The organism is Halopelagius fulvigenes (assembly GCF_042662625.1).
GTDB lineage: Archaea > Halobacteriota > Halobacteria > Halobacteriales > Haloferacaceae > Halopelagius > Halopelagius fulvigenes.
Genome location: NZ_JBHSXH010000015.1, coordinates 884,597 through 941,445 on the forward strand (window position 1 = coordinate 884,597; position 56,849 = coordinate 941,445).

The 56,849-nt window shown below is 66.5% G+C and carries 50 protein-coding genes and 1 tRNA gene (2 of these 51 running past the window's edge); 25 read left to right on the forward strand and 26 right to left on the reverse strand.

What is annotated here, in order from left to right; genetic code table 11:
• The 5 genes from ACFQEV_RS14700 to ACFQEV_RS14720 form a co-directional block, all read left to right on the forward strand.
• On the forward strand, positions 1-800 hold the 3' portion of the coding sequence (locus ACFQEV_RS14700) for a glycosyltransferase family 4 protein (RefSeq protein ID WP_379697507.1). It extends 409 nt beyond the left edge of the window; only the last 800 of its 1,209 coding nucleotides appear in the window; the start codon falls outside the window, past its left edge; it ends in the stop codon at positions 798-800.
• 76 nt (positions 801-876) lie between these two features.
• Positions 877-1,221 carry a hypothetical protein gene (locus ACFQEV_RS14705; protein WP_379697509.1) on the forward strand — a complete coding sequence of 115 codons (345 nt, stop codon included), beginning with the start codon at positions 877-879 and terminating at the stop codon, positions 1,219-1,221.
• Positions 1,218-1,358, forward strand: coding sequence for a hypothetical protein (locus ACFQEV_RS14710; RefSeq protein WP_379697512.1), 141 nt, complete (start codon positions 1,218-1,220; stop codon positions 1,356-1,358). Before ACFQEV_RS14705 ends, ACFQEV_RS14710 begins: the two co-directional genes overlap by 4 nt.
• Positions 1,359-1,451: 93 nt before the next feature.
• Entirely contained in the window at positions 1,452-2,888 is a 1,437-nt protein-coding gene (locus ACFQEV_RS14715; protein WP_379697514.1) for a glycosyltransferase family protein, read from the forward strand.
• 76 nt (positions 2,889-2,964) lie between these two features.
• Positions 2,965-4,248, forward strand: a complete 1,284-nt coding sequence (locus ACFQEV_RS14720) for a glycosyltransferase family 4 protein (protein ID WP_379697517.1) — start codon at positions 2,965-2,967, stop codon at positions 4,246-4,248.
• Positions 4,249-4,271: 23 nt separating this feature from the next.
• Here the strand turns inward: ACFQEV_RS14720 and ACFQEV_RS14725 are convergent, their stop codons facing one another.
• The 3 genes from ACFQEV_RS14725 to ACFQEV_RS14735 all read right to left on the reverse strand — a co-directional run bounded on the left by ACFQEV_RS14725 (position 4,272) and on the right by ACFQEV_RS14735 (position 7,908).
• On the reverse strand, positions 4,272-5,417 hold the full coding sequence (locus ACFQEV_RS14725) for an acyl-CoA dehydrogenase family protein (protein WP_379697520.1): 1,146 nt from the start codon (positions 5,415-5,417) through the stop codon (positions 4,272-4,274).
• Positions 5,418-5,469: 52 nt separating this feature from the next.
• A complete protein-coding gene (locus ACFQEV_RS14730; protein WP_379697523.1) occupies positions 5,470-7,170 on the reverse strand; it encodes an acyl-CoA mutase large subunit family protein in 1,701 nt (566 codons plus the stop codon).
• Between the two features lie 99 nt (positions 7,171-7,269).
• Positions 7,270-7,908 carry an FAD-dependent oxidoreductase gene (locus ACFQEV_RS14735; RefSeq protein WP_379697526.1) on the reverse strand — a complete coding sequence of 213 codons (639 nt, stop codon included), beginning with the start codon at positions 7,906-7,908 and terminating at the stop codon, positions 7,270-7,272.
• 281 nt (positions 7,909-8,189) lie between these two features.
• Here ACFQEV_RS14735 and ACFQEV_RS14740 point away from each other — a divergent pair, with 281 nt between their 5' ends.
• Positions 8,190-9,947 carry a 2-oxoacid:acceptor oxidoreductase subunit alpha gene (locus ACFQEV_RS14740; RefSeq protein ID WP_379697529.1) on the forward strand — a complete coding sequence of 586 codons (1,758 nt, stop codon included), beginning with the start codon at positions 8,190-8,192 and terminating at the stop codon, positions 9,945-9,947.
• Between the two features lie 3 nt (positions 9,948-9,950).
• Positions 9,951-10,814 carry a 2-oxoacid:ferredoxin oxidoreductase subunit beta gene (locus tag ACFQEV_RS14745; protein ID WP_379697532.1) on the forward strand — a complete coding sequence of 288 codons (864 nt, stop codon included), beginning with the start codon at positions 9,951-9,953 and terminating at the stop codon, positions 10,812-10,814.
• A gap of 114 nt (positions 10,815-10,928) precedes the next feature.
• Here ACFQEV_RS14745 and ACFQEV_RS14750 read toward each other — a convergent pair whose 3' ends face one another.
• Positions 10,929-11,129, reverse strand: coding sequence for a hypothetical protein (locus ACFQEV_RS14750; protein ID WP_379697534.1), 201 nt, complete (start codon positions 11,127-11,129; stop codon positions 10,929-10,931).
• Positions 11,130-11,276: 147 nt separating this feature from the next.
• On the opposite strand from ACFQEV_RS14750, the gene ACFQEV_RS14755 reads away from it, so the two are divergent.
• The 3 genes from ACFQEV_RS14755 (at position 11,277) to ACFQEV_RS14765 (ending at position 13,879) form a co-directional block, all read left to right on the forward strand.
• Positions 11,277-12,644 carry a geranylgeranyl reductase family protein gene (locus tag ACFQEV_RS14755; RefSeq protein ID WP_379697537.1) on the forward strand — a complete coding sequence of 456 codons (1,368 nt, stop codon included), beginning with the start codon at positions 11,277-11,279 and terminating at the stop codon, positions 12,642-12,644.
• Positions 12,645-12,776: 132 nt separating this feature from the next.
• Entirely contained in the window at positions 12,777-13,559 is a 783-nt protein-coding gene (locus tag ACFQEV_RS14760; protein ID WP_379699892.1) for an aldo/keto reductase, read from the forward strand.
• Between the two features lie 122 nt (positions 13,560-13,681).
• Positions 13,682-13,879, forward strand: coding sequence for a DUF7333 family protein (locus tag ACFQEV_RS14765; protein WP_379697540.1), 198 nt, complete (start codon positions 13,682-13,684; stop codon positions 13,877-13,879).
• Positions 13,880-13,888: 9 nt separating this feature from the next.
• On the opposite strand, the gene ACFQEV_RS14770 is transcribed toward ACFQEV_RS14765, so the two are convergent.
• On the reverse strand, positions 13,889-14,998 hold the full coding sequence (locus tag ACFQEV_RS14770; RefSeq protein WP_379697542.1) for a DUF373 family protein: 1,110 nt from the start codon (positions 14,996-14,998) through the stop codon (positions 13,889-13,891).
• Positions 14,999-15,081: 83 nt separating this feature from the next.
• Here ACFQEV_RS14770 and ACFQEV_RS14775 point away from each other — a divergent pair, with 83 nt between their 5' ends.
• Complete coding sequence (locus ACFQEV_RS14775) at positions 15,082-15,486, forward strand: RidA family protein (RefSeq protein ID WP_379697545.1); 405 nt, start codon at positions 15,082-15,084, stop codon at positions 15,484-15,486.
• A 6-nt stretch (positions 15,487-15,492) separates the two neighbouring features.
• Here ACFQEV_RS14775 and sppA read toward each other — a convergent pair whose 3' ends face one another.
• Both sppA and ACFQEV_RS14785 read right to left on the reverse strand, forming a co-directional pair.
• Complete coding sequence (sppA, locus tag ACFQEV_RS14780) at positions 15,493-16,503, reverse strand: signal peptide peptidase SppA (protein WP_379697548.1); 1,011 nt, start codon at positions 16,501-16,503, stop codon at positions 15,493-15,495.
• A 90-nt stretch (positions 16,504-16,593) separates the two neighbouring features.
• On the reverse strand, positions 16,594-17,517 hold the full coding sequence (locus ACFQEV_RS14785; protein WP_379697551.1) for a coiled-coil protein: 924 nt from the start codon (positions 17,515-17,517) through the stop codon (positions 16,594-16,596).
• 401 nt (positions 17,518-17,918) lie between these two features.
• Here ACFQEV_RS14785 and ACFQEV_RS14790 point away from each other — a divergent pair, with 401 nt between their 5' ends.
• From ACFQEV_RS14790 to ACFQEV_RS14800, 3 genes are all read left to right on the forward strand, one after another.
• A complete protein-coding gene (locus ACFQEV_RS14790; protein ID WP_379697554.1) occupies positions 17,919-18,356 on the forward strand; it encodes a DUF371 domain-containing protein in 438 nt (145 codons plus the stop codon).
• 213 nt (positions 18,357-18,569) lie between these two features.
• Positions 18,570-19,379, forward strand: a complete 810-nt coding sequence (locus ACFQEV_RS14795) for an endonuclease III domain-containing protein (protein WP_379697556.1) — start codon at positions 18,570-18,572, stop codon at positions 19,377-19,379.
• A gap of 251 nt (positions 19,380-19,630) precedes the next feature.
• Complete coding sequence (locus ACFQEV_RS14800) at positions 19,631-19,954, forward strand: HalOD1 output domain-containing protein (protein ID WP_379697559.1); 324 nt, start codon at positions 19,631-19,633, stop codon at positions 19,952-19,954.
• 10 nt (positions 19,955-19,964) lie between these two features.
• Here ACFQEV_RS14800 and ACFQEV_RS14805 read toward each other — a convergent pair whose 3' ends face one another.
• From ACFQEV_RS14805 to ACFQEV_RS14815, 3 genes are all read right to left on the reverse strand, one after another.
• Positions 19,965-20,432 (reverse strand): DUF7332 family protein, encoded by a 468-nt coding sequence (locus ACFQEV_RS14805; protein WP_379697562.1) that lies wholly within the window; start codon positions 20,430-20,432, stop codon positions 19,965-19,967.
• A 45-nt stretch (positions 20,433-20,477) separates the two neighbouring features.
• Complete coding sequence (locus ACFQEV_RS14810) at positions 20,478-20,873, reverse strand: methylglyoxal synthase (protein ID WP_379697565.1); 396 nt, start codon at positions 20,871-20,873, stop codon at positions 20,478-20,480.
• Positions 20,874-20,985: 112 nt separating this feature from the next.
• A complete protein-coding gene (locus ACFQEV_RS14815; RefSeq protein WP_379697568.1) occupies positions 20,986-22,908 on the reverse strand; it encodes a beta-CASP ribonuclease aCPSF1 in 1,923 nt (640 codons plus the stop codon).
• 261 nt (positions 22,909-23,169) lie between these two features.
• Here ACFQEV_RS14815 and ACFQEV_RS14820 point away from each other — a divergent pair, with 261 nt between their 5' ends.
• From ACFQEV_RS14820 to ACFQEV_RS14835, 4 genes are all read left to right on the forward strand, one after another.
• Complete coding sequence (locus ACFQEV_RS14820) at positions 23,170-23,652, forward strand: hypothetical protein (protein ID WP_379697571.1); 483 nt, start codon at positions 23,170-23,172, stop codon at positions 23,650-23,652.
• 117 nt (positions 23,653-23,769) lie between these two features.
• Positions 23,770-25,236 (forward strand): proline--tRNA ligase, encoded by a 1,467-nt coding sequence (proS, locus tag ACFQEV_RS14825; RefSeq protein ID WP_379697573.1) that lies wholly within the window; start codon positions 23,770-23,772, stop codon positions 25,234-25,236.
• A gap of 180 nt (positions 25,237-25,416) precedes the next feature.
• Complete coding sequence (gene gltB / locus ACFQEV_RS14830) at positions 25,417-29,946, forward strand: glutamate synthase large subunit (RefSeq protein WP_379697576.1); 4,530 nt, start codon at positions 25,417-25,419, stop codon at positions 29,944-29,946.
• Between the two features lie 71 nt (positions 29,947-30,017).
• The gene (locus ACFQEV_RS14835) at positions 30,018-31,007 is read left to right on the forward strand and encodes an NAD-dependent epimerase/dehydratase family protein (RefSeq protein ID WP_379697579.1); all 990 of its coding nucleotides are present in this window, start codon (positions 30,018-30,020) and stop codon (positions 31,005-31,007) included.
• Between the two features lie 67 nt (positions 31,008-31,074).
• Here the strand turns inward: ACFQEV_RS14835 and ACFQEV_RS14840 are convergent, their stop codons facing one another.
• Positions 31,075-31,764, reverse strand: a complete 690-nt coding sequence (locus ACFQEV_RS14840; protein ID WP_379697581.1) for an HD domain-containing protein — start codon at positions 31,762-31,764, stop codon at positions 31,075-31,077.
• 219 nt (positions 31,765-31,983) lie between these two features.
• Between ACFQEV_RS14840 and ACFQEV_RS14845 the strand changes: the two genes are divergently transcribed.
• Positions 31,984-32,931 carry an ADP-ribosylglycohydrolase family protein gene (locus tag ACFQEV_RS14845; RefSeq protein ID WP_379697584.1) on the forward strand — a complete coding sequence of 316 codons (948 nt, stop codon included), beginning with the start codon at positions 31,984-31,986 and terminating at the stop codon, positions 32,929-32,931.
• Positions 32,932-33,090: 159 nt separating this feature from the next.
• Positions 33,091-33,981, forward strand: coding sequence for an esterase/lipase family protein (locus ACFQEV_RS14850; RefSeq protein WP_379697587.1), 891 nt, complete (start codon positions 33,091-33,093; stop codon positions 33,979-33,981).
• 137 nt (positions 33,982-34,118) lie between these two features.
• Here ACFQEV_RS14850 and ACFQEV_RS14855 read toward each other — a convergent pair whose 3' ends face one another.
• Both ACFQEV_RS14855 and ACFQEV_RS14860 read right to left on the reverse strand, forming a co-directional pair.
• The gene (locus tag ACFQEV_RS14855; RefSeq protein ID WP_379697590.1) at positions 34,119-34,433 is read right to left on the reverse strand and encodes a hypothetical protein; all 315 of its coding nucleotides are present in this window, start codon (positions 34,431-34,433) and stop codon (positions 34,119-34,121) included.
• A gap of 691 nt (positions 34,434-35,124) precedes the next feature.
• Positions 35,125-35,439, reverse strand: coding sequence for a DUF7344 domain-containing protein (locus tag ACFQEV_RS14860; RefSeq protein WP_379697593.1), 315 nt, complete (start codon positions 35,437-35,439; stop codon positions 35,125-35,127).
• A 250-nt stretch (positions 35,440-35,689) separates the two neighbouring features.
• Here ACFQEV_RS14860 and ACFQEV_RS14865 point away from each other — a divergent pair, with 250 nt between their 5' ends.
• Positions 35,690-39,619, forward strand: a complete 3,930-nt coding sequence (locus ACFQEV_RS14865; RefSeq protein ID WP_379697595.1) for a PAS domain S-box protein — start codon at positions 35,690-35,692, stop codon at positions 39,617-39,619.
• 19 nt (positions 39,620-39,638) lie between these two features.
• On the opposite strand, the gene ACFQEV_RS14870 is transcribed toward ACFQEV_RS14865, so the two are convergent.
• From ACFQEV_RS14870 to ACFQEV_RS14905, 8 genes are all read right to left on the reverse strand, one after another.
• Positions 39,639-43,007 carry an MEDS domain-containing protein gene (locus tag ACFQEV_RS14870; RefSeq protein WP_379697597.1) on the reverse strand — a complete coding sequence of 1,123 codons (3,369 nt, stop codon included), beginning with the start codon at positions 43,005-43,007 and terminating at the stop codon, positions 39,639-39,641.
• A 186-nt stretch (positions 43,008-43,193) separates the two neighbouring features.
• A complete protein-coding gene (locus ACFQEV_RS14875; protein ID WP_379697599.1) occupies positions 43,194-45,032 on the reverse strand; it encodes an IucA/IucC family protein in 1,839 nt (612 codons plus the stop codon).
• Position 45,033: 1 nt separating this feature from the next.
• A complete protein-coding gene (locus ACFQEV_RS14880) occupies positions 45,034-46,404 on the reverse strand; it encodes a lysine N(6)-hydroxylase/L-ornithine N(5)-oxygenase family protein (protein ID WP_379697602.1) in 1,371 nt (456 codons plus the stop codon).
• Positions 46,401-47,036, reverse strand: coding sequence for a GNAT family N-acetyltransferase (locus tag ACFQEV_RS14885; RefSeq protein WP_379697604.1), 636 nt, complete (start codon positions 47,034-47,036; stop codon positions 46,401-46,403). Before ACFQEV_RS14885 ends, ACFQEV_RS14880 begins: the two co-directional genes overlap by 4 nt.
• Positions 47,033-48,850, reverse strand: a complete 1,818-nt coding sequence (locus ACFQEV_RS14890) for an IucA/IucC family protein (protein ID WP_379697606.1) — start codon at positions 48,848-48,850, stop codon at positions 47,033-47,035. Before ACFQEV_RS14890 ends, ACFQEV_RS14885 begins: the two co-directional genes overlap by 4 nt.
• The gene (locus ACFQEV_RS14895; protein WP_379697609.1) at positions 48,847-50,334 is read right to left on the reverse strand and encodes a pyridoxal phosphate-dependent decarboxylase family protein; all 1,488 of its coding nucleotides are present in this window, start codon (positions 50,332-50,334) and stop codon (positions 48,847-48,849) included. The genes ACFQEV_RS14890 and ACFQEV_RS14895 overlap by 4 nt, the downstream gene beginning before the upstream one ends.
• A complete protein-coding gene (locus ACFQEV_RS14900) occupies positions 50,331-51,704 on the reverse strand; it encodes a diaminobutyrate--2-oxoglutarate transaminase (protein WP_379697612.1) in 1,374 nt (457 codons plus the stop codon). Before ACFQEV_RS14900 ends, ACFQEV_RS14895 begins: the two co-directional genes overlap by 4 nt.
• 550 nt (positions 51,705-52,254) lie before the next feature.
• A complete protein-coding gene (locus tag ACFQEV_RS14905; RefSeq protein ID WP_379697614.1) occupies positions 52,255-52,611 on the reverse strand; it encodes a DUF7344 domain-containing protein in 357 nt (118 codons plus the stop codon).
• A gap of 153 nt (positions 52,612-52,764) precedes the next feature.
• Here ACFQEV_RS14905 and ACFQEV_RS14910 point away from each other — a divergent pair, with 153 nt between their 5' ends.
• Positions 52,765-52,896 carry a hypothetical protein gene (locus ACFQEV_RS14910; protein ID WP_379697617.1) on the forward strand — a complete coding sequence of 44 codons (132 nt, stop codon included), beginning with the start codon at positions 52,765-52,767 and terminating at the stop codon, positions 52,894-52,896.
• 19 nt (positions 52,897-52,915) lie between these two features.
• Here ACFQEV_RS14910 and ACFQEV_RS14915 read toward each other — a convergent pair whose 3' ends face one another.
• The gene (locus ACFQEV_RS14915) at positions 52,916-53,263 is read right to left on the reverse strand and encodes a DUF7344 domain-containing protein (RefSeq protein WP_379697619.1); all 348 of its coding nucleotides are present in this window, start codon (positions 53,261-53,263) and stop codon (positions 52,916-52,918) included.
• A gap of 597 nt (positions 53,264-53,860) precedes the next feature.
• Between ACFQEV_RS14915 and ACFQEV_RS14920 the strand changes: the two genes are divergently transcribed.
• The 3 genes from ACFQEV_RS14920 (at position 53,861) to ACFQEV_RS14930 (ending at position 55,135) form a co-directional block, all read left to right on the forward strand.
• On the forward strand, positions 53,861-54,517 hold the full coding sequence (locus ACFQEV_RS14920) for a helix-turn-helix domain-containing protein (RefSeq protein WP_379697621.1): 657 nt from the start codon (positions 53,861-53,863) through the stop codon (positions 54,515-54,517).
• Positions 54,518-54,584: 67 nt separating this feature from the next.
• Positions 54,585-54,995 (forward strand): DUF7344 domain-containing protein, encoded by a 411-nt coding sequence (locus ACFQEV_RS14925; protein WP_379697623.1) that lies wholly within the window; start codon positions 54,585-54,587, stop codon positions 54,993-54,995.
• Positions 54,983-55,135, forward strand: coding sequence for a hypothetical protein (locus tag ACFQEV_RS14930; protein WP_379697625.1), 153 nt, complete (start codon positions 54,983-54,985; stop codon positions 55,133-55,135). Before ACFQEV_RS14925 ends, ACFQEV_RS14930 begins: the two co-directional genes overlap by 13 nt.
• Before the next feature lie 263 nt (positions 55,136-55,398).
• Here ACFQEV_RS14930 and ACFQEV_RS14935 read toward each other — a convergent pair.
• The 4 genes from ACFQEV_RS14935 to ACFQEV_RS14950 form a co-directional block, all read right to left on the reverse strand.
• Positions 55,399-55,471, reverse strand: a tRNA-Gln gene (locus tag ACFQEV_RS14935).
• Between the two features lie 185 nt (positions 55,472-55,656).
• Positions 55,657-55,863, reverse strand: coding sequence for a hypothetical protein (locus tag ACFQEV_RS14940; RefSeq protein ID WP_379697628.1), 207 nt, complete (start codon positions 55,861-55,863; stop codon positions 55,657-55,659).
• A gap of 76 nt (positions 55,864-55,939) precedes the next feature.
• Positions 55,940-56,380 (reverse strand): metal-dependent transcriptional regulator, encoded by a 441-nt coding sequence (locus tag ACFQEV_RS14945; protein WP_379697631.1) that lies wholly within the window; start codon positions 56,378-56,380, stop codon positions 55,940-55,942.
• 37 nt (positions 56,381-56,417) lie between these two features.
• Positions 56,418-56,849: the 3' portion of a ferritin-like domain-containing protein gene (locus tag ACFQEV_RS14950; RefSeq protein ID WP_379697633.1), read on the reverse strand. It continues 66 nt past the right edge of the window; the window shows 432 of its 498 coding nt (coding positions 67-498); the start codon falls outside the window, past its right edge — the gene reads right to left on this strand; its stop codon occupies positions 56,418-56,420.

Genomic DNA, 56,849 nt, shown 5'->3' on the forward strand with positions numbered 1-56,849 from the left:
ACCTCCCTCGGTGGCGGCGGGAACTGAACGCGAGCCTGCGCCGGCAACTCGAACGCCGCCTCCTCGAACGCGCCGACGACGTGGTCACCCTCAGTCGGTTCATGGACGACCAGCTGTGCGGCGTCTACGGCCCGGTCCACGACGCCTCCGTCGTCCCGGGCGGGGTGGACACCGAGACGTACCGCCCGGACGCGGGAACGTACGACCGCATGGAGGGGGGAGCCGACGCCGACGGCACCGCGTTCCTCACGGTGCGGCGGTTGTCCCCCCGGATGGGCCACGAACTCCTCTTGGACGCCTTCGCCGACCACGCCCCCGACCACCCCGACGACCGCCTGTACGTCGCGGGCGACGGCCCACTCCGCGAGGAGTTGGAGGCGCGGGCGGCGCGTCTCGGTATCGACGACCGGGTGACCTTCCTCGGGTACGTCCCCGACGCCGACCTGCCGTCCGTGTACGCCACCGCCGACGCGTTCGTCCTCCCGACGACGCGACTGGAGGGGTTCGGACTCGCCACGTTGGAGGCGCTCTCGTCGGGGACGCCCGCCGTCGGGACGCCCGTCGGCGGCACCGTCGAGATACTCTCGGAGTGCGAACGCTCGCCGGAGATACCCGAACGGATGCTTCTGGCGGGCGTGGACGAGGACGAACTCGCCGCGGCCCTCGGTCGGTGGTCCGCGCTGTCGCCCGCCGAACTGGAACGCGCCGGCGAGGCGTGCCGGCGGCACGTCCGCGAGCGGTACACGTGGGACCGGACGGTGGAGAAGCGGGAGAAGCGGTACGCGGAGCGAGTGGCCTGAGGGCGTCCGACGCGAACGCGGCGGCACCGCCCGCGTTCGCACCTCACTTTTTGCACGCTCCCGGCGATAGCGCCCCATGGGAGAGTTCGACCCGGTCTCGTGGGAGACGAGAGACGCGGTGTTCGGCCGTTTCGGTGCGGAAATCGAGGAGTACGTCGAAGAGATAGACCCGCGAGCACGCGGAGAGGACCCCTACGAGGCGGTGAAAGCCGTCCACGACGCGTTGAGTTCGACCCTCGGAGAGGAGGGCCGGACCGTCTCGGGCCTCGGGGAGGTGTTCGTCACCGCGTACCTGCTGGAGAGGCGGGGCGTCGTCGCGCCCGGGGACGCCGAACGCGAGTACCGTTCGCTGGCGGACCGCCGTCCGACCGACGAACGCCTCGCGGAACTGTTCTGGGAACGAGAGCGGACCCTCTGGTGATAGGCGTCCTATGCGGGGTTCATCCGTCGCTGGTGTCGTACTGGCTCTCCGAGGGCGACATCCCCCTGATGGAGCGGAACTTCACCGAGGAGTCGATGCGGCGGATACGCACGTATCGGGCGGGAAGCGAGGGGTGAGTCGGCGCGGTACGCTCGCGACGGCCCGACGGTGATAAACTGCAGTCGCCTGCAAGCAGGCCCGTTAGTGGCGGAACGGGAGTATCTGACTTCGTGCGCGTACTCGTCGTCCCGGAGGTGTACCGCGCGGACGCCGGGGCGTGCGGAACGCTCCGCGACGCGGCGACGTGGGTCCGCGAGTGGTTGGACCGCGACCCGACCCTGCACGTCTACTGGTTGCTCCCGCCGCGCGAGGAGGCCGGGTACGACCGCAAGGACGTTCTCGCCGACCGGCGGCGCGTCACTCTCCTCGAAGCGCGGACGCTCGGCGGGGTCGAGGACCGCGAGGTGCTGACGGACTGCGGGTACTCGACGGCGCAACTGGCGGTCCTGCGCGACGAGATATTCGCCGAGGGCGCGTACCTCGACGCCGTCGTGGACCAACTCCGCGGCGGTCGGTTCGCGCTCTACGAGTGGTTGCTCGACCACGTGGAGCAGTGGGCGGCGTCCGTCCGCCCGTTCGACGTTATCGCCAACGTCCACGACCTGCAGGTGCCGTTCAAGTACCGGTACTGCTCGCACCGCAACGACTTCCAGATGGTCCACGAACTGTGCGCGGCGACGTTCGCCGACGGCCGGTGGTTCACCGCGGGCGTTGACCGCCGCCAGTTCCGCGAACGCGCGGCGGAGTTCCTCGACTCGGGCGCGGTCGAAGACGCCCTCGAAGACGCCGTGACGACCGGGAGCCCGATTCGCGTCGGGCGGTTCGAGGAGTCCTACGCCGAGGAACCGCGGACGCTCCACCTCGCGGGATCGCTCTGGGACAAGAAGAACGCCGACCGACTGCTCGCCGTCGGAGAGCGGTTGCACGAGGAGTTCGGAATCGAGACTGCGCTGACGAGCATGGAGGAGATACCCGAACGCTACCGCGCCCCCGAGTGGGTGCGGGCGTTCCCGAACGCCGACCGGGAGACGTACGAGCGAATCCTCCGTGAGGGCGACCTGACGGTGTGCGCGAGCGAGTACGAGACGATGGCGCGGACGTGGTTCGAACAGGCCGCCAGCGGACAGGTCCTCGTCGCGCGCGACGAACCGTGGGTCCGCGAGTGCGTCCCCGACGGCTACCGCCTCCTCGCAGACGTGGACGGCCTCGCCGACCGCGCGGCGCGGGCCGTCGAGGACTGGGCCGAAGCCGTCGCGGAGAACCGCCGCCTCGTCGAACACGTCCGGGAGACGCGGAGTCCCGGCGCCGTCGGCGACCGGACGTACGCCGACTTGCGCCGCCGCGTCGACGCGAAGTGCGACGCCTACGAGTCGGACGCCGGCCCCGAACGGGCGGCCGTCGCGGCCGTACTGGACGGAGCGGACGGCCCTCTCTCGCTCGACGCCCTCGTCGAACGCACCGCGGCGTTCACGGACGACGGCAGACCGGTGACCGCGAACTCCGACGTCGCCCGGACGGACGTGCGCTACGCCCTCCGTTCGCTCGGGTACGCCGACACGGGGGACCCCGGGACGCCGGCGTTCGCGTCGACGGAAGAACTGTGGTAATTTATCGCATAGGTACTTAATGCGCCTGCAAAAGTAGCCTGTCGGGTTAGACCGTCACCGTTCGAACGGAGACGGTATGAGCCCCGGAGAGACTGACGCGAGTGTAGCGAGATACGACGAGACGACGTCGGAACCGGGCGATTCGGGATCTGCCTCCGTCGCGGTGATTCACATGGACCTGATGTCGAAGGGCGGCGGAGAGGCCGTGGCGATGAACGCCTTAGAGGCGTTGCAAGCAGAGTACGACGTGACGCTCATCACGCTGACCGACCCCGACATCCCGGCGCTCAACGACTTCTTCAACACCGAGGTGGACGCCGAGGCGTTGACGGTGCGTCGGGCGGGCGTCCTCGCGCCGACGATGCACGAGACGTTCGGGCTGAAGTACTACATCCTCCAGAACGCCCTGCTGGGACGGTACGCCCGCCGTCACGCCGACGAGTTCGATCTCCTCGTGAGCACGATAAACGAGCTCGGCTTGGAGACGGACTCCGTGCAGTACGTCCACTTCCCGTTCGACTGGACGGTGAGTTGCGCCGACAGGGACCACATCTTCCACCCCACCGTCGAGGACGACTCGTGGTACGAACGCCTCTGCACTCGGGTGGCGGGCGTCAGTCGCCGCGACATCCGGGCGAACACGCTGTTCGCGAACTCTCAGTGGACCGCCGACGTCGTCGAGGACGCCTACGGGACCAAACCCGAGGTGCTCCACCCGCCCATCGACACGAGCGAGTTCGTCAACCTGCCGTGGGAGGAACGCGAGGACGGGTTCGTCACCGTCGGCCGCATCGAACGGAGCAAGCGCATCGTCGAGATGATACGCGTCGTGGACGGCGTGCGCGAACGCGGCCACGACGTCCACTTCCACGTCATCGGGCCGACGGTGGACGAGGAGTACCGCGAGGAGGTGGCCGCGATGGCCGCCGAGAGAGAGTACGTCGAACTCGAAGGCGAGGTGCCGCGGAGCGAACTCGTCGAGCGAATCTGCACCCACAAGTACGGCATCCACGGCAAGGAGTACGAGCACTTCGGCATGGCCGTCGCGGAACTCGCCGCGGGCGGCACCGTCCCCTTCATCCCCTCGAACGGCGGGCAACACGCCATCGTCCGCGACGAGGAACTGCTGATGTACGACTCGCCCGAGGACGCCGTCGAGAAGATAGTACACGTCCTCGAAGACGAGTCGCTCCAGCGAGAACTGCGGATGAGCACCCGCGAGATAGAGCGTCGCTTCGGCCGGCGGCGGTTCAAGCGGGAGTTCCGCGGCGCCGTCGCGGGCGCACTCGCGCAGTCCCGCGCGGGCGAACGGGAACGGACGGCCGCCGTCGTCTCGAACCCGGCGTCGAACGAGAACTGACGGCGTTCGCGCCCCGCGCCGCCTCACCCCTCGTTCTCGAACACGGCGTCCGCGAGTGCGTTTTTGTGCGTCTCGTTCGGACCGCCGGCGATGGTGAGCAGTCGGGCGTCGCGGAGGTAGCGTTCGACGCGTCGCTCCGTCGTGTAGCCGACGCCACCGTGCAACTGCACCGCGTCGTTGGCGTTGTCCACCGCGGCCTGCGTCGCGCGTATCTTCGCCATGCTCGTCTCCCGGCGGACGTCCGCGCCCGTCTCCGCTCTCTCGGCCCTGTCCGCGGCCCGGAGCGTCAGGAGTCGGGCGGCGTCGACCCGTTCGGCCATCTTCGCCACCTCCCAGCGGACGCCCTGAAAGTCGGAGATGGTCCCGCCGTGTTGCTCCCGTTCGCTCGTGTACGCCACGGTGTCTTCGAGTGCCGCCCGCGCGATGCCGACGCCGCGCGCGGGGACGTTGACGCTGGTGTGGACCTCCCCCCGCCGGACGTACGCCTCGCCCTCCTCGCCGACCATCCGGTCGTCGCCGACGCGAACGTCCGAGAGCGTCACGCGCGGGGACTTGACGCTCTTGGCCCCGAGCGTCTCCCACACCGTCTCCACCTCGAACTCCTCGGCGGGGACCAGAAACGCGCTGACGTTGTGCGGGGCGTCCCCCTCGGGTCCGGTCTTCGCGTACGTCAGCACCACGTCGGCGTCGAAGAAGTTCGTCACCCACTGCTTGTGGCCGTTCAGCACCCACTCGTCTCCGTCTCTCTCCGCGCGCGTCTCCATCGCGAGTTTGTCGGTGCCGGCGTCCGCCTCGCTGAGACCCAACGCGCCGACGGTGTCGTACGTCGCCATCTCGGGGAGGAAGCGCTCTCTCTGTTCGTCGGTTCCGAACCGTTCGACGACGGCGGCGACGCCGAGGTGCAGGCCGAGTGCGCTGGCGACGGACATCAGCGCCGCCGACAGTTCCTCGACGACGAGTGCCAACTCCACGAGTCCCTCGCCGCGCCCGCCGTACTCCTCGGGGAGGGTGAGTCCGGCGTACCGGCGTTCGCCGAGTTCGGCGAGAATCTCCTCGGGGGACGACTCGCTCTCGTCTAACTCCCCCGCGCGCGGTTCGATTTCCGTCCGCGCGAACTCCCGCGCCTCCTCGCGCAGGGTCCGTTGCGCCGCCGTGAGTTCGAAATCCATGCGCCCCCTACAGAGAGGGCCGACAAAACAGTTCACCGCGCGCCGGGGTCGGTCACATGACGCCGATCTCCTCGCGGTACGTCCCCCACTCGTCGGCGAAGACGTCCATTATCTCGCCCATGGTGGCGTACGCCTTCACCGCCTCGACGAGTGCGGGCATCACGTTCTCGTCGCTCTCGACGGCCTCGCGGACGCGTTCGAGCGATTCGGTCACCGCCTCGTCGTCGCGTTCTTCCTTCACCGACTCCAGTCGGGCGAGTTGTCGGTCCTGCGTCCCCTCGTCCACGTGCAGGAGGTCCGGCTTGGTGTCCTCGTCCATCACGTACTTGTTGACGCCGACGACGACTTCCTCGCCCTCCTCGACGCGTTCTTGGTACTCGTAGGACGCGCCCTGTATCTCGCGGTGGAAGTACCCCTGTTCGATGCCCGCGAGGATGCCGTCCCGAACCGACCCCTCGCCCATCTCGCGGAGTTCCTCGATGTAGGCCGTCGCTTCCGCCTCCACCTCGTCGGTGAGGGCTTCGACGAAGAAACTCCCGCCGAGGGGGTCGATGACGTCCGCCGCGCCGGACTCCTCGGCGATTATCTGCTGGGTGCGGAGGGCGACGCGGACTGCCTCCTCGCCGGGGAGGGCGAACGCCTCGTCGTAGCTGTTCGTGTGGAGGCTCTGCGTCCCGCCGAGGACGCCCGCGAGGGCCTGAATCGTCACGCGGACGACGTTGTTGAGGGGTTGCTGGGCGGTCAGCGACTGCCCGGCGGTCTGGGTGTGGAACTTCAGTCGGGTGGACGCCTCGTCCTCGGCGTCGTACCACTCCCGCATCACGCGCGCGTAGATGCGCCGCGCGGCGCGGAACTTCGCCACCTCCTCGAAGATGGAGTTGTGCGAGTTGAAGAAGAACGACAGGAGGGGACCGACGGTGTCCACGTCCATCCCGCGTTCGAGGGCGTCCTCGACGTACGCGAACCCGTCCGCGAGGGTGAACGCGAGTTCCTGCACCGCCGTCGAACCCGCCTCGCGGATGTGGTAGCCCGACACGGAGATGGGGTGGAACTTCGGCGTCTCCTCGGCGCAGAACTCCACCGTGTCGGTGACGAGTTTCAGGGATGGTTCCGGCGGGACGACCCACTCCTTCTGCGCGATGAACTCCTTCAGCATGTCGTTCTGGAGGGTCCCCCTGAGTTCCTCGCGGGGGACGCCCTGTTGGTCCGCGATGGCGACGTACATCGCGTAGACGACGGGCGCGGAGGGGTTGATGGTGAAGGAGGTGGACACCTCGCCCACGTCGATGCCGTCGAACAGAATCTCCATGTCCCGCAGGGTGTCGACGGCGACGCCTTCCTTTCCGACTTCGCCGTCCGAGAGGGGGTCGTCGGAGTCTTTACCCATCAGGGAGGGCATGTCGAACGCCGTCGAGAGGCCGGTCTGGCCGTGTTCGATGAGGTAGTGGAAGCGCTCGTTCGTCTCCTCGGCGGTGCCGAACCCGGCGAACTGCCGCATCGTCCACGTCCGACCGCGGTACATCGTCGGGTAGACGCCGCGGGTGTAGGGGTACTCGCCGGGGAACCCGAGGTCCTCCTCGTAGTCGATGTCGGCCACGTCCGCGGGCGTGTACAGGTCCTCGACTTCGAGATTCGAGACGGTGGCGAACCGGTCTTTCCGTTCGCCGTGTCGTTCGCGCACCGGGTCGCGCGTCTCCGCCTCCCACTCCTCGCGGGCCTCGCGTATCGCCGCGAGGTCGTCCTCGTCGTACATGGCGCAAGTTTTGCCGGGCTAATGATTAAGGATTCGGGTGAGTCCGGCGACAGTTCGAGGCGAGTCTAAGAGACGGGTGTCCGCGCGCGGACGACCGACTCAGCCGAAGTTCTCGACTTTCGCGTCGTCGGCGTCGCCGCCCGCGGCCTCCACCGCGTCCGTCGCCTCCGCCACGAAGTCGGCGAAGCCGTAGACGAACACCTGTTCGCCCTCCTCGGCGGTCACCGCGTCCGCGACTGCCTCCTCGATATCGCCGTCGGTGACGACGACGGACGCGCCCGACTCGCGGAGGGCGTCGAGTCTCTCCTCGTGCGCGGGCGCGTCCGTCTGGTAGACGATGGCCACCTCGTTTCCGTCCTCGGCGGCCAACTCGCCGATCGCGACGGCGGGGCCGACGCCCGGTCCGCCGGCGAGGACGACGACGCGCGACTCGCCCTCGTAGTGGTCGTCGCCGAACGGACCGGTCATCTCCAGTTCGTCGCCCGCAGAGAGGTCCACGAGGCGTCGGCTGAACGGCCCCGCCTCCTCGGGGTCCGCGCCGACGGTCACCTCGAACGTCTCGGCCACGCCGGGAGAGGAGAGCGTGTAGAACCGGGAGTACTCCTCGCCCTCGACGGTCCCGGAGAGCTTCACGAACTGGCCGGGTTCGGCCTCGAACCCCTCGGGCGACTCGAACTCGATGGCCACCGTGTTCGGTCCGACGTCTCGAACGGCGGTGACGGCGACGGTTGCGTCCATGGGCGACGATTCGGCGGCCCCGGATAAATGACCTTGCTCTCTCGGACGAGCGAACTCCGGTCGGGGGCACTTACTGTCACCGTAATATCTACTGCCGCCGGGCGAACTGTCGGTGGACGGTCGGTCGATTCTGATCCGAATATCGGAGCCATTTCTACTATGTGGGCGATTGATGCCCGATTTTATTGGCTGTACGTCCAGATTTGCCCGCATCTAATTCTTCACCGTTTTCAATGGCTTTCAGAAGGCTTTTCAGCACTCCATGGCAACTCGTTACCCACATGCCTGCGGACTTCAACTGGGCCATCGGCGGCGAAGCCGGCGATGGTATCGATTCGACGGGGAAGATATTCGCTCAGGCACTCTCTCGGGCTGGACGGCACGTGTTCACCTCCAAGGACTTCGCGTCCCGTATCCGCGGCGGATACACGGCGTACAAGGTCCGCACGTCGGTCGACCCGGTGCAGAGCGTCGTCGATAGACTCGACGTGCTCATCGCGCTGACGCCTCGTACCATCGAGGAGAACCTCGAAGAGCTCCACGAGGGTTCCGTCATCGTCTACGATGGCGAGCGAACCACGATGGAGAACATCGAGATACCCGAGGGGATGATTGGGCTGGACGTTCCCCTCAAGCGCCTCGCGGAGGAGGCCGGCGGTGCCATCATGCGAAACGTCGTCGCACTCGGCGCCGCCTGCGAAGTAACGAATTTCCCCATCGAGAACCTCGACAGCGCACTCGAGAAGCGCTTCGGCTCGAAGGGACAGTCGCTCGTCGACAACAACAAGGAGGCCGCCCGTAGCGGCCAAGACTACGTCAAGGAGAACTTCGACCACGAGTTCGAGTACGACCTCGACACCACGGACAACGACTACGTCCTCCTGAACGGCGACGAAGCCATCGGGATGGGCGCGATCGCCGCCGGTTGTAAGTTCTACGCCGGCTACCCCATCACGCCCGCGACGGACGTGATGGAGTACCTCAAGGGCCGCATCGAGCAGTTCGGCGGTCACGTCCTCCAAGCGGAGGACGAACTCTCCGCCATCAACATCGCACTCGGCGCGGCGCGCGCCGGCGCGCGGTCGATGACGGCGACGTCCGGTCCGGGTATCGACCTGATGACCGAGACGTTCGGCCTCGTCGCCCAGTCGGAGACGCCCCTCGTCATCGTGGACGTGATGCGCTCCGGTCCCTCGACGGGGATGCCGACGAAACAGGAGCAGGGCGACCTGAACATGCTGCTTTACGGCGGCCACGGCGAGATTCCGCGCTTCGTCTTCGCGCCGACGACGATTTCGGAGTGCTTCTGGAAGACCGTCGAGGCGTTCAACATGGCCGAGAAGTACCAGACGCCGGTGTACCTCACCGCGGACCTCTCGATGGCGGTCACCGAGCAGACGTTCTCGCCGGAGGAGTTCGACATGGACGACGTCGAAATCGACCGCGGGAAGGTCGTGGACGACGACACCATCGGCGAGTGGCAGAACGAGAAGGGGCAGTTCCAGCCCCACGCTCTCACCGACGACGGCGTCTCGCCGCGCGCGTTCCCCGGCACTGAGGGCGGCGCGCACATGTCCACCGGTCTCGAACACGACGAACTCGGCCGCCGGACCGAGGACACCGACATGCGCGTCAAGCAGGTGGACAAGCGCGAACAGAAGGTCCAGACGGCGCGCGACGAGGAAGACTGGAATCCGCGCGAGTTCGGCGACGAAGACGCCGACACGCTCGTCATCTCGTGGGGGTCCACCGAGGGCGCGATGCGGGAGGCGATAGAGTTCCTCGACGACGACGGCGTCGACGTGCGATTCCTCTCCGTCCCCTACATCTTCCCGCGACCGGACCTCACCGAGGATGTCGAAGCGGCGGACGACGTCATCGTCGTCGAGTGTAACGCGACCGGTCAGTTCGCCGACGTCATCGAGCACGACACACTTACACGCGTCAAGCGCCTCAACAAGTACAACGGTGTCCGGTTCAACGCGGACGAACTGGCAGCGGACATCAAGGAACTCCTCGCAGAGGAGGCTACCGCATAACCAATGAGCTCCGACATTCGCTTCACCGACTTCAAGTCCGACAAACAGCCCACGTGGTGCCCCGGTTGCGGGGACTTCGGGACGATGAACGGCATGATGAAGGCACTCGCGAACACGGGGAACGACCCCGACAACACCTTCGTCGTCGCCGGTATCGGCTGTTCCGGGAAGATAGGTACGTACATGCACTCGTACGCCCTCCACGGCGTCCACGGGCGCGCACTCCCCGTCGGCACGGGCGTCAAACTCGCCAACCCCGACCTCGAAGTGATGGTCGCGGGCGGCGACGGCGACGGCTACTCCATCGGCGCGGGCCACTTCGTCCACGCCGTGCGGCGGAACGTCGACATGACGTACGTCGTCATGGACAACCGCATCTACGGCCTCACGAAGGGGCAGGCCTCGCCCACCTCCCGCGAGGACTTCGAGACGTCCACGACGCCGGACGGTCCGCAGCAACCGCCGGTGAACCCCCTCGCACTCGCACTCGCCGCGGGCGGGACGTTCATCGCGCAGTCGTTCTCGACGGACGCCCAGCGTCACGCCGAAATCGTCCAGAAGGCCATCGAACACGACGGCTTCGGCTTCGTCAACGTGTTCAGCCCGTGCGTCACCTTCAACGACGTGGACACGTACGACTACTTCCGCGACAACCTCGTGGACCTCGCCGACGAGGACCACGACCCCTCCGACTACGACTCCGCGAAGGACAAGATCCTCGACGCGGGCAAGGAGTATCAGGGGATCATCTGGCAGGACGACGAGTCGGTGCCGTACGACCAGAAACACGGCCTCGACTCCAACATGTCCGAAATCGACGAGGGCGCGCCCGAGGGCGCAATGGACCTCGTCCGCGAGTTCTACTAACTCCGGACGGCGGTCGCTCGTCTCCGTTCTTTCCGCCCGCTACCGCCGAGACGGCCACGTCCGACCGGCGGCGTTCGGGCGTCGCGGGTCGCGGACGGCCGAGACGGCCCGGGGTCAGGCGTCGCCGTCGCCGTCGGCCCGTTCGACGTACAGGCGGAACGGAGTGCCGCAGTCGAGACACCGAGACGTGTCGGATTCGATGAGTTCGGTGATGACGACTTCGCCGTACTCGCAGTCCGGACAGTCGTAGACCAACGTGTCCCCGGCGATTCGGTGGGCGAACGCGTTCGTGTTCTCCGTGGAGAGCTCAGGCATATATTGCCACCAGTACTACGCCAACGGCTACCACGGTAAAGCTGACGGCGGGTCGGAGTCCAGCGGGCGACTCGATTTGCCACCGGTGCCCAAAGTTCGGGTGCAGATACGGTTTATTTTTATGACGGGCGACGAAATCAGTAGAGTATGCCTGCGGAAGCCTACGACATGGTCGTCGTCGGGGGGGGAACGGCGGGAGCCTTTGCGGCGGCGACCGGGGCGTCGGAAGGCCTCGACGTCGTCCTCCTCGAACGGAAGTCCGAGGAGGAGGCCGGCCACATCGCCTGTGGGGACGCCATCAAGGGGAAGAGCACGTTTCCGGACGTCATCGACCTCGACCGCCTCAAGGAGGAATCGTTCACCAACCAGAACATCCGTCGCGCCGTCTTCGAGAACCCTCGCGGCGAGACGCTCGACATCCCGTTCGGCAGTTCCGGGGCCGTCATCGACCGGCGACGCTACGGAGAGATAATCTTAGAGGAGGCCGAACGCATCGGCGCGGAACTCCACTTCGACACCGTCGTCCAAGACGTGACGCAGGCCGACGACGGCACCGTCACCGGCGTCCGCGCGAAGCGCAACGGGAGCGTCGTCGAGTACGAGGCGGAGGTCACCATCGACGGCGCGGGAGCGCTGTCGATTCTGCAGGACAAGACCGACTTCACGGGGACGTACTTCGATACGAACGTCTCGTACTCGCAGTTCTGTTCGGCCTACCGCGAGGTCATCGACGTCCCCGACCCCGTCGAGTACGACGACGCCATCGTGTTCAAACCGACCGAGGAACTGGGGTACCTCTGGTACTTCCCCCGGTCTTCGACCGAGATAAACGCCGGACTGGGCTTTCAGATGACCGAGAAACCGATGGAGTTGGTGGACGCGCTGAAACGCGACCTTCGGAATCGCCCGGAGTTCGCGAACGCCACCGTCAAGGACAAACTCGGCGCGGCCCTGCCGACGCGTCGCCCCTACGACTCGGCGGTGGCGAACGGCTTCATCGCCGCGGGCGACTCGGCGGGGCACGTCAACCCCACCACCGGCGGCGGCATCCCCGGCGCGGCGAAGTCCGCCCACTGGGCGGCGAAACGCGCCGTGAAGGCCATCTCCGAGGGCGACGTGAGCGAGGCGAACCTCTGGGAGTACAACCGCGACGTGATGACCGACTTCGGCAGGCGGTTCGCCGCGGTGGACCTGTACAACATCTGGGGCACCGCCCACGAGGTGAACGAACTCGTCGATATCGTCTCGTCGCTCCCGGGTCAGCAACTGGTCGACGCCCTCAGTAGCGGCACCTCCGAGATGAGCCTCAAGCTCAAACTGGAGACGCTCGTGAAGACGTTCGGCCACTGGGACGCCCTCTACGGGCTCTACAAGGTGAGTCGGAAGGCGTCGGAGATTTCGACGCTGTACAACGCCTATCCCTCCTCGCCGCGCGGGTTCGAGACGTGGCAGGAAGGGCGCGACGACATCATGGACGACCTGTACGAGATCAGCGGCGCGGACCCGAAGTACTGACGATAACGGTTCGCACGCTTTCCGGCACGCCGTTCTCCCTTTCACAACGTCTTTCCCGCCGACGCCCCTTCGTTCTTACAACGTATGTCCCACCAAGTACCCGATAGTGACGACGTCCCCGAGACCGACGGGATGCCGATGCTCGGACTCGGCACGTGGCAGAACGACGACCCGGACGACTGCGCCGACGCGGTGGAGACGGCGCTGAACACGGGGTACCGTCACATCGACACGGCGCAGGCGTACGGCAACGAGGAGGCCGTCGGCCGCGGCATCAAGAACGCCGACGTCGACCGCGAGGACATGTTCCTCGCCACCAAGGTGTGGATTGACAATCTCTCGTACGACGACGTCCTCTCGACGACCGAGGAGAGCCTCGATAAACTCGGCGTCGACTACGTGGACCTGCTCTACGTCCACTGGCCCTCCCGGGAGTACGACCCCGAGGAGACGTTCCGCGCGTTCGACGAACTCGTCGAGGACGGGTCGATAGAGCGCATCGGCATCAGCAACTTCGAACCCGAACAGGTGGGCGAGGCCGTCGAGACGGCCGACAACGCCATCTTCGCGAACCAGGTAGAGCTCCACCCCCTCCTCCCGCAGGAGGAACTCCGCGAGCACTGCGCCGACCGGGACATCGAGATCGTCGCGTACTCCCCCCTCGCCCGCGGCGAGGTATTCGACGTGCCCGAACTGTCCGAAGTCGCCGAGAAACACGACGCCAGCGAGGCGCAGGTGTCGCTCGCGTGGCTTCGCGAGAAGGGCGTCACCGCCATCCCGAAGGCGACGGGCGAAGACCACATCCGCGACAACTGGGAGTCGCTGGGCGTCGAACTCGACGACGAGGACGTCGAGAAGATAGACGCCATCGACCGAACCGAGCGTCAGGTGGACCCCGGGTTCGCCCCCTGGTAACGGGGACGTTTCGCGCCGCCGTCTCCCCACCGTTTCCGTTTCCGCTTCTCGCCGTTTTTCGCCGCGTCGGACGCCGAACCGAGAGTAAGCGATTAGTCCCGCCCGTCCGAACGACCCCGCGTATGGAGTTCGACATCACGCGAACGGCCGTGCTGTTTCTCGTCCTCGTCGCCGCGGGCGTCGCCGCCCTCCTCGCGATGGGCGTGATGGCGACGAGTACGGTCCTGATGATGGTCGCCCCCGCGATGTTGGTGTTCGGGGCGGTGTGCCTCGGAATCGGCATCAAACACGGCGAGTACCGCGCCGGGGGAACCCGCTGAGGGGCCGACTCACTGCTCGACGGCGTCTTCCACCGTCTCGTCGCTCACGCTCGCGGCGATTCGGACGCCGACGATGCTGACGACGATGCCGCCGACGATGAAGAGGGCGAGTCGCTGGCGGGCCGACAGAACCACGTCGAACAGCACCGCGTTCCCCAGGACGCCCTCGCGTTGGAGGAACCACCCGGAGAACCCGCGGACGACGAGTCCGAGGGCGACGACGCCGAACGGGAGGTTGAGGTACGGCGTCCGGACGCCGTCGGAGCCGATGAGCTCGTCGATGAGTCGGCCGGCGCTGGCGGTCAACGCGGCGAGCGCCAACCACGGCACCGCGTTGTAGACGAGCTGCATCGCGGGCAGCACCACTCGCTCCGAGCCCGTCGGCGTCGTCACCGAGAGCGCGCCGAGGAAGAGACCGACGAGCGACAACCCCCCGGCGGCGGCGTACGTGACGACGGACACCTGTCCGGAGTACAGCGCGTCCCGGACCATGTCGGGCACGTCCGCGACGAACTCGTCGATGGCGAACCCCTTGTACAGGAGCACCGCCCCGAGGACCGCCGCCAGACCCGCGAGCGCGACGGCGGGCGAAAACTGCGTGAGCAGGAGCGGCATCAGAACCAGCGTCGCCCCGAGGGGGACCAACACCGTCGTCCGAAGCTCCTCGTCCGCGAGGAACTGCTTGAGCAGGTAGTACGTCGATTCGATGTCGTGCGCCTGCCTGACGACCACGCGGTCCACGGAGTCGATTCGGAGGCGACTCTCTATCACCGGCACCACGCGTTCGTCGCCGGCGCTGTCGATGACGACGATGGTCGATTCGGGGTCGTACTCCTCGACGAGGCGGTCAACCTGCGCGGCGAGCGACCGGTCCGCACCGACGAGCGAGTCGCTCCCGCCGGAGACGACGGCGACGACGGCGTCCTCGTCGCCGTCCCGCAGGTCCCTGACGACGCGAAGCGACTCCAGAAGGCAGTTCACGCTCGAATCCTCCGGGTCGGCGAGACCCACCTCCGTCACGAGCGATTGGACGGCCTCCCACCCGACCACGGGCGTCCGGAGACCGGCCTTCCGCCCGATGTCGTTCGACCGGTCGACACAGAGGACGAGCGTGGTCACAACCGTGCGAACGACTCACTTAGTTAAAACGCTCCCGGTCGTCGCGGCCGAACCGTTATCGGCCGGGGGTCCGTGGGTCGGCCATGCGACGAGAGGCGATTTCGAGCGGTACCGAGTGGGAACCGAGAGTCGGCTACTCCCGCGCCGTCCGCACCGGCGACGTGATTCGCGTCTCGGGAACCACGGCGACGGACGAGGAGGGGAACGCGGTGGGGGCCGACGACGCGGGCGCGCAGGCGAAGCGAGCGCTCTCGAACGTGGTTTCCGCGGTGGAGGAACTCGGCGGGGAGAAGGAGGACGTGGTTCGGACGCGGATGTACGTCGCGGATATCGACGACTGGGAGGCCGTCGGCGAGGCGCACGGGTCGTTCTTCCGCGACGTTCCCGTCCGCCCCGCCTCGACGATGGTGGAGGTGAGCCGACTCATCGACCCGAACTTACTGGTCGAAATCGAAGCCGAGGCGGTGGTCGAACCGGACGAAGGCTGAGAGCGGTCAGAACCGGAATCGGAAGTCGGCGGCGTCGTCGGCGTCGAACGCCGAGGCGACGCCCGCGCCGAACGCGTACGCGACGTGCGCCGCGCCGCCGCGGAGGCGAGAGGCGACACCCCGGCGGGGCGTGAACTCCCGGACGCTCACCTCGTCGACGCCGAGAAGCGTCGCGACGCGGTCCTCCACGTCGTCCCGCGTCCCCACCCGGTCCACCAGACCGAGTTCGACGGCGTCCTCGCCGAGGTAGACGCGCGCTTCGGTGTCTCGCACCGTCTGGGGGTCCATCCCTCGGCCGGCCGCGACCCGTTCGACGAAGTCCTCGTAGTAGTCGTCCACGATGCCCTGGAGGTAGTCGCGTTCGTCCTCCGAGACGTCTTTCAGCGCCGTCCCGGCGTCTTTGTACTTGCCCGCGGCGAATCGCTCGTAGGAGACGCCGAGTCGGTCGGCGAGCTCCGAGACGTTCACGGACGACCCGATGACGCCGATGCTCCCGACGACGCTCACGTCGTGCGCCCACAGTTCGTCGCACCCGGTGGCTATCCAGTACCCCCCGCTGGCGCAGACGTCGGTGGCGTACGCCACGGTGGGGCCGTCGAACTCCTCGACCGCCCGCCTGATGTCCTCGCTCGGCAGTACCTCGCCGCCCGGCGTGTTCAGCTTCACCACGAGGGCGTCCACGCCGCCGTCGTCGTCCGCCGCGCGGACGCCGTCCACGATGTCGTCCGCCGGCGTACCGACGCTTCCGCCGGGCGCGGGGCCGGGGCCGCCGTCGCGGGTTATGGGCCCCTCGACGGCCACCTCCGCCACGTCGTAGTCGGGGTGCGTCCTGTCCGCCAGACGCGCCCCGAGGCGGACGCCGACGCCGACAACGCAGACGACGAGGACCGTCCCGAGGAGGTCGGCGAGGTCGTCCGGCGCCGCGACGAAGAGATACCATCCGACCGCGGCGACCACCGCCGCGACGAGGAGAACGACGGCCGCGCGAGCGACCGCGGTCCGTCGGCCGGCCGTCACGATCCGTCACCCGTCAGAGACATACCGACGCCTCTCTCGGGTGAGGTGAAAAACGTATCCGAAACGGAGAGAGAGAAAGAACCGGTCGGCTTAGAGAAGCCCCGTCTTCTGGAGCTTCATCAGGTCCTCGGTGTCGAGGGTCTCGCCTTCCTTGAACTTCTGGTAGATCTCCTCGGCCTCCTCTTTGGCCGCTTCGCGCTCCTCGGCGCGTTCGGCGTCGCGCTCCTGCTCTTCCTGCTTGTCGAGCTCGCGGAGGCGCTTCTGCACGCGGACGAAGTCCTCGTGGTGGCGGTCGGCCGCCTCTTGGGCTTCGACGAAGAGCTCGTGCATCGCGTCGGCCTTGTCGCGGATGTCGTCGGCCTCGCGGTAGGCCTCGATCATCTGGTTGTGGTGCTCTTGGGCCTTGTCGGCGAGCTCCGTCACCTTCTGGTGGTGCTGGGACGCCTCGGAGCGGACCTCCTCGGCCTCCTCGATGAGCTCTTCGAGTTCACCGCTCTCTTCGACCTTGTCCTTCTTCTGACGGAGCTGCTCGCGCTTGTCCTCGATCTTCTCGATGAGTTCGCGCTCGTCTTCCGTCGAGAGAACTTCGGTCTGCTGTCGGAACTCGAGCTGCTCTATCTCCTCTTTGAGCTCGTCGATGTCCTTCCCGTCGTTGAGCTCGAGGTCCTGCTTCATCTCTTCGACCTTGTCGAAGAGTTCGTTGGCCTCGGCGTTGAGCTCGTTGCGCTTGTTCTTGTGCTCCTGAACCTGCTCGTTGAGCGAGTCTCGCTGCTCTCGGTGTTCTTGTGCCTCGTCGACCTTCTCGCGAGTCTTCGCGTTCAGGTCGTCGCGCTTGGACGCGCGCTCGGAGGCCATCTGATTCAGGTCGTTACGACGGTCGCGGAGCTGCCCCGCGAGTTTGATAAGCTCGCCTTTCGAACCGTCTTCGAGCTTGTCGTCTGTGAGTTCGACGTTGTTGGATTCGTCGAGCTCTTGTACGTCGTATTCTTGGAGAACGTCTTGCTTTGTCACCATGCGTAATCAAACCTCGATACCATCACCGCTCCGGACAAGGCGGCCGCTCCTTGTGATGCTGCCGACCGTGGATAAGAATTCCCGATCATTCTGCGTGCGGTTCCGCCGGAACGCCGGAGGCGCTCTGGTACTCTCTACTTGACCCTATCCGGATATAAATCCTTCGGTGGTTGCGGGCGTGAAAAGAGGTACCATACTCCTCGAATACGCCGTGCTACGACGTATCAACCGATGGGGAGACGTACATAAAATACGGAGCGCACCGTACTCGGCCGCCCGCCGTTCCGTCGGCGGAACGATCGCCCCATCGGCGGAACGGTCGTCCCGTCCCGGCGGGTCGGACGCGCCTCGTTCCGCGCCGAACCGTACGCGCTTTACCGCGGCGACGGCGACGGGGAACCATGACCGAACGACGCGAAGTCGTCCGCGCGCGCGGACACGAGAACGTCGCGGCCGAACACGCCAGCACGTTCGAGGTGACGTCGGACGATTGGCTCACGCCCGCGGGAGACTGTATTCTCGCGGTCGAAGCCGACAGGGTGCCCGCCGACTTCGACGAGGAGTTCGTCGAGGCGTGCCGCGACGAAGACGCGACGATTACGGCGGAGATAGCGGTGGAGACGGACGAGGGGGAGACGTTCGCGCAGACGGTCGCGGGGCGCGGCCACCCCGACCTGACGTTCGAGGACGACCGAAGTCACGTCGGGCGGACCAGCGACTACGTGGACGACCGAACCGTCCTCGTCGGCGCCGAGGGTGCCGCCGCGGACTTCGACCGCGAACTCGTCGCCGCCCTCGCTGACGGGGCGTCCCTGACGCTGACGCTCACCGTCGAGTAGGCGGACGCCGCCGGAGAAAGGACTGAGCGACGGTGTTCCGTCGGGGCGGTTATGTCCGACCAAACGGGGTCCCCGGTCGCGTTGTACCTCCTCGTCTTCTGCGGCTTCGTCCTCCTGTCGGGGGTCGTCGGCTTCATCGCCGTCTACGTCCGACTGTTCGAGACCGACTGAGAGACCGGGCGGTTTTTCGCCGCGGCGGTCGAACCCCCACCCATGCCCGAGGAACCCGCAGAGAACATTAGCGGCGGCGAGGCCGGCGGCGGCACGGCCGCGATGTTCGAGGAGGGGGACGCGGAGACGCGCGCGGAGGCGGTCGTAGACGAGTTAGGGAGACTGTACTGGCGGAAGGCCTACGGCGGACAGGACGCCTTCGAGTGCCTCGTCCGAACGATACTCAGCCAGAACACCAGCGACAAGGCGAGTCAACCGGCGCACGACGAACTGATGACCCGGTACGGCCCGGCCAAGGACCTCGCGGAGACCCTCGCGGCGGCCGACCGGGAGGCGATAGCCGACGCCATCTCCGCGGCGGGACTGTACAACCAGAAGTCGAAGATGATACGCGGCGCGGCCCGGGAAGTCGTCTCCGAGTTCGGCGGGTCTGAGGGGTTCGACGCCTACGTCCGCGAGGAGGACCCCGCCGCCGTCCGCGACCGGTTGCTGGAGATTCACGGCGTCGGCCCGAAGACGGCCGACTGCGTCCTCCTGTTCGCCGGCGGCCGGGGCGGCGTCTTCCCCGTGGACACGCACGTCCACCGAATCTCGCGGCGGTTAGGCGTCGCGTCACCCGACGCTGACCACGAGGAGGTGCGCCGATCGCTCGAACGCGACGTTCCGGCGGCGAAGTGCGGGTTCGGACACACCGCGATGATCCAGTTCGGACGCGAGTACTGCACGGCGCGGACGCCCGCCTGCCTCGACGGACTCGACGCCTGCCCGGTGTCGGCGCTGTGCGACAGGGTGGGCGTCGACCCCGAGTCCGGCGAGGTGGTGGACCCCGTAGAGGCGACATCCGGCCCGTAACGCCCGGAAGTCGACGCCTTACTCGGCTGACGGACCCGCTAACGTCATACTTTATCGCGTCGGCGCGCGCCGCGGAAGCCCGACGCCGCAATAATCGGGCGGTTAACCGTTGGAGCGTACTGACAGTAAGGGATTTTCTCATATTAACAGTCATCGCACTTTATGTGGGGATAGAGAGTAGCGAGTCGGTGAGAATACAATGGTATTCGGAGACAGGAGTCCGAACCGAGCACGCTCCCGGGGGGGAGACGATGGTTGAGGACGGAGTCGGCGGCAGAGACCCGTCGGCACCGGCGGAGGAGTACCACGCGATGCACGACTGGTCGGACGACGAACCGCTCAGTTTCAGCGTCGTCCGAGCGGTGTCGATGTTCGCGGGGAAGGAACCGGAGGCGTTACCACCGCTGTACGACGTCATCGACCCCGACGCGCTCGACTCGTTGTTCACCGACAAGGCTGGTCGCAACGGGACTCTCTCGTTTTCGCTCGACGGCTACGACGTGACTATCCACGCGGACGGGAGCATCGTCGTCCAACGCGCCGACGCGAACTACCCCTCCGGACCGTCGCCCTGACGGTTCGAGCTTAACACGCTCTCGTCTCGACGCCGGACACCGGCGACTCCTCGGAAGCGTACGACGACCGATCCCCGCCGAGAGACGAGAACATCGGAAGATCGAACGAGTAGTCGTAGACTATCGCGAACCGGGAGAACGGGTTCGAGAGGAACGCCCCGGCGTCGCCGACGCCGTTGAAGACGACGCCCGTCCGAAGCGAGACGATGGTCGCGTTCAACGCGGTGCCGCGGGCTTCGAGACCGAGTGCCCCTTCGCCGCCGAGGTTCGAGAACAGCGACGTGTGGACGGTCATCCCGATGCCCGGACCTTCCGTACCGACGCTGAGTTCGTGACCGCCGGGCGGGAAGCACCGCTTTTCGCCGCCGTCCGCCGCCGCCGAGTCGGACGACTGGGCGGCGACCGGACCGACGACGGGCGCTCCCAACGTCGCCAGTAGAACGACTACCGTGGCAACAGTTCGTATCGAGCGTCGCATACACCGGTGTTCGGCGGGGAGGTGTTAAGCGTCGGGATACGATTCTCAGCGGTGAGACCGGGTCTCGGATTCGAGCTGTCTGACGAGTTCGTCGAGGATGGCGTCGGCGCTGGAGAGGTTCGTCGCGAGGGGGATGGAGTGGACGTCGGCGATGCGCAACAACGCCGTGATGTCGGGTTCGTGCGGTTGCGCGGTCAGGGGGTCCCGCAGGAAGAAGACGCCCGCGCAGTTCTCGTCGGCGATCTCGGCGCCGATCTGCATGTCGCCGCCGATGGGGCCGGACTGCTTGCGTTCGACGTCGAGGCCGGTCTCCTCTTGGAGTCGCTTCCCGGTCGTCCCCGTGGCCATCAGGTCGAACCGTTCGAGGTCCGCCTTGCGGTTCTTCGCGAACTCGATGAGCTCCGGCTTCTTCTCGTCGTGAGCGATAAGCGCGAGACGCATGGCTCAGTCTGCGTGGAGAACGGGCTTGAATGTTGGCCGCGGGCGCGGGCGGCGAAAACCGGAACGAAACGCGAACGCGGGTCGGGCGCGGACGACGCGGAAGCTTACGCGGTCACTTGAAGCGGAACGTTTCGAGGTTCTTCGGCGCGAACGTCCGCATGTTGTAGTTATGATAGAGGGCCGACGAGAGGTCCTGCACGGAGCGTTCGTCGCCGTGGACGCACAGCACCTTCTCGGGTCGGGGGTTCATCGTCTTCACGAAGTTCTCCAGTCCCTGCCGGTCGGCGTGGCCGGAGAACCCGTCCACCGTCTCGACGTCCATCTTCAGTTGGAGCGTGTCCGAACGGCCCATGCCGTCGCGGCCGTTGACGGGAATCTCGTCCCACCCGTTCTGGATGCGGCGGCCGAGGGTTCCCTGCGCCTGGTAGCCGACGAACACGAGTCGGGAGTCCGGTTCCGTACCGATGTGGCGGAGCCACGACATGATGGGGCCGCCGGTGACCATCCCCGAGGTCGAGAGGATGATGCATTGGTCGCCGTCGGCGACTTCCTGCCGTTCCTCCTCGCCGCCGTCGATGTGGTTGAACTCGTCGGCGAGGAACGGGTTCTCGTCCTCGTGGAAGATTCGGTCGCGGAGTTCGTCCCGCAGGTACTCGGGGTACGTGGTGTGGATGGCCGTCGCCTCCCAGATCATCCCGTCGAGGTGGACGGGCATGGAGGGAATCTTGCCGCTCCGCATCGCCTCTTCGAGGACGAGCATTATCTCCTGGGACCGACCGACGGCGAACGCGGGGATGAGTATCTTCCCGCCCTTGTCGTACGTCTCGTTGATTATCTCGATGAGGTTCTCCTCGGAGTCCTCCTGGTCGGTCTGGTAGTCGTTCCGGCCGCCGTAGGTGGATTCGAGGACGAGGGTCTCCACGCGCGGGAAGTCGTTGACCGCGCCGTTGAACAGGCGCGTGTCGTCGTAGTGGATGTCCCCGGAGAACGCGACGTTGTAGAGGCCGTCGCCGATGTGGAAGTGCGAGACGGCGGAGCCGAGGATGTGACCCGCGTTGTGGAACGTGAGCTTCACGTCCGGCGCAATGTCCGTCACGTCGCCGTATTCGAGCGGGATGCAGTGTTTGATGGCCTCGCGGACCATCTCGGACTCGTACGGCGGCGTCCGGCCCTCCTTGGCCGCCACGTCGAGGTAGTCGAGTGTCAGGAGACCCATCAGGTCGCGGGTCGGTTCGGTCGTGTAGATGGGGCCGTCGTACCCGTACTTGAACAGGAGGGGGATGAGCGCCGAGTGGTCGAGGTGGGCGTGCGTCAGGACGACGGCGTCCAGCGAGTTCGCGCCCGCCCCGAGGGCCTCCGGCACCTGCAGGTACGGCACGTCGTCGGACCCCGGCTTGTCGCCGCAGTCCACGAGGATGCGCGTCTCGGGCGTCGAGACGACGAACGAGGCGCGACCGACCTCCCGACAGCATCCGAGCGTCGAGATGCGGACCCACTCGTCGTCGGAGAGCTGTTCGCGGTGAATCTGCCGCCCGACCCGTTCGAGAATCTGCCGCCGGTCGTCGCGTTCCTGCTTCAGGAAGTTCCGGACGTTCGAGACGGTCGACGACTCGATGGGCGGGGTGCGGACGACTTCGGGCGTCCACCCGACCTGCTGGGTTATCTTCCGGAGCGTCGACCCGTGGCGGCCGATGACCATCCCCGGCTTCGACGCCTCGATGACGACTTCGCCGGTGTCGGCGTGGAAGTCGAGGTCGGTGACGCCCGCTTCCTCGGGGATGACGTCAAGGATCTGTTCCTCCGCGTTACGGGGACTCGAAAGCGCCTCTGGGTCGGGCCTGACCGTGATGCGCTTCCGCAGTTTGCTGGCGAGTTTCCGGATGAGGTCGCCGTTCTGCGCGAACCGCTTCGGGTCCCGAGTGTAGACGACGAGTTCCGGCCCCTCGTATTTCACGTCCGACACGGAGATGTCGGACGGCAGTTCGTTCGTAATCTCTGCTTTCAATTCCTCAAGTTGCTTATCTACTGAACTCATAACTGAGTGGCCTCGCCCGGTGCGTTACGGGCGGTGTCGGAGAATCGCTGCCTCGAAAGCTGCCGACCGGTGCCGATACGCCTATCGGGGGACGGTCTGACCCGGTCGTCGATTGAGAGAGCATAGTCAACGAGTACGGTGGTATCTCTGGCTATCCTGACTGCGGGAAGAGGCAGGGAAAACCCGCTTACTCGGAGGTACTTTCTCGTCGGTATAAAAGCCTTCGCAAAGTGGAAGCCCTCGGACGCGCAGATGGGCGGTATGGAGCTGACACCGGAGGCCGTCGAACGCGAGGCGGAGTGGGTGCGAAACCGCGGCGACGCGGTGGTTCCGCTGATAAACGACACGCGCGCGCGGTTGGGCGAGCTGTTCGAAACCGACGTGGACGAGGTGACGCCCGCGGCGTACCGCGAGGAGGTGGACGCCGTCTTCGCCGACGGCGAGGTGGCGGTGAACGTCGCCGGGTTCGTCCGCATCCTCCGCGAACTCGACGTGGAGGGCGACTACCCCGGGTTCGTCGTCGACGAGATTCTCGGGCGCGAACTCGCCGCCACCGTCGCGGGCGGGCACCCCCTCTCGCTTCTCGCGCAGGCGACGTTCCACTTCGCGGACGTCCGCACCCACACCGAGGGGCGCGCGGGCGCGGACGACTTGGACGCCGCACTCGCGGCGGGCTTTCAGACGCGGTTGCCGGGGTGGTCGTGGCGCGACGGCGACAGTCCGTTCGCCGTCCGGCGCGACTGACGCGGGCGCGAACGGGAGCGGCGTCGCCGCCGCGCCGGCCGCGCGGCCCCTCCGCCGGGACGCGCGGAGTCGCGCGCTTCGGGGTCTTTAAGAGTTCGCTGGGGTAAAGCGAGGGTAATGAGCGACGATCAGGAACTCGGGATAACCGAGTCCAAGGAGTACAACACCGGCGAGTGGTACGCCGAAGTCGTCCAGAAGGCGGGGTTGGCGAACTACGGCCCGGAGGGGATGAGCGGATTCATCGTCACGCGGCCGCGCGCCTACGCAGTCTGGGAGCGCATCCAGAGCTACCTCGACGGGCTGTTCAAGGAGACCGGCGTCCAGAACGCCTACTTCCCGATGTTCATCCCCGAGAGCTACCTCGAACGGGAGAAGGACATCGTCGAGGGGTTCGACCCCGAAGTCGCGTGGGTCACCCACGCCGGCCGCGACGAACTGGAGGAACGACTCGCCGTCCGGCCCACCTCCGAGTCCATCATCGCGCCATACCTGTCCCGGTGGGTCCGCAGTCACCGCGACTTGCCCCTCCGCGTGAACCAGTGGGCGTCCGTCGTCCGATGGGAGGCGACGGAGACGAAGCCGTTCTTCCGCACGAAGGAGTTCCTTTGGCAGGAGGGCCACACCGCGCACGCGACGGACGAGGACGCGTGGGACGAGACGCTCACCCGCCTCGACCAGTACCAGTCCGTCTTCGAGGACCTGCTCGCCATCCCCGTCCTCCGCGGCGCGAAGCCCGAACACGACAAGTTCCCCGGCGCGGACACGACGACGACGGTGGAGGCGCTCATGCCCGACGGCAAGTCCGTCCAAAGCGGCACCTCCCACCACCTCGGCACCTCCTTCGCGGAGGCGTTCGACATCACCTACACCGACGAGGACGAGGAGAGCCAGATCGCTCACACCACCTCGTGGGGCCTCTCGTGGCGGTCGATGGGCGCGCTCATCATGACCCACTCCGACGACCAAGGGTTGGTCCTGCCGCCGACCGTCGCGCCCGAACAGGTCGTCGTCGTCCCCATCTGGCAGTCCGACACGAAGGAGAAGGTGCTCGAGTACGCCGAGGGAATCACCGAGGAACTGGAGGAGGCGGGCGTCCGCGTCGAACTCGACGACCGGGACGAGCGCAATCCGGGCTTCAAGTTCAACGAGTGGGAGCTGAAGGGCGTCCCCGTCCGCTTCGAGATCGGCCCGAACGAGGTGGACGACGACGTGATAACCGTCGTCCACCGCCCCGACGGCGAGAGCAAGGAGGTGGACCGCGAGAACGTCGCCGAGACGGTGCGCGAGGAGTTCGACGAGGTGTACGCCAAACTCTACGCGAAGGCGGAGGATAACCTCGAAGAGAACGTCCGGGAGGCGGACTCCCGCGCGGACATCCTCGGCACCATCGGCCAGCACGGCGGGTACGTGAAAGCGCCGTGGTGCGGCGACGAGGAGTGCGAAACCGAGATCAAAGAGCAGATAGCCGCCGAAATCGTGATGGTCCCCCTCGACGACGAGGAGGCCGAGATTCACGAGGGCGACTCCTGCGCCATCTGCGACGGCGACGCCGTCGAGACGGCCTACTTCGCGAAGACGTACTGAGCGACGCTCGTTCCCGCCCCGCCCCTTTTCTGCGCTGCTGTTCGCACACTTCGCGCTGCCGTCCGTATCCTAGATGAACATTCGATAAAGTAGAAATAGACCATATATCCTTATATGTAATAGTATTTCCCTTATGCTTTCAGGATAAATGCCTTATGGGAGTTCGGTGTCTGGTCACACATGACCAAGCCACAGAGAGACACCCCTGACGTTTCGGAGGGGCTCGCCGACCCCACCGACCAGCGCTCGAACTGCGGCGTAGGCGCCGTCATCGACCTCGACGGCGGTCGAACTCACCGGACCGTCGCGGACGGCGTGGAACTGTTAGCGAACCTCGAACACCGCGGCACGACGGGTGCCGAGGAGAACACCGGCGACGGCGCCGGCATCATGATTCAACGGCCCGACGAGTTCTTCGAGGCCGTCGTGGACGCCGACCTGCCGGAGACGTACGCCGTCGGTTCGGTGTTCATGCCGCAGGACGACGCCGCGCGCGAGGGACTGTTCTCGATATTCGAACGCTCCGTGGCGGCCCACGGGCTGGAGGTGTTCCACTGGCGGGACGTGCCGACGGACAACTCCGACCTCGGGAAGACCGCGCTCGAATCCGAACCCGACGTCTGGCAGGCGTTCGTCCGCCCCGACGCGGAGATGGACGCCGAGGCGTTCGACCGGAAGCTGTACGTCGCCCGCCGCGAGGCCGAGAACCGCGTCGGCGAACTGGAGTCCGCGGGCGCGGCGCGCTTCTACGTCTGTTCGCTCTCGCGGAAGACGCTCGTCTACAAGGGACTGCTCAAGGGCGACCAACTGCTCGATTACTTCCCCGACCTCGCGGACGAACGCGTGAAGACGACGCTGACGCTCGTTCACGCGCGCTTCTCGACGAACACGCTCGGAGCGTGGCACCTCGCGCACCCGTACCGCCACATCGTACACAACGGCGAGATAAACACCATCCGCGGCAACATCAACTGGATGCGCGCCCGGGAGACGGACCTCGAACACCCGGCGTTCGGCGACGACTTAGAGACCATCAAGCCGGTCACGAAGGCCGACCAGTCCGACACGGCGGTGGTGGACGACGCCGTCGAACTCCTGCTTCACTCGGACCGCGAACTCCCGCACGTCCTCCGGATGCTCATCCCCGAGGCGTACCGCGGCGACGACGCGATGCCGCGGGAGAAGCGCGACTGGTACGACTACCACGCATCGCTGGTCGAACCGTGGGACGGCCCCGCCCTCGTGGCGGCGACGGACGGCGACCGGGTGGCGGCGGTGCTGGACCGCAACGGCCTCCGTCCGTGTCGCTACGACGTGACCGCCGACAACAGGGTCGTCATGGCCTCGGAAGTCGGGGCACTCGACACCGAACCGAGCGAAATCAGGGAACGCGGCCGCCTCCAACCGGGGCAGCTGTTCATGGCCGACCCGACGGAGGGGCGTGTCATCCCCGACGAGGAGGTGTTCGACTCCCTCACCGACGAGAAGTACGGCGAGTGGGTCGAAACGGAACAGCGACACCTCGACGATATCGCGGACGAGAGCGACTACGAACCCCGCGGCGAGGTGGACCACCTCCGCGCATACCAGGCGGCGTTCGGCTACACCCACGACCAGGTGAACCACCTCATCGAACCGATGGCGAGAGACGGGAAGGACCCCGTCGGGTCGATGGGCGACGACACCCCTCTCTCCGTCCTCTCGGACTTCAACCGGCCGCTCTTCACCTACTTCAAGCAGCTGTTCGCGCAGGTGACGAACCCGCCGCTGGACTACATCCGCGAGGAACTCGTCACCTCCCTCGAATCTCGACTCGGCCACCAGCGGAACCTCTTGGACGAGACGCCGGAGCACGCGCGGCAACTCGTCTTGGACTCGCCCGTCCTGACGGACGCCCAGACCGAGGCCATCGAGGACTTAGACGGAGACATCTCCTCGGCCGTGGTGGACATCACCTACGAGACGGACGAGGAGATGCGCGACGCCGTCGAACGCGTCCGCGAGGAGGCGAAGGCGGCCATCGAAGCGGGGGCGAGCATCGTCGTCCTCTCGGACCGCACCCTCGGCCCCGACCGCGTGGCGATTCCGAGTCTGCTGGCGACGGGCGCGGTCCACCACAGTCTCGTCCGGAACGGCCTGCGGAACCACGCCGGACTCGTCGTCGAGTCGGGCGACCCCCGCGAGGTCCACCACCTCGCCGCCCTCGTCGGGTACGGCGCGGGCGCGGTGAACCCGTACCTCGCCTACCAGACCATCGGCGACCTCGTCGCCGGCCCGGACGGCGCGGAGGAGTCCGAGGCCGTCGCGGCGTACAAGAAAGCGCTCGAAGACGGCCTGCTGAAGACGATGGCCAAGATGGGCATCTCCACGGTGGAGTCCTACCAGGGCGCCCAGATCTTCGAGGCCGTCGGCCTCGACTCGAAGTTCGTCGCCGAGTACTTCGAGGGGACGGAGATTCGCACCGAGGGCATCGGCATCGACGTGGTGGAGGATGACGCCCTCACCCGCCACGCCGTCGGGTTCGGCGCGGACCCCGACTTAGAACGGCAGGGCGAGTACGAACACCGCTCCGACGGAATCCACCACCAGTGGAACCCCAAGACCGTCGGAACGCTCCAACAGGCGGTCCGCTCCGGCAGTTACGAGAAGTACCGGGAGTTCGCCGAACTCGTCAACGACCAGTCGGAGGAACTGCAGACGCTCCGCGGCCTCTTGGAGTTCGACTCCGACCGCGACCCGGTCTCTATCGAAGAGGTCGAACCCGTCGAGGACATCGTCGAACGGTTCTCGACGGCGGCGATGTCGCTCGGCAGTCTGTCGCCGGAGGCCCACGAGAACAACTCCGTCGCGATGAACCGCATCGGCGGGAAGTCCAACTCCGGCGAGGGCGGCGAACCGCCGGAGCGGTTCGGCACGGAGAAGGAGTGCAACGTCAAGCAGGTCGCCTCCGGCCGGTTCGGCGTCACCTCCCACTACCTCTCCAGCGCCGACGAGCTTCAGATAAAGATGGCGCAAGGGTCGAAGCCCGGCGAGGGCGGCCACCTCCCCGGCAAGAAGGTAAACGAGATGATAGCGCACGTCCGCTACGCGACGCCGGGCGTCGGCCTCATCTCGCCGCCGCCCCTCCACGACATCTACTCCATCGAGGACCTCAAACAGCTCATCCACGACCTGAAGGCGGCGAACTCGGACGCCGACATCAACGTGAAGCTCGTCTCCGAGGCGGGCATCGGAACCATCGCCGCGGGCGTGGCGAAAGCCAACGCCGACGTCGTCCACATCTCCGGGCACGACGGCGGGACGGGCGCGTCGCCGAAGACGTCCATCAAGAACGCCGGTCTGCCGTGGGAGCTCGGCCTCGCGGAGGCGAACCAGATGCTCCGCGCGACGAACCTCCGGTCGCGCATCCGCGTGACCGCCGACGGCGGCATGAAGACCGGCCGCGACATCGCCGTCGCCGCCTTGCTGGGCGCGGAGGAGTACGTCTTCGGGACGGCGTCGCTCGTCACGTCGGGCTGCGTGATGGCCCGCCAGTGCCACGAGAACACCTGCCCCGTCGGCGTCGCCACCCAGCGCGAGGACCTCCGAAAGCGCTTCCCCGGCCAACCCGAGCACGTCATCAACTACATGACGTTCATGGCGCAGGAACTGCGCGAGATACTGGCCGAACTCGGCTTCCGCACGGTGGACGAGATGATCGGTCGTCCCTCGCTGCTCCGCCAGCGAGAGACCGACCACGAGAAGGCCAAGCACCTCGACCTCGCGTCGGTCATCGCCAAACCCGCCGAGGGCGCGCGCTACAAGACCGAAGAGCAGGCCCACGCAGACTTGGAGACGCAACTCGACCACAAGCTCATCGAACAGGCGCGACCCGCACTCGAACGCGGCGAACCGGTCCAGATTCGGGAGGACGTCTCGAACGTGGACCGCGCCGTCGGCGCGATGCTGTCGAACCGCATCTCCGACGAGTACGGCGGCGAGGGCCTCCCGGACGGCACCATCGACTGCGAGTTTTCCGGCATCGCCGGACAGTCGTTCGGCGCGTTCCTCGCGAGCGGCGTGACGATGCGCCTGACCGGCGCGTCGAACGACTACGTCGGAAAGGGACTCTCCGGCGGTCGAATCGTAGTAAAGACGCCCGAGGACGCCGCCTACGACGCCGCCGAGAACGTCCTCGTCGGCAACGTCGCCCTCTACGGCGCGACGCAGGGCGAGGCGTACGTCAACGGCGTCGCGGGCGAGCGATTCGCCGTCCGCAACTCGGGCGTGAAGGCCGTCGTCGAAGGCGTCGGCGACCACGGCTGTGAGTACATGACCGGCGGCGTCGTCGCCGTCCTCGGCGAGACGGGGCGCAACTTCGCCGCGGGGATGTCCGGCGGCGTCGCGTACGTCTACGACTCCGACGACGAACTCGAAGCGAAGGCTAACACCGGCATGGTGTCGCTCTCCGACGAACTCGAAGAGGGCGACGAGGCGATGCTCCGCCGCCTCGTGGAGAACCACGCCGAGTACACCGACAGCGACCGCGCGAAGTCGCTCCTCGCCGACTGGGAGAGCGTCCTCGGCGACTTCGTGAAGGTGATGCCCGACGCGTACGCCGCGGTCATCGCGGAGAACGCGGACGCCGACGTGCGGACCGACGTTCCGGACCCGGTGAAGTCGGTTCCCTCCGACGCGGACTCCGGACTCGCACAGACCAGCGACGACTGACTCGGCCGTCGCTACCGGAATCGGCCGCCGCATCTCCCACGCTTTTCTCCGGCCCACCCCTCGGGTAGCGTATGGACTCGGCACTCGTCGTCGGCGGCACCCGATTCATCGGTCGCCACCTCGTCTCCGACCTCGTAGAGAACGGCTACGACGTGACCATCTTCAACCGCGGGAACCACGAGAACCCCTTCAAGGAGGACGATTCCGTCCGACGAATCGAGGGCGACAGGAAGGACGACGGCGCCCTTAGGCGGGCGAAGGCCGCCGCCGAACCGGACGCCGTCTTCGACTGCGTGGCGTACCAGCCCAGAGACGTGGTGTCCGCGACGGAGATATTCGCGGACGCGGACGCCTACATCTACGTCTCCAGCGGTGCGGCCTACGGCGCGGAGGAGATTCCAAAGCGAGAGGGCGTCACGGAACTGTGCCCCTGTTCGGACGACCAGTTGACCGACGACTCCTCGGAGAGCTACGGCCCCCGGAAGGCCGAGGGCGACAGGGTGGTCTTCGACGCGGCGACCCGCGGCGTGAACGCGATGTCCGTCCGGCCCACCATCGTCTACGGCCCGTACGACTACACGGAACGCCTCGACTACTGGCTGAACCGCGTCGAGAACTACGACCGGGTGGTCGTCCCCGGCGACGGGACGAACATCTGGCACCGCGCGTACGTCGAGGACGTGGCGTCCGCGATGCGCGTCGTCGCCGAGGAGGGCGAGGCCGGCGAGGCGTACAACGTCGGCGACAGGCGGGTGCTCACCCTCGAAGAGACGGTCCGAACGATAGCCGACGCGATGGGGATCGACGTGGAGGTGGTCCACGCGGGCGAACGCGAACTCGCCGCCGCGGAACTCTCACCGGACGATTTTATCCTCTACCGGGACTACCCGCACGTCCTCGATACGAACAAACTCGCCGCCCTCGGGTGGGACTCGACGCCCGTCGAGGAGGCGATGGCCCGAACCGTCGAGGAACACCGCGAGTCCGACAGAGACGGGTCCGAACACGACCCCGGCCGCGACGCCGAGGAGTCGGTCCTCTCGATACTCGACACGCTCTGAACCGCGGGTCCGAAAAAGCGGGGACCGGGCGTCGGTCGCCGTCGTCAGTCTGGCCGAGGCGGCCGACTCAGGCGCCGAACTCCTCGTGGTCCATGCCGGGGACCTCCTGCTCTAACCACTCGCGGAACCACTTGACGCGCTTGAGTCGTTGGTGGGCGATGCTCTCGGCGGCGTCGCTCTCGATGCGGTCCGTGGCGTCGCGCCCCCGTTCGAGGACTCGTTCGACCATCTCGGAGGCCTCCATGTGGGTGCGCGCCTCGTACCCCATCCGCAGGAGCATCAACGCCGTGCCGTTGGCCCCGACCTTATCGAGGATGTCCGCCTCGATGAGACACCGCGTCTCCAAGGAGACGTCCGTCAACGGGCCCTGATAGGAGTGCGTCGAGACGACGTCGCACACCTGCTCGACGAATGACTGGGGAAACTCCGCGCGCGCCTCCAGATACTCGCGGGCGACGCGCGCGCCCTCCTCGGCGTGGACCTCCTGTTCGGCCTCCAACTTCGAGATGTCGTGAAAGAGCGCTGCGACGCGGACGACGTCCACGTCGGCCCCCTCGCGGCGGGCGATGTCCGAGGCGAGTTCGACCACGTTGAGGATGTGGTTGAAGCGGTACTCTGAACTGTGCCACGGGTACCAGCGCATCCGGCCGCCGTCGTCCTCGTTCTCGACGCTGGCGGAGAGGTAATCTCTGACGAACCGCTTCATCTCCCCGAACTCCTCGTCGGAGACCGAGGACTCCTTTATCTCAACGCCCACGGTGCCACCTCCACGTTCGTGGAGAGGGGGGCGTTCGAACGTTCGCGTTTGAGTTCATTACCCGAATTAATGGCTGTTCCGCTCTTAGGCGTTACGACGTTTAGAACCGGTCGGGAGCGGAAAACGACGCAGGGAGTGCCACTGAGTCCCACAGTTCGAACGCGAACGCCGGACCGGACGGACCGAGGGTTGATGTGTCACGGGAGACGAACGAGACGTATGATCGACCACTCCGTCCGTTCGCGGGCGCGGGGGACGCTCCTCGGCCTCGCGTGCGGGGACGCCCTCGGCAGACCGGTCGAGTTCCGAACGTCCGCGGGAATCGAGTCCGAGCACGGCCGCGTGACGGAGATGCTCGGACACGGGACCCACGACCGACCGCCGGGGACGATAACCGACGACACGGAGATGGCGCTGTGCATCGCGCGGAGTTTGGTCGAACGCGGCGGGTTCGACGGCGCGGACGTGGCGCGGCGGTTCGTCGGGTGGTACGAGTCCGGCCCGTTCGACATCGGCCTCATGACCGCGGATTCGCTCGCGCAGGTGCGCGAGGGGGTCGCGTGGACCGACGCCGGGCGGAAGGCTTGGGAGGGCCGGACGGAGGGGAGCAACGCCGGCAACGGGAGCGTGATGCGCTGTGCGCCGTACGCGCTGGCGTACCTCGACCGGCCGGGCGTCCTCGCGGAGGTGAGTCGCGCCTCGTCGGAGATTACGCACGCCGACCCGCGGTGTACCGCCGGGTGCGCCCTGTTGAACGAGGTTGTGCGCCGCCTCGTCTGCGGCGAGTCCGACCCCGACTCCGTCGTCGGCGATGCGTTGACCCTCGTCGACGGGAGCGGTGCGGTCCCGGACGAACTGTGGACGCGCGTGGCGGGCCTCCCCGAGGAGACGGACACCGAGACGCTCGGATACAGCGGCTACGTGTTGGCGACGCTCGAATCCGGACTGTACCACGGCCTCTCCGCCGACTCGTTCGAGGAGGCGGTCGTCGAGGCGGTGAACCACGGCGACGACGCCGACACCGTCGGCGCGGTGACGGGTGCCGTCGCGGGCGCGCGGTTCGGCCTCGACGCGGTGCCGGAACGCTGGCGGGACGAACTCGCCGAACGCGGCGAACTGCGCCGACTGGCGGACGAACTCCTCGAACTCGCGCCGGCGGAGGACTGACCGCGCTTCGCGTCGGACGGGACCTCTTTCTCGCGGATACGTGATTTCTCCCGCGGCGATTCTCTCCCGGAATTGATACTCAATTTAAGTAAAGTAAAAATAGCAGTGACACGAGTAGTCACCGTGACATCCGAAAGTCGGCATCGACGTTTCGGGGTGATGCCGTTACATCGGCTCTCCGTCGCCCCGTTGTACACCGCATCGTTCGGGATGCGGATGTTCACCCACGCCGTGGGGGCGTTGAACCCGCCGAGCGAACGGAGAAAGCGGGAACGCCGCGAGCGTCGGACGGACGACGAGGGCCTCCCGTGGTCGTCTCGGGGGCGGTACGGCGGCGTCGGCGGCCACGAGTGGTTCGACACGGACCCGGGCGCGTCGCGGACGCCGGTCGTGTTCGTCCACGGGAACGGCCGGACGCACGCGGACTGGTCCGACCACGCCGACGCGCTTCTGGAGGAGGGGTTCGCCGGCGACGAACTGTGGGCGATAACGTTCGCGCACCCCAACTCGACGCACCGCGAGATGTCCGACCAACTCGACGAGTTCGTCCGTAACGTGCGCAAGTACACCGGGTCGGACGCGGTTTCGGTGGTCGCCCACAGCCTCGGCGTCACCGGCGTTCGCTTCTGGTTGGAGCGTCGGAACCGCTACGAGTGGGTCGATACCGTCGTCTCCATCGCGGGGGCGAACCACGGCGTCTCGGTGTGTAGCGGCGAGGAGGACCCGGGGACGCTCGGCGAGTACGCGCGGCCGAGTCGCTTCGTCGGCTACCGGTACCGCGAACGGCCGAACCACCCGCTCAAGCGGTTGAACGCCGGCACCGAGACGCCGGGCGACGTGACGTACTACACGATTCGCGGGGCGTACGACCACTACTACTGGCGCGACCCGGCGAGCCCGAAACTCGACGGCGCGGCCGAGAACGTCCTGTTGTGGACGAACCACATCGGGACGCTACGGTCTGCGCGAACCCGCGCCCTCCTCGCCGAGTGGTTGCGGGAGGAACCAGACGACGGCGCGGCGGACGGGAGCGGTCGGACGGCCGCGTAACCCGCCGTTCGACCGGAGAGTACTGCGAGGAGAGCGTTAGACGGAGAGCGAAGACGAACCGCAGAGAGAGGAGAACGTCGAGAGACGAGCCCGGAAGAACCGAGAGACGAATCGCAGAGAGGAGAGAGCGGTACCGTTCAGTCGGCGTTCTGCGGAGCCGAGTGAGTCGCTTGTTTGCCGTGGCTGTGGTCGTCCGACCCGATAACGTCGTCGAAGGGGTGCGGCGAGCGGAGGATGGCGATGACGCTCCACATGAGACCGGTGAGTATCGACCCCGCCGCGGACATCGTCATCCCGAGGGTGAAGAACGTCGTCCCGTAGACGATGCCGATGGTGGCGGAGGGCACCGAGGTGCCCAGCGGAATGTTCGTCGTCGCGTCGCGGAGGGCAGGCACCAGCACGAACAGCGAGAATACGCTTCCGGCCAGGAAGATTAGGTCCTGCCAAATCATCGTGTTTCCCCCGTCGTAGCGAGCCCCAGAGAGATTGTCCCAGTCATCAAACAATACGAGGACGCCCGACCATATAACTTACTCGGTTTAGAGTAAACTTGTTTAACGAAAGATAACGGCACTCAGAACGTCGTTCGTGAGGAATTATGGTACTCCATAATCGCTCCCTACGACGTCTCTGTGGTCGGTATCGGCCGAAACAGTCCGTTAACTGATACTGTCCGTCGGCCGTCCGGGGCGTCCCTCGATGCGGGGGTATATGTCCTCGTTTATCGACCCGAGGCGGCCACCTCCGGCGGGCGAAACCGAGAACGACGGCGGGGAGGGCGGGGCGATGACGGGGACGGAGAGGACAACGGCGGGACGAGACGGACACCGGCGGTGGGGGAGGAGTATCGACAGCGAACGGAGGAGTAGCGACGGGGGAAGATGTGAGCACCGGCGGAGCGACGAGGCGGGCTCCGCGGAGAGGCTAGGCGAGTGCCGACGGAGAAGCGGAGTGGAGCGGCCGAATGGACGAACGGACGACGGCGAGAGAAGGAGGAACCGACGGCAGGAGAGGGAAGACCACGGCGGAAGGAAGCGGGACCGAGGACGGGACGACGCGGATGCTCCGCGCTCTGCGGGATATGGAAGACGGAGAACGAGAAGAGGTGAGGAGAGACGAGGCGGACGACGTGCTACCGAGCGACTACGACCGGAAGATACGGTTCGCCTGCCAGTCGTACTCGACGATTCCGTGGTCGTCTAACAGGGGGAGGTGCACGTGGTGGAGGTCGGTTTCGACGCCCTGCGTCGCCGGGACGGACGCGTCGGCGCCGATCCCCGTCTCGCGTTCGGCGACTTCCTCGGCCAACTCGCCTACCGTGAGGGGGAGTTCGAGTTCGGTGAGCGTCTGGAGGACGATTCGTCGTCGTTCGTCCGAGAGGAGGCGGTAGTACTCGTCCTCGGTCAGGCCGGCGGGCGATATCAGTTCCTCCGTCACCCGCTGCGTCGGTACGGACATTATCGACTCCCCTCCTCGGCGGCGTTCCGCGTCATCTCGTTCACACCGGAAAGAGAGGTTCTTCCCGGTTAACGCCACCCCCTAACTCGTTAGGACCTTCGTCGCCGGTAAACTGTCAATTATCGCCCTCGTTCCGGTCGACGCCCGTCGTGTTATCGGCTGAATAGATCTTCGTTCGAATGAACGTAAGGTGTTACGGCCACCTTCCGACAACGGAGGCTTAATGAATCGAAGAGGCGTTACGGAGGGTATGACTTCTGGCTCGTTGAGCGACGCCCTGCGGGAGACGCTCGCCGTCTTCGAGTCGGTTGGCGACCCGGGGGAGCCGATGACGACGGCCGAGGTGACCGGACACCTCGACGTGTCTCGTCGGAGTACGTACACGCGACTGGAGAAGTTGGCCGACCGGGGGTTTCTCGGCACGAAGAAGGCGGGGGCGAAGGGGCGAGTGTGGTGGCGTCCCCGGGACGGCGAGGGGGCGGACGGTCTCGCCGCACTCGTCGACGACCTTCCGGGCGTCGTCTACCGGCGACGAGACGAACCGGGACGGCCCGCGGAGTTCGTCGGTGGGGAGTGCGAGCGTCTGACCGGATACGCCGCGGAGTCGCTACGCTCCGGCGCGGTCAGTTGGGAAGACGACGTTATCCACCCCGATGACGTCGCTCGCGTGCGCGAAACCGTCCGAACGGGACTCGACGGCGACGGGCGGTTCTCGGTTCGGTACCGGATTCGGACGGCGGGCGACGACGTGCGCTGGGTGTCGGAACGCGGACACGTCGCCGCGCGCGACGCCGACGGGGAGACACAGACGCTCGTGGAGGGGTTGGTAACCGATATCTCGGAGGTGAAAGCGGAGAGCCGGCGTTTCGAACGCGAGATCGACGAGGTGTTCGAGCGAATCGACGACGCCTTCTACGCAGTGGACGAGGAGTTCCGGTTCACCCACGTCAACGAACGCGCCGAGGAACTGCTCCAACACCCCGAGGAGGAACTGCTCGGCAGGAGCGTCTGGGAGGTGTTCCCGTCGGCGACGGAGACCGACGCGTGGGAGAGTTTCCACGAGGCGCTCGAGATGCAGACGCCGACGAGTTACGAGGTGGACTACGACCGGCTGGGCTTCTGGGTCGAGGCCAACGTCTACCCTTCCGAGACCGGCCTCTCGGTGTACTTCCGGGACGTGACGGAACGGAAGGAGCGCGAACGCGAACTCGAACAGTACGAGACGCTCGCGAAGACGGCGTCCGACGTCATCGTGACGATGGACGAGCGCAGCGTCGTCCGAGACGTGAACGCGGCGGTCGAAGACGTGTTCGGCTACGAATCCGACGAACTCGTGGGCGAGTCGCTGACGAAACTGATGCCCGACCGATTATCTGACGTCCACCGAACCGCCGTCCGGCGCTACCTCGACGGGGAGGGACGCCACCTCGATTGGGACTACCTCGAACTCCCGGGCGTCCGCGCCGACGGGAGCGAGATTCCGCTGGCGATTTCGTTCAGCGAGTACGAACACGACGGCGAGCGCTACTTCACCGGCATCGTCCGCGACGTGACGGACCGCAGGGAGATGGAGTCCGACCTCCGCGAGAGCGAGCGGAAGTTCCGAACGCTCGCGGAGAACTTAGCGCAGGTCGTCTGGATGACCTCGGAGGACCCCACGGAGTTTCTCTACGTCAACCCCGCCTACGAGGAGGTGTGGGGCCGCGACCGAGAACACCTCTACGAGGACGGCCTCGACTTCCTCTCTTCGGTCCACCCGGAGGACCGAGAGCGGGTTCGGGAGGCGTACACCGGCCTCCCCGAGGAGGACTACGAGGAGGAGTACCGCATCGTCCGCCCCGACGGGTCGGTTCGGTGGCTTCGCGCGCGCGGGGTCGTGGTCGGTGACGACGGCGGCGACGACGTCCGCATCGTCGGAATCGTCGAAGACGCGACCGAGCGCATACGGCGAAACCGCGAACTCCAGCGGCGGGTCCGCCAACAGGAGGTGATAACCGACTTCGGTCGACGAGCGCTCGGAGACCGGGAACTCGACGACCTCGCGTCCGAGGCGGCCGCCCTCGTCGCGGAAACGCTCGACAACGACTACTGCGCAGTCCTCGACTTCGACGCCGACGCCGACGAACTGCGCCTCAGTCGGGGCGTCGGGTGGGACGAGGGCGCGGTCGGGTCCACGCTCTCGGCCGTCGAAGAGGGGTCGCAGGCGGCGTACACGCTAACGTCCGAGCGACCCGTCGTCGTGGAGGACCTCGACGCCGAATCCCGGTTCGACGGTCCGTCCCTCCTCACTGACCACGGCGTGAAGAGCGGAATCAGCGTGGTCGTCGGGTCGTCCGCCGAACCGTGGGGCGTCCTCGGCACGTACGACGCCGACGGCAACCGCTTTTCTGAACACGACGTGAACTTCGTCCGGTCGGTAGCGAACATCCTCGCGACGGCCATCAACCGCCGGGAGTACGAACGGGAGTTGGTCACCCGGCGGACGGAACTGCAGGAGCGCGAACGAACCTTGCGCGGGGCGTACGAGATAATCGCCGACCCCTCGCTTTCGCTCTCGGAGCGAATCGACCGACTGCTGAGCGTCGTCCGGGAGACGGTGGGGACCGACTACGCGACGCTCTCGCGGGTGCAGGACGGCGAGTACGTCTTCGAGGCGATAGACGCGCCCCCGGACGCCGACATCCGGCCGGGCGACTCCGTCCCGCTGACCGCGACGAACTGCGAACGCGTCGTCGAGACGGAGCGAACGCTCGTCCTCAGGGACGTGGACGCGGACGCCCCCGAGTTGGCCGACCGCGTCGGGAACGCCGAGTGGGGCATCTCCTGTTACCTCGGCGCGCCGGTGTTCGTCGACGGCGAGGTGTACGGCACCTTCTGTTTCTACGACATGGACGCGCGCGCCGAGGCGTTCAGCGACTGGGAGGTGACGTTCATCGACATCCTCAGCAACTGGGTGGGTAACGAACTCGAACGCGAACGCGACACCGACCGCCTCACGGCGCTGAACAGCCTCAACGCGGTCGTCCGAGAGACGACGGAGGCGATCATCGAACAGTCCACCCGCGAGGAGATAGAAAAGACCGTCTGCGAACGCCTCGCCGGCACGGACTCGTACCTGTTCGCGTGGATAGGCGACATCAACCTGCCGTCTCAGACGGTGAGCCTCCGAACCGAGGCCGGCGTCGAGGGGTTCCTCGACGGGAACGCCGCGCCCCTCGGTCCAGGCGACGAACGCGGCGAAGACCCCACGAGCGAGGTGCTTCGGACGGGAGAGGTGCAGACAGTCCAGAACGTCCAGAACGACCCGAAGTACCGACCGTGGCGCGAAACCGCCGAGAGACACGGCTTTCACTCATCGGCGGCGATACCGGTCGTCCACGAGGACACGGTGTACGGGGTGTTGAACGTCTACGCCGCCCGTCCGCGGGCGTTCGAGGGCGAGGAACGGGAGGTCATCGCCCAACTCGGCGAGATCGTCGGCCACGCCATCGCCGCCGTCGAACGCAAGCGGGCGCTGATGAGCAACGAAGTCGTCGAGCTCAAGTTCAGCGTCCCGGCCATCCTCGACGGCTACGATGTCTCGACCGACTGTAGGTTCACGTTGGACGAGACGGTCCCCCTGCAGGACGGCGCGTACCTCCTCTACGGAACCGCCGACGAGGGCGCGACCGACGCGGTGTCGGCGTTCGTCGACGCGCACCGCCACTGGGAGGACCTGACGTTCCGCGACGACGGCCGCTTCGAGATACGCCTGTCGGACCCGCCGATACTCTCCACGCTCGCGTCCCTCGGCGGGTCCATCGAGGAGGCCGCCTTCGAGGACGGGACGCTGAATCTGACGCTCCACCTCTCTCCGAGCGTCGACGCTCGCCGACTCATCGAAGTCGTCCGCGACGGCTACCCCGCCGCGGAGATGGTGACGCGAAAGCAGGTCGAACTGGGGGACGGCGACGCGGAACGGATCCACGAGACGTTCGTCGAGGCGTTGACCGACCGCCAACGCGCCGCCCTCCGTGCGGCCTACCACGCGGGCTTCTTCGAGTGGCCGCGCGAGGCGTCCGGCCAGGAGATGGCCGAGGCCCTCGGCGTCACGCCGCCGACGTTCCACCAGCACCTCCGAACCGCCGAGCGGAAAGTGTTCGACTCGCTGCTGTCGTCTTCGGTTCGGAGCGTCGAGTGAGTCGGCGGCGGGGCGGTCCTTACCGGTCCTCCGGAACGGGGAGCGTAAAGGAGAACGTCGACCCCTCGCCGGGTTCCGACTCGACCCAGATGTCGCCGCCGTGACGCTCGACGATTCGCTCGCAGAGCGCCAATCCGATTCCGGTACCCTCGTACTCCTCTCGGCTGTGAAGCCGGTCGAAGACGTCGAACACGCGGTCCTGATTCTTCGGCTCGATGCCGATTCCCTCGTCGCGGACGGATATCACCAACTCCTGCCCCCGCCGTTCGGCGCCGACGTGGACCCGCGGCGGTTCGTCCCCGCTGTAGGTGATGGCGTTCTCGAGCAGGTTCTGGAACACGTGCCGGAGTTGGCTGGCGTCGCCCTCGACGGTGGGGAGTCGTTCGGACTCGACGTCGGCGTCGCTCTCCGCTATCTGAATCTGGAGGTCGGCGAGAACGTCGTCGAGCACCGCGTCCAACGCGACCGGTTCGAAGGGGTCACCTTTCGTCTCGATGCGCGAGTACTCCAGGAGGCAGTCTATCATCTCACGCATCCGCTCTGCGCCGTCGACGGCGAACTCGAGGAACTCCTCGCCGTCCTCGTCCAGTTCGTCGCCGTACCGCTTTTCGAGCAGCTGGAGGTAGCTCGTGACCATCCGAAGCGGCTCTTGGAGGTCGTGAGACGCCGCGTAGGCGAACTGCTCTAACCGCTCGTTCGACTCTTCGAGCGCGCGTTCGCGCTGCTTCTGTTTGAGTTCGTACTTGACCCACTCGCTCATGAGGTGGTGGAACGTCCGTTCGGTCTCGGTGAACTCCCGGTCGCGGGAGTCGGTGGAGACGAAGAAGAACGTCCGGTCGGGCTCGTTGTCCAGGGCGATGTGCGTTCCGAGGTACGTCTCGACGCCGAACTCCTCGTGGGCGATGGCACTCCCGTAGCCGTACTTTTCGGGGTCGTTGAGGCCGGCGGTTCCGCCCTCGACGGCCAGCTGGCAGTACGTCTCCGAGAGCGGTGCCTCCGCGCCGGGTACGAGATGCTCGTGGTCGCCGCTGACGGCCTCGACCTCAAACGTGTCGGTCGCCGGGTCGACGCGAGCCAGTCCGCCCAACTCCAGGTCGAACCGCTCGCGACCCAACTCGAAGATGTCTCCGAGCTTCTCGTCGAACGAGTGCTCGGGTTCGGCCATTATCTCGCACAACCGCTGTTGGTAGTGCTCCCGCCGTTCGCGTTCGAGTTCGTAGCTCACCCACTGGCCGATCATGTCGAGGAGCGTGCGTTCGGCGTCGGAGAACTCCCGGCCGCGGGGGTCCGTGTCGCCGAACCAGAGCGTCCCGTACGCCGCGGCACCGCTCGTGACCTTCGTCCCGACGTAGCTCCGCAACTCGAACTCCCGGTAGACCTGGTCGTCGGTCCAGTCGGTTTCGCGCACGTCCGGCACGCAGACGGGGTCGTCCTCCTCGACGGTCCGCCGGCAGAAACAGCCGTCGCCCGGGTCGGTCCACAGCACCTCGTCCTCGGCGACGCCGAGGCCGACGCCCCTCTCCAACCGGAACGCCCCGTCCCACGTCGGGAGGTGGTTGAGTCCGCCCATCTGGAGGTCGAACCAGTCACAGCCCATCTCCAGCAACCGCTCGATCTTCTCGTCGAACGAGAGGGTCGGGTCGGACGTTATCTCGTAGCTCCGCTGGAGGAACGCCTCGCGTTGCCGGCGTTCGAGTTCGTACTTCGCCCACTGCGCCATCAGTCGCAGGAACGTGCGCTCGTCGTCCGAGAACGCCTCGTCCCGCGAGCGCTCTGAGACGAAGAAGAACGTCCGATCGGCGTCGCCCTCGACTTCGATGCACGTTCCGAGGTACGTCTCGATGCCGAACTCGTCGCGGACGGTGATACCGTCGTACCCGGCTTCGACGGGGTTCTCGACGCTCTCGACGCCGCCGGCGTCGATAGCCGCGGTGCAGTACGTCTCCGACAGCGGAAGCTCGACTCCGGGCGCGAAGTGCTCGTGGTCGTCGCTGACGTACTCGACTTCGAACCGGTTCTCGCCGGGGTCGACCTTGGCCATCGCACCGAGTTCGAGGCCGAACTGCTCGCACCCGAGGTCGAACAGCGCACGCAACTTCTCCTCGAAGTCGAGCGCCGGGTCGGACGTTATCTCGTAGCTCTCGCGGAGGTACTCCTCGCGGTTCCGTCGCTCCAGTTCGTACCCGAGCCACTGGCCCATCAGGTCGAGGAACGTCCGCTCGGCGTCGGTGTACGGGGCCTCCCGCGGCGTCTCGGAGGCGAAACAGAGCGTTCCGTACTCGGTGCCGTCGACTTGGACGGTCGTCGCGAAGTACGCGTCTAGTCCGAAGCGCTCGTAGGCGGGGTCGTCCGTCCACCCGACGTCGGCGGCGTCCGTCACGGAGATGGGACCGGGCGACGCGAGCAGCTTCTCGCAGTACGTATCGCACAGCGAGTCCGTGACGCCCGTCTCGATCACGTCGTGGTCGCCGACCGCTTCGACGATTTCGAACGTGGTGTCGCGGGTCCGCGTGAAGTACCCGATTTCGAGGCCGAAGCGCTCGCGCCCCAGTCTGAGGAGGCGCTGAATCTTCGTTTCGAACGACGCGTCGGGGTCGGCCAGCGTCTCGTACAGTCTGCGCTGGTACTCCTCGCGCGTTTCGAGCGCTATCTTCGCCGTGGTCCGGTCCACCAGCGTCCGCAGTTTCCGCTCGTTGTCGTTTTCGGGTCGCTCTGGGCCGAAGTACTCCTCGGGCGGGGTGTAGTAGACGTTCCGGCAGACGGTGTTGTCGTAGACGAGAAGCGGGTGCGTCTCGATGACGTCCTCGATGACCGCCGGCGGAAGCGCCTTGCGATTGTACTGACAGAGCGCCATCGCGTCCCCGTCGAGGAGTTCGTTGATGTGCGCTTCGCACGTCATGAACGCCTCCTGCGCGCCTTCGTCGCCGACGAGCCACGTCTCCTCGGCGGCGACGCGGAACCCCTCGTACTCGGCGAGTCCCCCCTCCATCTCGGTGCGGAGGAGGTCACGCGTCGCGTCGAGGTTGAACTCGCCGCCTCGGAGGTACGTCTCCTCGGCGGTGCGAATCGAGAGTTGCCCCGACTCGAACGCGGCGTCCACGTCGACGCCGCCGTCGCGCAACGCGGCGGCGATGTCCGCCGGCGAGTTCTCGTCTGCGACGTAGAGGCAGCGCTCGCCGGCCTCGATTCCCTCCCGGACGAACGGGACGACCGTCTCGAACTGCTCGGCTCGACTCTCGTAGACGAGCGCGAAGTGGTCGGCGTCGTCCCGCCTCTCGCCGGAATGCGCGGGGCCGCGGAGGCTGGCGCTCGACCGGAGAGCGTCGCGCTCACCGCCGAGTTCGGACGCGGCGCGCCGGTCGGTGTCGTTCGGGATGTGCTTGCTCATCTCCACCCCGCGCCCTCCGAACGCCCGGAAACCGTAGGCGCGTCCCCCTCGTCGCTGCGTACGGAAGAGAAGATTCGTATCCGGGATTGATTCATTACCACGACGAAGGCCTGCATCGGTGAAAAGAGCATCGTGGGTCGCACTCCCACCCGCTCGAAACCGCCGACTCGGAGCCTCGTCGCCCCGTCAGTCGTCGGCGGGGTTCCGCGGATTCGCGTCGTCGGGGCGTTCGTCCGCGACTTCGGAGAGCGCGTTCGCGACCGTCCCGTGTTCGGACGCGTGCGGACGGCCGGGGGCGTCGTCGTAGCCGTAGTCGAAGATGCGGTTGCGATTGAGGCTGAGCTTCGTGAACTCCGGCTGGAGCAGGTCGAACAGCTCGAACCGGTCTTCGAGTTCGGGGAACCGCGCCTGATAGTCGAGGACGGCCGTCCGCGCGTGGGTCCAGAACTCCTCTTCGGAGTAGTCTTCGTGCTCTTCGAGCACGTCCGCGACGTACCTGAGGACGCAGACGAACAGCCCGCAGAATACGAACTGACAGAGCCCCTCCGGCGGTTCCTTCCGCAGCACCTCGTGCATCTCGTCGGGGAGCGCCTCCAGTTCGGGGAGCGGCCGGTCGCTCACGTTCACGTCGTCCACGAAGTCCTTGACCGCGAGGCGCGTCGGAACCCCGTCCTCGACGACGAGGATGGTGTTCTGGCCGTGCGGGGAGAACACCGTCCCGTACCGGTAGAGGAAGTGCAGGAGCGGCGGGAGCACGGTGTCGAAGAACTCCGCCAGCCACTCATCGAGCGTGAGCCCGGACCGTTCGACGAGGCGCGAGAGGTACGGTTCGCCGTCGCCGTCGACGTGCATCAGCGAGGAGAGCGTTATCGCCCGCTCGTCGTCTTCGAGGAAGGAGTAGATGGACTCCCGCCAGACGACGCCCATCAGTTCGTGGTACTGGTAGGGGGAGCCGTCGATGTCGGTGAAGTCCGAGTGGTCGTAGTTGATGCCGGCTATCTCGCCCGGGAGGACGAGTCCCTGTTCTTGGAGGAAGTCGTCGCGCCCGTAGATCCCCTTGATGTACTCGGTGACCGTCGGCGCGAGCTCCGTCCGTTCGCCCGGCAGGCCGCGCCAGACGAGCGTGTTGAGGATGCGCATCGGCACCTTCACGTGGTGTTTCTCGTCGTCGTCGACGTTGACGAAGGTGCGGACCGACTGCTGGGGGAGGTACTCGTCGGGGCCGTCGCCGAGGGGCACGACGTCGTCGGCGGCGATGTCGTCGGCGAACAGGGGGACGATGCTGTTCTCCCACTGCCAGTCGTGGACCGGCATGAGGTAGTAGTCATCCGGGTCGAGGCCGCGCGCGCCGAGTCGGTCGCGGAACTTCCCGTAGCGGTCGCCGAGTTCGCTCCGGACGAGCGGATCGTGCTCGACGTCCTCGGTGGCGACGAACGTCGCCTTCTCCCTTCGCACGGCGACCCACGAGAGCGTCACGGGCTCTTTCCGCTCCGGCGCGTACCGCTTGTAGTCGTCGTACCCCCACCCGAGGCGGCCCTTGTTGTAGGTTATCCACGGGTGGCCGTCCATCTCGCCTTCGAGGTGGGCGTAGTCGAGTTCCAGCGGGTCGAACTCCGCTCGCTCCCGCCGGCGGGCCTCGATGTGGGCGTCGGCCAGCAGCGTTCGCTTGTACTCGCGGACGAGGTTGCCCTCGGTGAGTCCGTCCAAGTCCGTCGCCTCGCCGACGTCGCGCAGGAGGGTGAGCGGGTCGCCGAGTTCCGCCCAGCCGTCGTCGTCGCGGCGTTCGACGGTCTCCCCGTACACGTGAAGGCTGTCCATCATCCGTTCCGCGGCCTCGAAGCGGTACGCCGCCTCTCCGAGGTCGAAGCGGTAGGTGGCCCGTTCGTCGCCGGGCGTCACCTTCCGCGGCGCGACTATCTCCTCGTAGGCGAACTCTTCGAGCATCTTCGTCAGGAGGCGGCGCTCGACCGTCTCCCAGACGTCCGCGTCCAGTGCGTCCTGCAGCGTCGTGTCGTTCGGGTTCATGTTAATCGTCCTGCGTCGGTGTGTGGGTCGGTTCGCTCCCGCGCTCGCGGGAGGCGCCGGGCGCGCGTTCGACGAACTGTTCGACGGAGAAGTCCTGATAAACCGTATCGGTGTCCTCGGGGTAGGCGTCGCGTCCGACGAGCCGATTGACGAACGCCGCGTTGCGGTAACAGCCGAGGCCGAGGTCGGGGACGCCGACGCCGTGCGTGTGGAGTTCGGCGTTCTGGAGGAACACGTCCCCCGGGACGTCGATGTCCAAGCGGTGGTCCTCGGTCACCTCGTACCGACCCCGCTCGTCCCAGTTGATGGCGTCGTCGAGCGGTTCGAGGAACTCCGGGACGAACCGCTCGTAGCCCGTCCCGAGGACGACGACTTCGCTCTCGTGGACGAACGACTCCTCGGCCTGCCACTGGCGGCAGTCGAGCGCGTACGCCCCGCCCGCGGGCGCGATATCCCGCACCTCGGTCATGGCGAAGAGACCGACGTCGGGCTCCCTGTCGCCGATGGAGCGCCGGTAGAGCAGGTCGTATATCTCGGCGCTCGTCTCCGGGTCGACGCCCTTGTACAGCAGGTCCTGATTCGGGATGAGGTCGTCTTTGACTGCCTGCGGGAGGTCGTAGACGTACCGGTCGTACTCGGGCGTGAAGTGCTGGAGGCCGAGCTTCGAGTACTCCATCGGGAAGAACCCCTCCGACCGGGTCAGCCAGTCGAGGCGGTAGCTGTGGTCCGACTGGCGCTCCAGGAGGTCTTGAAACACCTCGGCGGCGCTCTGTCCCGACCCGACGACGGTGACCGAGTCGGCCGCGAGCGCTCGCTCGCGGTTGTGGCGGTACTTCGACGTGTGGAACACGTCCTCCTCCGGGTGGCCACGGAGGTGTTCGGGGACGGACGGTCGGGAGCCGATTCCGAGAGCGAGGCTCTCGCCGCGGTACTCGAACCGTTCGCCGGTATCGGGGTGGCGGGCGGTGACGACGTAGTGGTCGCGGTCGGCGTCCCACCGAACCTCGGTGACCTCGCGATTGAACCGACAGCTGTCGAGGTTCGCTACGACCCACCGGAGGTAGTCGTTGTACTCCCGCCGGGGGATCTGGAACGTCTCGTAGAAGTAGAACTCGTAGATGCGGCCCGTCTCCCGGAGGTAGTTGAGGTAGCTGTGGGGGTTCGTCGGGTCCGCGAGCGTGACCAGATCCGCGAGGAACGGCACTTCGAGCGTCGTCCCCTCCAGCAGCATCCCCTCGTGCCAGTTGAACTCGGCGTCGCGTTCGAGGAAGGCGGCCTCGACGTCCTCCTCGACGCCGTCTATCATGGCCGCGAGGCCGAGGTTGAACGGTCCGAGGCCGACGCCGACGACGTCGTACGCCTCGTCGGTCATTCGGCGCTCACCCCCCGCGTCCGCGCAGTCGTCGGGTCGGCGAGCACCTCGGACTCGAACCGATCGCGCTCGCAGACCAGCAACAGCGCGTCCTTCTCGGCTTCGTCGAAGCGGAACTCCGTCCGCGGTTCGAACCCGCACTCCTCGAAGACGTGGACGACGCGTTCGTTGCGGACGTCCGGTTCCGCGATCACGCGGTCCGTCTCGGGGTGGCGGAACTGCATGGCGACGACCGCCCGCATCAGCGGGAGCGCGTACCCGCGGCCCAGGTACTCCTCGGGGCCGATGAGCAGGTGGACCCCCCGGTCGGCCGGGTCGGCGTCGTAGTGGTTCGCCACGTCGTCGTCGGCCGCCCAGTAGCACTCCCAGTAGCTCATCGGGACGTGGTCGAGACAGCCGACGTACGGCGTGAGGTGGTCGTCCGCGAGTTTCTCCGCGAGGCGGTCGCGGAACGCGGGCAGCGGTAGGTCGAGCTGCCAGTACGGTTTCACGTGGTCGCTCCCGAGCCACGCGTGGAGGCGGCCGAGGTCGCGCTCCAACGACGCCGGACGGAGCGAAATCGTCTTCTCGATGCTTCGGTCGTACGTCTGGTAGTCGTACGCCGCCGCGATGGTCGCGTCTGGGCCTGTCATCTGTCGAGTTCGGTGACGAGCGGGTTCTTCACGTCTGCGTAGACGGACTGGTTCTCCAGGTCGTTCTCCAGTTCGTCCAATCCCCGGAAGCGGGTGAGCAGGTTCGCCTTGCAGGGGACGGTCGGCGACTCCAAGAGCGGGTCGAGGAACTCCGAGGAGGGGCGGTCGTACCGTTCGCGCGCCCGTTCGAGTTCGTCGCGGAGGAGCCCCAACAGGCGTCGCTCCCCGACGAGGCCGGCGGAGCCGAACGCGTTGACCACGCCGAGGGCGTTGTTGAGAATCACGTAGTAGCGGAGTCGCTCGTCGGCGACGGCGTCCGAACAGACGGTGTCCGCGCGTTCGCCGACGCTGGGCAGGTACGCTTCGACCTCGGGATAGACCGACGCGGGGAAGTAGAAGCCCTGATTGTCGCGGTAGCGGAACTCCGCGGGGTACCCCTCCTCGTCGAGCGTGAGCACGGAGTTCTGCTGGTGGGCCTCGACGCCGACCCCCTGTGCGAGGTAGAGCCACACCACGGGGCGGACCGATATCCGAAGGTAGCGGCGGAACCACTCCGCGCTCACCTCGTCGGCGGGCCGGCCCTCCCGGTCGGCGATGGACGCGACCAGCCGACCGAGACGTGAGCGCCCGGCGACGGCGTCCTGACAGAGCGAGACGAGCGGCGTCGCGTTCTCCGCGGCGTCGCCTCGGAACGGGTTGGCCCGCAGGACCGTCTCCAGCCCCGACTCGCGCCCGTCGCCGACGTCGAGCGCGAGGTACGCGGGGTCGCGCACGATATCGAAGTCCGGGAACGCCGCTTCGAGTTCGTCGCCGAAGTCGGTGTCCAGCAGTTCGGCGACGGCGACCCCCCGTTCGAGTTCGGGGCGCTTGTTCGTCCGGACGGAGTTCGTTATCTGCACGTTCAGCGACGACTTCACCATGAACGGGGCGTCCTCGCTGTAGAGCGTCCGGACCGACGTGGTCGGGTAGAACTCCCGACCGACCGCTCCGAGGTGTTCGAGCCCGTCGCCGAGATGGCGCCGGACGCGCTCTCGTTCGAGGAGGTGCTTCGCCTGCCACGGGTGGACGGGCAGGAGCGCGTCCTCGCTTTCGACGTGTTCGGCGACGAACGACGCGGGGACGTCGGGGTCGTCGCGGAGGGCGTCTTTCACCCACGCCGCGGCGCTCCGGTCGAGCGCCGAGTCGGCCGAGACGAGGTCCGGGGCCGCCCTGAAGTAGTGCAGCGGGAACGACCCGCGCAGTTCCGGCGCGTACGTCGCCCGATTTCGCGCCGCGATGCCCCGCCGACTCTTCGGCGTCGGGTGGCGGTGGTGGCCGAAGACGAGCGCCTGCTCGGCGTCGCGGAACGAGAGCTGTTCGGCGTAGAGTCGCTCCTCGTCACCCCCGCGCGCCGCGACGAACGACTCGACGCTTCGCTTGCTGCGGAGGACGCGCTCTAACAGCTCGTCCGGGACGGCGTCGCCGTCGCTCGCGACGGTGAGGTCCTTCACCACGAGCGACGCGAGCGTCGCCGCGTCGGCCGGATGCGCCTTCTTCTCCTCCGCGAGGCGGTACCGGACGGGCGTCTCGAACAGGTGACGCTCGGTCGGCGAGCGGTGTACGAGCGGCGCGAGTAGTTCGACACCCTGCTCGGGGAGCGTCGTGCGGAGGATGCCGTCGGGACCGGGTTCGACGCCGCCGACGGCCGCGTCGGCGACTTCGTAGTCGCCCGTCTCGCGCAGGTAGCAGTTGAGGAAGGCGTGGACGGTGGCGGCGTCGGCCCGGTCCGACGGGTCGACGTCGGACTCCCCGCGCCGTTCGGCTCCGAGGCTCACGCCGCCACCTCCCGGTCGGCGGCGACGGCGGACCCGCAGTCCCGAACGGCCTCCAGCATCGCTGCGACGTCGTCGAGCGTCGCGGTCGGGTTCAGGAGCGTGAACTTCAGGCTGGTCACTCCGCCGACGTCGGTCCGGGCCACGACCGCGCGGCCGTCCCGGAGGAGCTCCCGCCGAACGGCGGCGTTCAGCCGACTCACGGCCCCGTCGTCCATGCCGTCCCGCGGGCGATAGCGGAAGACGACGGCGTTCAGCGTCGGGTCGCCCAGCAGCTCGAAGTCGTCGGCCGCGTCCACGAGCTCCGCGGCCTCGTCGGCCAGTTCGAGGGTCCGTTCGACGAGGGTCGCCAGTCCCGTCCGCCCGAGGGCGCGGAACGCGACGTAGGGCTTCAGCGCGTCGAAGCGGCGCGTCGTCTGGACCGACTTCGCGACGAGGTTCGGGACGCCCGCCTCGTCGTGTTCCTCGGGGTTGAGGTACGCGGCGTTGCGGGCCATCCACTCGAAGTCGTCGCCGTCGCGGAGCAGGAACGCCCCGCAGCTGATGGGCTGGTAGAACAGCTTGTGGAAGTCGACGGCGACGGAGTCCGCCCGCCCGATTCCGTCGAGGAGGTGGTCGTAGTCGTCGCTCAACGCGAGGGCACCGCCGTAGGCCGCGTCCACGTGGAACCACAGGTCGCGTTCGGCCGCCCGGTCGGCGAGGGCCGCGAGGGGGTCGACGCTCCCGAAGTCGGTGGTCCCCGCGGTGCCGACGAGGGCGAACGGTTCGGCGTCGCGTTCGTCGAGCTCCGCGAGCGTCGAATCGAGCGCGTCGGGGTCCATCCGACGGTCGTCGTCGGTCGGAACGGTGACCACCGCGCGCTCCCCGAGTCCGAGGTGGTGGGCGGCCTGCTTCCCGGTGAAGTGCGCCTCCTCCGAGCAGAGGACGCGGAGCGATTCGGCCGCCGCCGGGAGGCCGTCGGCCTGCACGTTCCGACCGAAGCGCCGGTCGCAGTGGCGGTCCCGGGCGAGCAGCAGTGCCTGAAAGTTCGACTGGGTGCCGCCGCTCGTGAAGACGCCGTCGGCCCCCGCCGGGAGCCCGAACAGGTCGCAGAGCGCGCCGACGACCCGTTCTTCGAGGACCGTCGCGGCGGGCGCTTGGTCGAAGGAGTCGAGCGACTGATTCGTCGCGGCGAGAAGCGTCTCCGCGACCAGTCCGGGAATCATCGGCGGGCACTGGAGGTGGGCCGCACAGCGAGGGTTCGACGCGTCGACGGAGTGGGCCAGAACGCGCTCCGTCACCTCGTCTATCGCCGCGTCGAGGCCGCGCCCGTCCTCCGGAACGACGGGGTCGTCGAACTGCGCGGCGAGCGCGTCCGGCGACGTTCCCGAGTAGGGGTCGTCGCCGTCGGCGAAGGAGTCGAGGACGGCCTCGACCGCCCGACCCATCGCCTCGCGGTACGCGGCACCGCCTCGGTCGCTCCCGAGGAACAGTTCGTCGGCGCTCATGCGGTCACCTCCCGCGTCGAACGCCGCCCGTTGGCGACGGCCTCGACGGCTTCCTCGAAGATGGCCGCGACGTCGTCGGCCTGCCCTTCCGAGAGGATCAACGGCGGGAGGAAACGCGCCGTGGCGCTTCCGCGGCCGCCGAGTTCGACGATGAGGCCGCGCTCGAAGCACTCCGCTTGGACCGCTTCGGCGAAGTCGCCGTCGGGCGCGTGCGGGCCCGGACCCCGCCAGTCGGCGTCCTCGTCCACGAACTCGACGCCGAGCATGAGGCCCCGGCCGCGAACGTCGCCGACGGCGTCGAAGCGGTCGGCGGTGGACTCGAGGCTCTCGCGCAGGCGGGCACCGACCTCGGCGGCGCGGTCGTCGAGGTCATGTTCGAGGACGTAGTCGATGGTCGCCTCGCCGGCGGCCATCGCGAGTTGGTTCCCCCGGAAGGTACCGGCGTGAGCCCCCGGCTCCCAAACGTCGAGCGACTCGTCGTAGACGACCACCGCCAGCGGGAGGCCGCCCCCGACCGCCTTCGAGAGAGTGACCACGTCGGGCGCGATGTCCGCGTGTTCGAAGGCGTACATCTCACCCGTGCGGCCCAGCCCCGCCTGAATCTCGTCTACGATCAGGGGGACGTCGCGTTCGCGGGTGATGCGTCGCATCTCGCGGAGCCACTCGTCGGGTGCCGGTACCGCGCCCGCCTCACCTTGGACCGGTTCGAGAATCATCCCCGCGGGCTCGGTGATGCCGCTCTCGGGGTCGTCGAGGAGGTTCTCGACGTATCGGCTCGCGATTCGATGGCCCTCCTCGCCGCCGACGCCGAAGGGACAGCGGTAGTCGGAGGGGTACGGGAGGTGGTGAACGTCGCTCATCAGTCCGGAGATGGGCTCCTTGGCGTCGGTGTCGCCCATCAGGCTGAGCGCGCCGTTCGTCATCCCGTGGTAAGCGCCCTGGAACCCCAGCACGCTCCGGTTACCCGTCGCCGTCTTCACGAGTTTCAGGGCCGCTTCGACGGCGTCGGTCCCCGCCGGGCTACAGAACTGAATCTTCGCCGAGTCGGCGAACGCCGACGGGAGACTGTCGAACAGCGAATCGACGAATCGCTCCTTCGCGGGCGTGGTGATGTCGAGGGTGTGGAGCGGTCGGTCCGCGTTCAGGGTTCGCTCCATCGCCTCGACGACCCTCGGGTGGTTGTGCCCGAGGGCGAGGGTGCCCGCGCCCGCCAGACAGTCGTAGTACTCGTCGCCGTCCATATCGGTCACGGTCACGCCGCGCGCCTCGCGGATAGCCAACGGGAGGTGGCGCGGATACGTTCGCGCGTTGGACTCCCGTTCTGCCTGCTGGGCGAGAATCGTCTCGTTCCCGCGTTCGAGGTAGCTCACGGGGAGCCACCTCCGCGGTTCGGCGTTCCTACCGCCCGGAGCCGTCGCTCCTGCTGTCGAATCTGGCGCATGCCATGTTTTAGGCTCGCCTAAACCATTGTAAATCTGCCGGATTTTAGGGAGCCCTAAAACTGATGTAGATGTCCGTCGTTCGTCGTCCGTATCTAATCTTTCGGACGAGAGACGCGAGGAGGAGGACGCGCCGGGGGAGACGGCGCGAGGGATTCGCGCGACTGCTTTCCGCGTGCGGCGGGCGCGCCGCGAGAGGGATAGGAGTCGCCCTCCCCGCGGAACCGTCGGGGCGGTTCAGTCGGCACTGCGAGAACGAAACGGAGTCCTCTCTCGGCGTCGTTCTCCGTTCGCTCGTCCGAACCCGGCCGTTACGGCGGGCGGTCGAAACCTGGTACTACCGGCACGAGGTGTACGAGAGTACGTCGGACTCCGACCGCGAGTGCGACGGGAAGCCGGCGCCTTGTTCGAGGTGAAAGCGAGAAGGAGTGTACGCGACCGGTAAGCAGCGCCGTCTTCGTCGCGCAGGAACCCGCGTTCCCTAGTCGGGATCGCGCAGGTGGGGGTTGCGGGAGACCGTATAGGGCCACCCTTCTAACTCCGACGCCGCTTTGAGCAACTGATCTCTCCGTTCGCTCTTGGTGAGGGACACCTCGTCCTCGTTCTGTTCGATGATGCTCAACTCGCGTAACAGGGGGAAGTGAAAGTGAACTAATCGGACGTGGGCGCGTTCGATGTCCTCCTCGCTGAGCGATTCCGGCGAGATACGGTGTCTGCGGGCGGCGACCCGGCGAGCGAGCTCTTCTTCGGCCACCCCTCCGTCCGTGCGTACGAGTTCGTGGAGCAGAATCTGACGGTCAGCGCTGCCGAGGATCCGAAACGCCTCCGTCTCCTTCATCAGTACACGGAAAACGATTTTCGTTGATAAAGCAATCGTGGCTAGGTGCTTGGGTATCCGCCACGATATCCTCCATATACCATCAAAACTGAAGTGTGTTGTCATCTGCCACTGATAGACGTAGACGGGTTTCGGACGACGTGGGCCGACGACGTGACCGAAAGCGTCGTCCTCGCGTCGGATTCGGGCATCACCGCCGCGGCGTTCGACGAGACGCTCGCAGAGCGCTCAACCGACGCCCGATCCGCCGCTCTCTCCCCGAATCTGGAGACTGTGGACCCCTGAAGACCGCGAAAGAGAGGCGTTAGATGTCGGTGAGCGTTTCGACGGCGCGTCGTGCCGAACTCGTCTCCTCAGTCGGAACGGCGAGACGGTCCTCGGGGGAGTACTCGAGAACGCCCGCCTCGTCTAACTTCGGCAGGTGGGAGTGGTGCAGTTTGATCTTCAGTCGCTCTCGTTCCGACCGAGAGGGGCCGTCGAGCGATACGTTCCGAGTCTCCGCGGCGACGCTCTCCGCCAACAGCGAGAGGCTCACGGGGGCGTCCTCCTCCGCGAGGATGCTGACTACGGTTCGTCGGTCTGTGTCGTCCAGGACGGCGAGATAGTTACGAAGCGGTTGGTCGGACGAAGCGCCGTCTTGTTTGACTGCCATTCTATCTCTACAACCGTTCCGCACCCCTGAAAGGTACGCGCCTAAAATAATTGGGCGGGTGGTGACTGTCCGCCGAGAGAAGAGTTCTCGCCGCCCTACAGACGAAGGACCGGTCGTCGCGCCCGGTCGGTGGGGCCCTCCGGCGCTCGGTTATCCGACAGTACGGGAAGCGTGGGTTGGGACGTCGGAGTAACATGTACGCGTTCGAACCAAAGTGAGTAGGTATCCACGCTACGAGACGGCTCGCCTTACGAACCGGTGATGTACGTCCTCCGCTGCGTCTCTTGCGATTTCAACGCGACTGTCGATTCACTCTCCGGCGCACTCGATATCGTCGAAAGCCACCAGGACAGATACGGTGACCATCACTTCGTCGAGTTCGACAAAGTATCGGAAGACGAGTGAGCCGCGATTCGTCACCCGGACGCGCGGGTCTCTCGTCGCCGGTAACCCGCCCATCTCTCTCGGGGCAGCATCTGCTCACTAGGTGGGGACTCGGTCCGTACGGAAGTCCGACCGTCGAGGAGCCAGTCTGCGACATCGCCTCGTTTGCACTGTCATCAGTCCTTTACTGATAGCGAGTAACGATTCGGACGTATGGCTACCGAGGCGACGTTTACGGTCCCGTCTAACCAGTTTCCTCTGGGAACCGTGTTCGAACAGTTGCCGGGAGTGACGGTCGAACTGGAGCGGATCATTCCCGCGCGAGACGTGGTGATCCCGTACTTCTGGGTTCGGGGGGTGGAAACCGACGACATCGAGGGTGCGTTTTCCGAGCATCCGGGAGTGAGGAAAATCCAATTCGTCGATGCCGTCGCGGACGAGTATCTGTTGCGTGTCGAGTGGGCGATCGACTACGACGACGTGCTCACTACACTGACGGAGACGAAGATCGCGCTCATCGAGGCCGTCGGCACGGACCGGCAGTGGACGTTCGACATCCGAGGAGACGACCGACAAGACATCGCGGAGTTCCAACACCGCTGCCGGGAGTTAGAGATACCGATCACGCTCACGAAACTACACGCGCTCACGCCCCTCGAGTCAGAAACCGAAGCCGCACTCACTGACACGCAACAGGAGGCACTGGTGCTCGCGTACGAGCGAGGATACTTCAATACGCCGCGCGACGTAACGATGGAAGACCTCGGCGCCGAACTCGGCATCTCCCAGCAAGCGGTCGCGTCCCGACTCCGTCGCGGAATCAGTTCGATCCTCGGAAGTACGCTGCCCCATACCCGACCTCCGGAGTAACTCACCTTATAAATGATTTGTATACCCAAAAGTAGGGGTGAACTACACAAGTCAGCTAGGTACTCTAATGAGTAGGAGTCTCTCCGAGTTCGATACGATACTCGACCTCTGTGAAGATAAGCATCGTCGTATCGTCCTCGCAGTCCTCGCAGAACAGCAGCGGTCGTTAACGATGGACGACCTCACCAAGATGGTCGTCAAACACGACCACCAGACGCCGCTGACAGAGATCTCCGGCGAGATAGTGACGCGGATCAAGATCGGCCTGCGTCACGCCCATATCCCGAAGTTAGAGGAGGCCGGACTCGTCGACTACGACTCCGATCGGCAACTAGTCGAACCGACGGCCGAGTTCGATCGGGTAGAGCCCCACCTTTCGGCGATCCTCGGTGCCGATCCCGAGCTTGCAACATCGCTGTGGGAGGAACGTCCGGCCTGCGTCACAGAGTCGAACGAGGATGGAGAATGGACCTCCTGATGTGTCGGTCCTGCGGCGAGTTCACAGAGGCGATCGAAGAAGACGGAACGTTGGTGCCCAGGAAAGACGAGTGTCAGCACTGCGGGGGGACAGAATTCAAGGACAACAGTACCGGGAAGACAGTTCGACTCGGCGACTAGAACGGCAATCGTAACGAGCGGTATCTCTCGGACGTAGTCTGAGGGCGGTTTGTATATCCCTCTCAATCAGTTAGTTCAGGCCACTCCCACACGGGACAGGGGGTGTGCGATAGCATCCTGAATCCACCGTCCGCTATTTAGCTTCACTTCGTTCAGACAGAGCACTCCCGGGCGGATCCGAACCGCCAAACTCGCATTCGCTCGTCCTCTAGGTCATAAATCCGCGTAGGCCACTATCACTGCTCGCTGACGCTCGCAGAAAATAGTCCCGGGCGGATTCGAACCGCCGTCAATGGCTCCAAAGGCCATTATGATTGGCCACTACACCACGGGACTTCGTCGTGTTACTCCTCGTCCCGTGTACCTCGTGAATCCTTCGGATTCACTCACCACCACGGGACTGCGCTTCGCTCGTCCCCTGAGACTCGCGATTCCACGGAACCGCTCACCACCACGGGACTGCGCAGTATCTACTCGTCGGTCCGCCTTTGAAAACCCATCGGGTTCGGCCGACCGCGGGGTCAGTCGATCGCGAGGTCCGGGTCAGAATCGAGTTCGTGTTCGACGGAGAATCCCCCGCAGTTCGGGCAGACGTGGTACTCTACGTCGTACGAGACGCCGCATCCAAGACAGACGTACGGATACTCGGTGGTCGTCGTCCCCACCCCGTCTCTGGGCCCCAGTCCGGCGAGACGGAGGAGACGACCGATAGTTGCTGTCCCATCCATACTCGGACGCAGGAACTGGATTCCCTTAATCGTGGGTGACACTTGCAGCTTCGGCTACCTGTTTGCTCGCGGTGAATTAGTCCGCGGGCTTCTCCTCGGCCTCCGGAAGCTCCAGATACTCGCAGGCGTCCGTCTCGGCGTCGAAACAGTCGGGGCACTCGCCGTGCCGGTCGATGATGGTGTCCAGTCGCTCGGCCACCGTCCCGTCGATGACGGGTTCCAGTTCGCGGGCCTCCGCGCGGAACGACTCCACGTCGAGGACGTTCGCGAGGAACCGTTCGATGATACAGTAGGTCTGGAGGGCGTCCCGGGCGCGGACGATTCCCTCGTCGGTGAGGGTGACGCCCTTGTACTTCTCGTGTTCGGCGAGTCCGCGGTCCTCCAGTTTTCCGATCATCTCGTTCGCGCTGGCGGGGCTGACGTCGAGCATGTCCGCGAGTGCGCCGGTCGCCGCCGGGCCGTCCTCCATCTCTTGCAGTAGGTAGATTGCCTTGACGTACTGGTCTGCGGTGTTCATCGTTTACCTCCGTCTCGGTGTGGGTGTCTGATCGCGCTCATTCGCGCTGCTCCATTATCTTGGTCACCGCCTCGACGCCGTCGGCCTCCTCGTCGCGTATCTCCGTGAGCACGGAGATGAGGCGGTCTCGGTCGACGGTGAACTGCGCGTCGCTCGCTCGAATCGCACCGATGAGGTCGTCGTAGAACTTGTAGGCGGTCTCTTCGTTGCACAACTGGTCGTAGAGGACGCCGTCGAAGTCGTCGGGCTTCGTCTTCCCGTACTGCGCTTCGACGAGCGTCTCGATGTCCTCGAAGGGGACGCTCTCGGCGTCGAGTTCGTCCACGATGGACGCCAGACGCTCGCGGTGTTCCGCGGACTCCTCCGCGGCGTGTTCGAGGAGGTCCTCTAACTCCTCGTCGAGCGCTCTGTCCTCGTCGGCGAGCGACTGGTAGTGGTGGTACGCGCGGGCCTCGACGACTTCCTCGAG

Bases quoted from the DNA above. Each gene is read 5' to 3' on its own strand.
- ACFQEV_RS14705 (WP_379697509.1), top strand. From the start codon at position 877: ATGGGAGAGTTCGACCCGGTCTCGTGGGAGACGAGAGACGCGGTGTTC.
- ACFQEV_RS14720 (WP_379697517.1), top strand. From the start codon at position 2,965: ATGAGCCCCGGAGAGACTGACGCGAGTGTAGCGAGATACGACGAGACG.
- ACFQEV_RS14725 (WP_379697520.1), bottom strand. From the start codon at position 5,417: ATGGATTTCGAACTCACGGCGGCGCAACGGACCCTGCGCGAGGAGGCG.
- ACFQEV_RS14730 (WP_379697523.1), bottom strand. From the start codon at position 7,170: ATGTACGACGAGGACGACCTCGCGGCGATACGCGAGGCCCGCGAGGAG.
- ACFQEV_RS14735 (WP_379697526.1), bottom strand. From the start codon at position 7,908: ATGGACGCAACCGTCGCCGTCACCGCCGTTCGAGACGTCGGACCGAAC.
- ACFQEV_RS14740 (WP_379697529.1), top strand. From the start codon at position 8,190: ATGCCTGCGGACTTCAACTGGGCCATCGGCGGCGAAGCCGGCGATGGT.
- ACFQEV_RS14745 (WP_379697532.1), top strand. From the start codon at position 9,951: ATGAGCTCCGACATTCGCTTCACCGACTTCAAGTCCGACAAACAGCCC.
- ACFQEV_RS14750 (WP_379697534.1), bottom strand. From the start codon at position 11,129: ATGCCTGAGCTCTCCACGGAGAACACGAACGCGTTCGCCCACCGAATC.
- ACFQEV_RS14755 (WP_379697537.1), top strand. From the start codon at position 11,277: ATGCCTGCGGAAGCCTACGACATGGTCGTCGTCGGGGGGGGAACGGCG.
- ACFQEV_RS14760 (WP_379699892.1), top strand. From the start codon at position 12,777: ATGCCGATGCTCGGACTCGGCACGTGGCAGAACGACGACCCGGACGAC.
- ACFQEV_RS14765 (WP_379697540.1), top strand. From the start codon at position 13,682: ATGGAGTTCGACATCACGCGAACGGCCGTGCTGTTTCTCGTCCTCGTC.
- ACFQEV_RS14775 (WP_379697545.1), top strand. From the start codon at position 15,082: ATGCGACGAGAGGCGATTTCGAGCGGTACCGAGTGGGAACCGAGAGTC.
- ACFQEV_RS14785 (WP_379697551.1), bottom strand. From the start codon at position 17,517: ATGGTGACAAAGCAAGACGTTCTCCAAGAATACGACGTACAAGAGCTC.
- ACFQEV_RS14790 (WP_379697554.1), top strand. From the start codon at position 17,919: ATGACCGAACGACGCGAAGTCGTCCGCGCGCGCGGACACGAGAACGTC.
- ACFQEV_RS14795 (WP_379697556.1), top strand. From the start codon at position 18,570: ATGCCCGAGGAACCCGCAGAGAACATTAGCGGCGGCGAGGCCGGCGGC.
- ACFQEV_RS14800 (WP_379697559.1), top strand. From the start codon at position 19,631: ATGGTTGAGGACGGAGTCGGCGGCAGAGACCCGTCGGCACCGGCGGAG.
- ACFQEV_RS14805 (WP_379697562.1), bottom strand. From the start codon at position 20,432: ATGCGACGCTCGATACGAACTGTTGCCACGGTAGTCGTTCTACTGGCG.
- ACFQEV_RS14810 (WP_379697565.1), bottom strand. From the start codon at position 20,873: ATGCGTCTCGCGCTTATCGCTCACGACGAGAAGAAGCCGGAGCTCATC.
- ACFQEV_RS14815 (WP_379697568.1), bottom strand. From the start codon at position 22,908: ATGAGTTCAGTAGATAAGCAACTTGAGGAATTGAAAGCAGAGATTACG.
- ACFQEV_RS14820 (WP_379697571.1), top strand. From the start codon at position 23,170: ATGGAGCTGACACCGGAGGCCGTCGAACGCGAGGCGGAGTGGGTGCGA.
- proS (WP_379697573.1), top strand. From the start codon at position 23,770: ATGAGCGACGATCAGGAACTCGGGATAACCGAGTCCAAGGAGTACAAC.
- gltB (WP_379697576.1), top strand. From the start codon at position 25,417: ATGACCAAGCCACAGAGAGACACCCCTGACGTTTCGGAGGGGCTCGCC.
- ACFQEV_RS14835 (WP_379697579.1), top strand. From the start codon at position 30,018: ATGGACTCGGCACTCGTCGTCGGCGGCACCCGATTCATCGGTCGCCAC.
- ACFQEV_RS14845 (WP_379697584.1), top strand. From the start codon at position 31,984: ATGATCGACCACTCCGTCCGTTCGCGGGCGCGGGGGACGCTCCTCGGC.
- ACFQEV_RS14850 (WP_379697587.1), top strand. From the start codon at position 33,091: ATGCCGTTACATCGGCTCTCCGTCGCCCCGTTGTACACCGCATCGTTC.
- ACFQEV_RS14855 (WP_379697590.1), bottom strand. From the start codon at position 34,433: ATGATTTGGCAGGACCTAATCTTCCTGGCCGGAAGCGTATTCTCGCTG.
- ACFQEV_RS14860 (WP_379697593.1), bottom strand. From the start codon at position 35,439: ATGTCCGTACCGACGCAGCGGGTGACGGAGGAACTGATATCGCCCGCC.
- ACFQEV_RS14865 (WP_379697595.1), top strand. From the start codon at position 35,690: ATGACTTCTGGCTCGTTGAGCGACGCCCTGCGGGAGACGCTCGCCGTC.
- ACFQEV_RS14870 (WP_379697597.1), bottom strand. From the start codon at position 43,007: ATGAGCAAGCACATCCCGAACGACACCGACCGGCGCGCCGCGTCCGAA.
- ACFQEV_RS14875 (WP_379697599.1), bottom strand. From the start codon at position 45,032: ATGAACCCGAACGACACGACGCTGCAGGACGCACTGGACGCGGACGTC.
- ACFQEV_RS14880 (WP_379697602.1), bottom strand. From the start codon at position 46,404: ATGACCGACGAGGCGTACGACGTCGTCGGCGTCGGCCTCGGACCGTTC.
- ACFQEV_RS14885 (WP_379697604.1), bottom strand. From the start codon at position 47,036: ATGACAGGCCCAGACGCGACCATCGCGGCGGCGTACGACTACCAGACG.
- ACFQEV_RS14895 (WP_379697609.1), bottom strand. From the start codon at position 50,334: ATGAGCGCCGACGAACTGTTCCTCGGGAGCGACCGAGGCGGTGCCGCG.
- ACFQEV_RS14905 (WP_379697614.1), bottom strand. From the start codon at position 52,611: ATGAAGGAGACGGAGGCGTTTCGGATCCTCGGCAGCGCTGACCGTCAG.
- ACFQEV_RS14915 (WP_379697619.1), bottom strand. From the start codon at position 53,263: ATGGCAGTCAAACAAGACGGCGCTTCGTCCGACCAACCGCTTCGTAAC.
- ACFQEV_RS14920 (WP_379697621.1), top strand. From the start codon at position 53,861: ATGGCTACCGAGGCGACGTTTACGGTCCCGTCTAACCAGTTTCCTCTG.
- ACFQEV_RS14925 (WP_379697623.1), top strand. From the start codon at position 54,585: ATGAGTAGGAGTCTCTCCGAGTTCGATACGATACTCGACCTCTGTGAA.
- ACFQEV_RS14930 (WP_379697625.1), top strand. From the start codon at position 54,983: ATGGACCTCCTGATGTGTCGGTCCTGCGGCGAGTTCACAGAGGCGATC.
- ACFQEV_RS14940 (WP_379697628.1), bottom strand. From the start codon at position 55,863: ATGGATGGGACAGCAACTATCGGTCGTCTCCTCCGTCTCGCCGGACTG.
- ACFQEV_RS14945 (WP_379697631.1), bottom strand. From the start codon at position 56,380: ATGAACACCGCAGACCAGTACGTCAAGGCAATCTACCTACTGCAAGAG.